General features: G+C 50.0%; 55 protein-coding genes and 1 tRNA gene (2 of these 56 only partly in view). 40 read left to right on the forward strand and 16 right to left on the reverse strand.

From position 1 onward, the window contains the following. From Q1B04_RS10915 to Q1B04_RS10925, 3 genes are all read left to right on the forward strand, one after another. Window positions 1-789: the 3' portion of a (Fe-S)-binding protein gene (locus tag Q1B04_RS10915; RefSeq protein WP_299758845.1), read on the forward strand. Its footprint begins 30 nt before the window's first position; the window shows 789 of its 819 coding nt (coding positions 31-819); the start codon falls outside the window, past its left edge; its stop codon occupies window positions 787-789. A 142-nt stretch (window positions 790-931) separates the two neighbouring features. Beyond that, window positions 932-1,414, forward strand: coding sequence for a hypothetical protein (locus Q1B04_RS10920; protein WP_299758846.1), 483 nt, complete (start codon window positions 932-934; stop codon window positions 1,412-1,414). Between the two features lie 55 nt (window positions 1,415-1,469). Continuing rightward, window positions 1,470-3,392 (forward strand): OmpA family protein, encoded by a 1,923-nt coding sequence (locus Q1B04_RS10925; RefSeq protein WP_299758847.1) that lies wholly within the window; start codon window positions 1,470-1,472, stop codon window positions 3,390-3,392. 136 nt (window positions 3,393-3,528) lie between these two features. Here Q1B04_RS10925 and Q1B04_RS10930 read toward each other — a convergent pair whose 3' ends face one another. Then, a complete protein-coding gene (locus Q1B04_RS10930; protein WP_299758848.1) occupies window positions 3,529-4,083 on the reverse strand; it encodes a hypothetical protein in 555 nt (184 codons plus the stop codon). Between the two features lie 149 nt (window positions 4,084-4,232). Here Q1B04_RS10930 and Q1B04_RS10935 point away from each other — a divergent pair, with 149 nt between their 5' ends. The 6 genes from Q1B04_RS10935 to Q1B04_RS10960 all read left to right on the forward strand — a co-directional run bounded on the left by Q1B04_RS10935 (window position 4,233) and on the right by Q1B04_RS10960 (window position 8,497). Beyond that, the gene (locus Q1B04_RS10935) at window positions 4,233-5,402 is read left to right on the forward strand and encodes an AIR synthase related protein (protein ID WP_299758849.1); all 1,170 of its coding nucleotides are present in this window, start codon (window positions 4,233-4,235) and stop codon (window positions 5,400-5,402) included. Window positions 5,403-5,664: 262 nt separating this feature from the next. Beyond that, window positions 5,665-6,330, forward strand: a complete 666-nt coding sequence (locus Q1B04_RS10940; protein WP_299758850.1) for an outer membrane beta-barrel protein — start codon at window positions 5,665-5,667, stop codon at window positions 6,328-6,330. Between the two features lie 12 nt (window positions 6,331-6,342). Next, on the forward strand, window positions 6,343-7,017 hold the full coding sequence (locus Q1B04_RS10945) for an outer membrane beta-barrel protein (RefSeq protein ID WP_299758851.1): 675 nt from the start codon (window positions 6,343-6,345) through the stop codon (window positions 7,015-7,017). Window positions 7,018-7,027: 10 nt separating this feature from the next. Further along, entirely contained in the window at window positions 7,028-7,369 is a 342-nt protein-coding gene (locus Q1B04_RS10950; RefSeq protein ID WP_299758852.1) for a hypothetical protein, read from the forward strand. A gap of 14 nt (window positions 7,370-7,383) precedes the next feature. Beyond that, window positions 7,384-7,713, forward strand: a complete 330-nt coding sequence (locus tag Q1B04_RS10955; protein ID WP_299758853.1) for a hypothetical protein — start codon at window positions 7,384-7,386, stop codon at window positions 7,711-7,713. A 70-nt stretch (window positions 7,714-7,783) separates the two neighbouring features. Further along, window positions 7,784-8,497: a DUF4476 domain-containing protein gene (locus Q1B04_RS10960; RefSeq protein ID WP_299758854.1), complete on the forward strand. Its 714-nt coding sequence runs from the start codon at window positions 7,784-7,786 to the stop codon at window positions 8,495-8,497. Window positions 8,498-8,805: 308 nt separating this feature from the next. Here the strand turns inward: Q1B04_RS10960 and Q1B04_RS10965 are convergent, their stop codons facing one another. Next, a complete protein-coding gene (locus Q1B04_RS10965; protein WP_299758855.1) occupies window positions 8,806-9,306 on the reverse strand; it encodes a DUF4293 domain-containing protein in 501 nt (166 codons plus the stop codon). 66 nt (window positions 9,307-9,372) lie between these two features. Between Q1B04_RS10965 and Q1B04_RS10970 the strand changes: the two genes are divergently transcribed. The 6 genes from Q1B04_RS10970 to Q1B04_RS10995 all read left to right on the forward strand — a co-directional run bounded on the left by Q1B04_RS10970 (window position 9,373) and on the right by Q1B04_RS10995 (window position 16,608). Next, window positions 9,373-10,572: an acetyl-CoA C-acyltransferase gene (locus Q1B04_RS10970; RefSeq protein WP_299758856.1), complete on the forward strand. Its 1,200-nt coding sequence runs from the start codon at window positions 9,373-9,375 to the stop codon at window positions 10,570-10,572. 148 nt (window positions 10,573-10,720) lie between these two features. Then, window positions 10,721-11,467, forward strand: coding sequence for a tRNA pseudouridine(38-40) synthase TruA (truA, locus tag Q1B04_RS10975; RefSeq protein WP_299758857.1), 747 nt, complete (start codon window positions 10,721-10,723; stop codon window positions 11,465-11,467). Between the two features lie 35 nt (window positions 11,468-11,502). After that, window positions 11,503-12,810, forward strand: coding sequence for a cystathionine gamma-synthase family protein (locus tag Q1B04_RS10980; RefSeq protein WP_299758858.1), 1,308 nt, complete (start codon window positions 11,503-11,505; stop codon window positions 12,808-12,810). Between the two features lie 814 nt (window positions 12,811-13,624). Then, entirely contained in the window at window positions 13,625-15,394 is a 1,770-nt protein-coding gene (locus Q1B04_RS10985) for an ABC transporter ATP-binding protein (protein WP_299758859.1), read from the forward strand. Continuing rightward, complete coding sequence (locus Q1B04_RS10990) at window positions 15,391-15,909, forward strand: GyrI-like domain-containing protein (RefSeq protein WP_299758860.1); 519 nt, start codon at window positions 15,391-15,393, stop codon at window positions 15,907-15,909. Before Q1B04_RS10985 ends, Q1B04_RS10990 begins: the two co-directional genes overlap by 4 nt. 87 nt (window positions 15,910-15,996) lie before the next feature. Then, window positions 15,997-16,608 carry a TetR/AcrR family transcriptional regulator gene (locus Q1B04_RS10995; protein ID WP_299758861.1) on the forward strand — a complete coding sequence of 204 codons (612 nt, stop codon included), beginning with the start codon at window positions 15,997-15,999 and terminating at the stop codon, window positions 16,606-16,608. A gap of 12 nt (window positions 16,609-16,620) precedes the next feature. Here the strand turns inward: Q1B04_RS10995 and Q1B04_RS11000 are convergent, their stop codons facing one another. Both Q1B04_RS11000 and Q1B04_RS11005 read right to left on the reverse strand, forming a co-directional pair. Continuing rightward, window positions 16,621-17,034 carry a hypothetical protein gene (locus Q1B04_RS11000; RefSeq protein WP_299758862.1) on the reverse strand — a complete coding sequence of 138 codons (414 nt, stop codon included), beginning with the start codon at window positions 17,032-17,034 and terminating at the stop codon, window positions 16,621-16,623. Between the two features lie 147 nt (window positions 17,035-17,181). Then, complete coding sequence (locus tag Q1B04_RS11005; RefSeq protein WP_299758863.1) at window positions 17,182-18,966, reverse strand: ABC transporter ATP-binding protein; 1,785 nt, start codon at window positions 18,964-18,966, stop codon at window positions 17,182-17,184. A gap of 157 nt (window positions 18,967-19,123) precedes the next feature. Between Q1B04_RS11005 and Q1B04_RS11010 the strand changes: the two genes are divergently transcribed. The 8 genes from Q1B04_RS11010 to coaE all read left to right on the forward strand — a co-directional run bounded on the left by Q1B04_RS11010 (window position 19,124) and on the right by coaE (window position 25,477). After that, window positions 19,124-20,224, forward strand: a complete 1,101-nt coding sequence (locus Q1B04_RS11010) for a Glu/Leu/Phe/Val dehydrogenase (RefSeq protein WP_299758864.1) — start codon at window positions 19,124-19,126, stop codon at window positions 20,222-20,224. Between the two features lie 197 nt (window positions 20,225-20,421). Continuing rightward, window positions 20,422-21,594, forward strand: coding sequence for a transcription antitermination factor NusB (nusB, locus tag Q1B04_RS11015; protein ID WP_299758865.1), 1,173 nt, complete (start codon window positions 20,422-20,424; stop codon window positions 21,592-21,594). A gap of 88 nt (window positions 21,595-21,682) precedes the next feature. Next, window positions 21,683-21,988, forward strand: coding sequence for a YtxH domain-containing protein (locus tag Q1B04_RS11020; RefSeq protein WP_299758866.1), 306 nt, complete (start codon window positions 21,683-21,685; stop codon window positions 21,986-21,988). Between the two features lie 6 nt (window positions 21,989-21,994). Next, complete coding sequence (locus Q1B04_RS11025; protein ID WP_299758867.1) at window positions 21,995-22,993, forward strand: isocitrate/isopropylmalate family dehydrogenase; 999 nt, start codon at window positions 21,995-21,997, stop codon at window positions 22,991-22,993. A gap of 19 nt (window positions 22,994-23,012) precedes the next feature. Continuing rightward, entirely contained in the window at window positions 23,013-23,558 is a 546-nt protein-coding gene (locus Q1B04_RS11030) for a DUF1573 domain-containing protein (protein ID WP_299758868.1), read from the forward strand. A gap of 37 nt (window positions 23,559-23,595) precedes the next feature. Further along, window positions 23,596-23,904: a preprotein translocase subunit YajC gene (gene yajC, locus Q1B04_RS11035; protein ID WP_299758869.1), complete on the forward strand. Its 309-nt coding sequence runs from the start codon at window positions 23,596-23,598 to the stop codon at window positions 23,902-23,904. Between the two features lie 41 nt (window positions 23,905-23,945). Next, window positions 23,946-24,881, forward strand: a complete 936-nt coding sequence (locus Q1B04_RS11040; RefSeq protein ID WP_299758870.1) for a hypothetical protein — start codon at window positions 23,946-23,948, stop codon at window positions 24,879-24,881. 5 nt (window positions 24,882-24,886) lie between these two features. Then, window positions 24,887-25,477 (forward strand): dephospho-CoA kinase, encoded by a 591-nt coding sequence (gene coaE, locus Q1B04_RS11045; RefSeq protein WP_299758871.1) that lies wholly within the window; start codon window positions 24,887-24,889, stop codon window positions 25,475-25,477. 173 nt (window positions 25,478-25,650) lie between these two features. On the opposite strand, the gene Q1B04_RS11050 is transcribed toward coaE, so the two are convergent. After that, window positions 25,651-25,725, reverse strand: a tRNA-Val gene (locus Q1B04_RS11050). Between the two features lie 189 nt (window positions 25,726-25,914). Between Q1B04_RS11050 and Q1B04_RS11055 the strand changes: the two genes are divergently transcribed. Then, complete coding sequence (locus Q1B04_RS11055) at window positions 25,915-28,425, forward strand: AsmA-like C-terminal region-containing protein (RefSeq protein ID WP_299758872.1); 2,511 nt, start codon at window positions 25,915-25,917, stop codon at window positions 28,423-28,425. A 335-nt stretch (window positions 28,426-28,760) separates the two neighbouring features. On the opposite strand, the gene Q1B04_RS11060 is transcribed toward Q1B04_RS11055, so the two are convergent. After that, window positions 28,761-29,933: a mechanosensitive ion channel family protein gene (locus Q1B04_RS11060; protein ID WP_299758873.1), complete on the reverse strand. Its 1,173-nt coding sequence runs from the start codon at window positions 29,931-29,933 to the stop codon at window positions 28,761-28,763. A 19-nt stretch (window positions 29,934-29,952) separates the two neighbouring features. Next, the gene (locus Q1B04_RS11065; protein ID WP_299758874.1) at window positions 29,953-31,185 is read right to left on the reverse strand and encodes a Glu/Leu/Phe/Val dehydrogenase dimerization domain-containing protein; all 1,233 of its coding nucleotides are present in this window, start codon (window positions 31,183-31,185) and stop codon (window positions 29,953-29,955) included. 670 nt (window positions 31,186-31,855) lie between these two features. On the opposite strand from Q1B04_RS11065, the gene Q1B04_RS11070 reads away from it, so the two are divergent. Next, window positions 31,856-32,164: a metalloregulator ArsR/SmtB family transcription factor gene (locus tag Q1B04_RS11070; RefSeq protein WP_025608763.1), complete on the forward strand. Its 309-nt coding sequence runs from the start codon at window positions 31,856-31,858 to the stop codon at window positions 32,162-32,164. 124 nt (window positions 32,165-32,288) lie between these two features. Here Q1B04_RS11070 and hemA read toward each other — a convergent pair whose 3' ends face one another. Next, on the reverse strand, window positions 32,289-33,572 hold the full coding sequence (gene hemA / locus Q1B04_RS11075) for a glutamyl-tRNA reductase (protein WP_299758875.1): 1,284 nt from the start codon (window positions 33,570-33,572) through the stop codon (window positions 32,289-32,291). Window positions 33,573-33,685: 113 nt separating this feature from the next. On the opposite strand from hemA, the gene Q1B04_RS11080 reads away from it, so the two are divergent. After that, window positions 33,686-34,867 (forward strand): HAMP domain-containing sensor histidine kinase, encoded by a 1,182-nt coding sequence (locus Q1B04_RS11080; protein ID WP_299758876.1) that lies wholly within the window; start codon window positions 33,686-33,688, stop codon window positions 34,865-34,867. 40 nt (window positions 34,868-34,907) lie between these two features. Continuing rightward, window positions 34,908-35,843 carry a GNAT family N-acetyltransferase gene (locus Q1B04_RS11085; protein ID WP_299758877.1) on the forward strand — a complete coding sequence of 312 codons (936 nt, stop codon included), beginning with the start codon at window positions 34,908-34,910 and terminating at the stop codon, window positions 35,841-35,843. A 79-nt stretch (window positions 35,844-35,922) separates the two neighbouring features. Here the strand turns inward: Q1B04_RS11085 and Q1B04_RS11090 are convergent, their stop codons facing one another. From Q1B04_RS11090 to dusB, 3 genes are all read right to left on the reverse strand, one after another. Further along, window positions 35,923-37,911: a Na+/H+ antiporter NhaC family protein gene (locus Q1B04_RS11090; RefSeq protein WP_299758878.1), complete on the reverse strand. Its 1,989-nt coding sequence runs from the start codon at window positions 37,909-37,911 to the stop codon at window positions 35,923-35,925. Window positions 37,912-38,116: 205 nt separating this feature from the next. Then, on the reverse strand, window positions 38,117-38,965 hold the full coding sequence (locus tag Q1B04_RS11095) for a DMT family transporter (RefSeq protein ID WP_299758879.1): 849 nt from the start codon (window positions 38,963-38,965) through the stop codon (window positions 38,117-38,119). 345 nt (window positions 38,966-39,310) lie between these two features. Then, on the reverse strand, window positions 39,311-40,300 hold the full coding sequence (dusB, locus tag Q1B04_RS11100; RefSeq protein WP_299758880.1) for a tRNA dihydrouridine synthase DusB: 990 nt from the start codon (window positions 40,298-40,300) through the stop codon (window positions 39,311-39,313). 53 nt (window positions 40,301-40,353) lie between these two features. Between dusB and Q1B04_RS11105 the strand changes: the two genes are divergently transcribed. From Q1B04_RS11105 to Q1B04_RS11120, 4 genes are all read left to right on the forward strand, one after another. Continuing rightward, window positions 40,354-41,319, forward strand: coding sequence for a CPBP family intramembrane glutamic endopeptidase (locus Q1B04_RS11105; protein WP_299758881.1), 966 nt, complete (start codon window positions 40,354-40,356; stop codon window positions 41,317-41,319). Between the two features lie 61 nt (window positions 41,320-41,380). Beyond that, window positions 41,381-42,208: a phosphatidate cytidylyltransferase gene (locus tag Q1B04_RS11110; RefSeq protein WP_299758882.1), complete on the forward strand. Its 828-nt coding sequence runs from the start codon at window positions 41,381-41,383 to the stop codon at window positions 42,206-42,208. Between the two features lie 107 nt (window positions 42,209-42,315). Then, a complete protein-coding gene (locus tag Q1B04_RS11115; protein ID WP_299758906.1) occupies window positions 42,316-43,590 on the forward strand; it encodes a Glu/Leu/Phe/Val dehydrogenase in 1,275 nt (424 codons plus the stop codon). Window positions 43,591-43,710: 120 nt separating this feature from the next. Then, the gene (locus Q1B04_RS11120) at window positions 43,711-44,394 is read left to right on the forward strand and encodes a phosphatidylserine decarboxylase family protein (RefSeq protein ID WP_299758883.1); all 684 of its coding nucleotides are present in this window, start codon (window positions 43,711-43,713) and stop codon (window positions 44,392-44,394) included. Between the two features lie 216 nt (window positions 44,395-44,610). Here the strand turns inward: Q1B04_RS11120 and Q1B04_RS11125 are convergent, their stop codons facing one another. After that, the gene (locus Q1B04_RS11125; protein ID WP_299758884.1) at window positions 44,611-45,093 is read right to left on the reverse strand and encodes a GAF domain-containing protein; all 483 of its coding nucleotides are present in this window, start codon (window positions 45,091-45,093) and stop codon (window positions 44,611-44,613) included. A gap of 103 nt (window positions 45,094-45,196) precedes the next feature. Further along, window positions 45,197-46,225: a bifunctional diaminohydroxyphosphoribosylaminopyrimidine deaminase/5-amino-6-(5-phosphoribosylamino)uracil reductase RibD gene (gene ribD, locus Q1B04_RS11130; protein WP_299758885.1), complete on the reverse strand. Its 1,029-nt coding sequence runs from the start codon at window positions 46,223-46,225 to the stop codon at window positions 45,197-45,199. 223 nt (window positions 46,226-46,448) lie between these two features. On the opposite strand from ribD, the gene prmC reads away from it, so the two are divergent. The 7 genes from prmC to Q1B04_RS11165 all read left to right on the forward strand — a co-directional run bounded on the left by prmC (window position 46,449) and on the right by Q1B04_RS11165 (window position 53,575). Then, complete coding sequence (prmC, locus tag Q1B04_RS11135) at window positions 46,449-47,303, forward strand: peptide chain release factor N(5)-glutamine methyltransferase (RefSeq protein ID WP_299758886.1); 855 nt, start codon at window positions 46,449-46,451, stop codon at window positions 47,301-47,303. A gap of 172 nt (window positions 47,304-47,475) precedes the next feature. Beyond that, window positions 47,476-48,765 carry a nucleotide sugar dehydrogenase gene (locus Q1B04_RS11140; protein WP_299758887.1) on the forward strand — a complete coding sequence of 430 codons (1,290 nt, stop codon included), beginning with the start codon at window positions 47,476-47,478 and terminating at the stop codon, window positions 48,763-48,765. A 3-nt stretch (window positions 48,766-48,768) separates the two neighbouring features. Beyond that, window positions 48,769-49,803 (forward strand): UDP-glucose 4-epimerase GalE, encoded by a 1,035-nt coding sequence (gene galE, locus Q1B04_RS11145; RefSeq protein WP_299758888.1) that lies wholly within the window; start codon window positions 48,769-48,771, stop codon window positions 49,801-49,803. Window positions 49,804-49,805: 2 nt separating this feature from the next. After that, a complete protein-coding gene (gene rfbB / locus Q1B04_RS11150; protein ID WP_299758889.1) occupies window positions 49,806-50,855 on the forward strand; it encodes a dTDP-glucose 4,6-dehydratase in 1,050 nt (349 codons plus the stop codon). A 19-nt stretch (window positions 50,856-50,874) separates the two neighbouring features. Beyond that, window positions 50,875-51,903 carry an SDR family oxidoreductase gene (locus tag Q1B04_RS11155; protein ID WP_299758890.1) on the forward strand — a complete coding sequence of 343 codons (1,029 nt, stop codon included), beginning with the start codon at window positions 50,875-50,877 and terminating at the stop codon, window positions 51,901-51,903. 17 nt (window positions 51,904-51,920) lie between these two features. After that, window positions 51,921-52,790: a glucose-1-phosphate thymidylyltransferase RfbA gene (gene rfbA / locus Q1B04_RS11160; protein WP_299758891.1), complete on the forward strand. Its 870-nt coding sequence runs from the start codon at window positions 51,921-51,923 to the stop codon at window positions 52,788-52,790. Window positions 52,791-52,909: 119 nt separating this feature from the next. Beyond that, window positions 52,910-53,575, forward strand: coding sequence for a hypothetical protein (locus Q1B04_RS11165; RefSeq protein WP_299758892.1), 666 nt, complete (start codon window positions 52,910-52,912; stop codon window positions 53,573-53,575). 21 nt (window positions 53,576-53,596) lie between these two features. On the opposite strand, the gene chrA is transcribed toward Q1B04_RS11165, so the two are convergent. Together chrA and Q1B04_RS11175 are read right to left on the reverse strand one after the other, a co-directional pair. Next, a complete protein-coding gene (chrA, locus tag Q1B04_RS11170; RefSeq protein WP_299758893.1) occupies window positions 53,597-54,766 on the reverse strand; it encodes a chromate efflux transporter in 1,170 nt (389 codons plus the stop codon). Window positions 54,767-54,836: 70 nt separating this feature from the next. After that, window positions 54,837-55,820: a 2-oxoglutarate and iron-dependent oxygenase domain-containing protein gene (locus Q1B04_RS11175; protein ID WP_299758894.1), complete on the reverse strand. Its 984-nt coding sequence runs from the start codon at window positions 55,818-55,820 to the stop codon at window positions 54,837-54,839. Window positions 55,821-55,914: 94 nt separating this feature from the next. On the opposite strand from Q1B04_RS11175, the gene Q1B04_RS11180 reads away from it, so the two are divergent. Together Q1B04_RS11180 and Q1B04_RS11185 are read left to right on the forward strand one after the other, a co-directional pair. Continuing rightward, entirely contained in the window at window positions 55,915-56,763 is an 849-nt protein-coding gene (locus Q1B04_RS11180; protein WP_299758895.1) for a hypothetical protein, read from the forward strand. 147 nt (window positions 56,764-56,910) lie between these two features. After that, window positions 56,911-57,315 (forward strand): hypothetical protein, encoded by a 405-nt coding sequence (locus tag Q1B04_RS11185; RefSeq protein ID WP_299758896.1) that lies wholly within the window; start codon window positions 56,911-56,913, stop codon window positions 57,313-57,315. A gap of 89 nt (window positions 57,316-57,404) precedes the next feature. On the opposite strand, the gene floA is transcribed toward Q1B04_RS11185, so the two are convergent. Next, window positions 57,405-57,671: the 3' end of a flotillin-like protein FloA gene (gene floA, locus Q1B04_RS11190; protein WP_299758897.1), read on the reverse strand. Its footprint extends 750 nt past the window's final position; only the last 267 of its 1,017 coding nucleotides appear in the window; the start codon falls outside the window, past its right edge; the stop codon is at window positions 57,405-57,407.

Here is a 57,671-nt window from a genome sequence, read left to right on the forward strand (position 1 = left end):
CCGACTATGGCCGAGATGGCTGCGAATGGCGAGGAGCCTGAAGTGTTGTTTTGGGTAGGCTGCGCCGGCGCTTTTGACGACCGTTATAAAAGAGTAACCCGCGCCTTTGTGCAGATTCTGGAGCACGTAGGCGTAAAGTATGCCGTACTAGGCACCGAAGAAAGCTGTACCGGCGACCCAGCAAAGCGTGCAGGCAACGAGTTTTTGTTTCAGATGCAGGCAATTACCAACATTGAGGTTCTCAATGCTTACAACGTCAAAAAGATCGTAACAGCCTGTCCGCACTGTTTCAACACCATCAAAAACGAATATCCGGATCTGGGCGGCAACTATGAAGTAATTCACCACTCCACGTTCCTGCAGCAGCTGATAAACGAAGGCAGAGTGAAAGTACAGGGAGGCGAGGCTTTTAAAGGCAAGCGCATCACGTTCCATGACTCTTGCTACCTGGGCCGGGCCAACGATATTTATGAAGCGCCACGCGATGTGCTAGCTGCCCTGGATGCCGATCTGGTGGAGATGAAGCGTAGCCGCGCCAACGGCCTTTGCTGCGGTGCCGGTGGTGCCCAGATGTTTAAAGAGCCGGAACCGGGCACAAAAGACGTTAACGTCGAAAGAACAGAGGAAGCACTGGCTACTTTGGGAGCTGGCAACGGTGTGATCGCCACAGCTTGCCCGTTCTGCATGGTAATGATGAACGACGGCGTAAAGAACAAGGAGCAAGAGGAAAGCGTAAAAGTCTTCGATATTGCGGAACTGATCGCCCAGGCAGAAGGACTTACTAAATAGATTGCTATATTTTTGAATTGCTGTTTTCGGAAAGTATACTTGTTCTCTTTTGATCAGGTATAAAGCCTTATTACTAATAGAATAAACGGTTAAATCTCTTTCTGAGTCAACAAATTAACAATCAACAAGTAAACCATTAACTATGTATATTCCGTTTGACCAATTGCCCCCACAGGCGCGTATTTGGATTTACCAGGCCAATAGATCCCTGTCGGAGGCGGAGCAGACTGAAATAAAGCCACTTCTGGAGCGTTTTGCTACGGAGTGGAGCAGCCACGGAAAAGGTTTGCAGTCCTCGGCGGCGCTGCTGCACGGGCGCTTTCTGGTGCTGGCAAACAACGAGGAAGCCGCTGCTGCCAGCGGGTGCTCCATAGATGCCTCCGTACGGTTTGTGCGGGAGTTGGAGCAGCAGTTCGGGCTGTCTTTGATGGACCGTACGCAGCTGGCTTTCCTGAACGGCGGGGAGATGGAGCTGGTAAGCATGCCGGAGCTGAAAAGCAAAGTGGCAACCGGCGACATCGACAAGAACACGTTATACTTTGATACGCTTATAACTAATTACGGAGAGCTGAAAAAGGCATGGCCACGGCAGGCCGGCAACAGCTGGCTCTCCCGCTATTTCTGATCCGGCATAACTTTAACCATACTTGTTCATGCACAACATGCTTCCACTAAAGCCCTTGGCGAAACAACTGCAACAAACCGGTTTGATAGTGCTGCTCCTGCTGCTGCTCAGCGGCTGCGGTGCCAGCCAGTACCTTAGCAAAGGAGATAAACGTTTCGGGGAGGAGGAGTACGAGCGCGCTCTGGAGTTTTACAAGCAGGCGTTGGGCAAAGCCGGTAACCCGGGAGAGGTTAACTATAAAATAGCTGAAGCTTACCGACTTTCTAACCGTTTAGCCGAGGCCGAACCATACTATAAAGCTGCTCTGGATGCCAACTACCGCAAAGAGGATGCATACTTCTATTACCCGCTGGCCCTAAAGGCTAACGGCAAGTATGAGGAGGCGCTGCGCCGTATGGGCGAGTACGTTAAAGTGGCTACCAGCCCCCAGCTTCGCTCTATGGCAGTGCGTGAACTGGAAAACCTGCAGCAGCTAGACGAGATTATGGGTTTAGGAGAGCGATATAAGGTGCAGAACCTGGAGGCGCTCAATACAGAAGGCTCTGAATTTGCGCCTTACGTGCTCAACAACGAGCTGGTATTTTCCTCTACACGTGGGCCTGGCAAAGAGTATTTAGGCAACGGAGAAGGCTTCCTAGACTTATTCTCTACCACCCTGACAGACTCTGCCGCCGAAATGGGAGGTGCCGTGCACAAGTATGAAAGCATTAATAACGAAGAGCTGCATGAGGCTTTTGCAACATTTGCCAACGATGGCGCTACTATGGTGTTCGCCCGAGGTAACGAAGGCACCAAGAAAGGCCGCCGTAACGTAGATTTGTTTGTGTCTCAGCGCCGCGCCAACGGCTGGACTGAGCCGAAGCTGCTAAGTATAAACGATCCAGAAGCCTGGGACTCTTCCCCAGCTTTTACTCCAGATGGCAAAACTTTATACTTCTCATCTAGCCGCAGAGGTGGTTTGGGAGGTACGGATATCTACAAATCGACTTTAGACGATAACGGTCGCTTTACTGCCCCTGAAAACCTTGGCCCCAATATTAACACACCCGGTAACGAGAGCTTTGTGTCAGTTGGGCCGGATGGAACGGTATACATTGCTTCTGATGGTTTGCCAGGGCTAGGTAACCTCGACCTGTTTCGCATCGAGAACGGGAAGCCGGTGAACATGGGCAGGCCAGTAAACTCGCCGGGCGATGATTTTGGGATGTACTTCGTGAACGAGCAGTTCGGCTTCTTCTCGTCTAACCGCGAAGGAGGCAAAGGGGGAGACGATTTATACCGCTTCGTGCGCAGCGACCGTAAGCTGGTGAAGTTCTTCGTGGATGGCACCTTGTACCAGCTGCGTGAGGGCGCTAAGCAGCGAACCCCGGTGCCAAACAACACTGTAAGGCTGCAGGATGAAGCAGGCAAACAGGTTGCCATGGCCAGCACTGACGCCGAAGGTAAATTCTCCTTTCCGCTAGATTCTGCCTCTACTTACTCTTTGGTTGCCGAAAAACCAAATTTCTTTACGGCGCGCCAGCGAATTACGACAGTAGGTAAAATGCCAGCCCAAAGCGAGCTGAAAGACCCGATAAATGAGGTGCGCTTGTCATCTACGCTGGTGCTGAACGAGATCGTGAAGGAGAAAGCTATCGTGCTGGAGAACATCTTCTACGACTTTGACAAGGCTAACATTAGACTGGACGCTGCTGAGGAACTAGACAAGCTGGTGCAGATACTGGAAGATAATCCGGGTATTTCCATTGAGCTTAGCTCCCACACCGACGCACGTGGTTCCGATATATATAACCAAGACCTGTCGCAGCGCCGTGCCGAGTCTGCCGTAGAGTACATCATCTCGAAAGGCATAGACCGCTCACGCATAACAGCCAAAGGCTATGGCGAGAGCCGCCTGGTAGTGAGAAATGCCAAAACCGAAGAGCAGCATCAGCGCAACCGCCGCACCGAATTTAAAGTGGTACGTATACAGGAGTAATCAGTGTAGCGCTACTACAGCGAGAGCCGCATAAGTGTTATACTTGTGCGGCTCTTTTTTTCTGAATCAGATTTAAAGATAGGTAAGGGTAAACAGGACCTGCTCCAACAATACCGGCATCAGCCTAAAGTATAAATTATCTCCCAAAAGTATACTTCAGGCCGATGCCCAGCGTGCCCATGTTTGATTTGTTAAAGGCATCAAATGTGTGCGTGTTGAGGCGGACCAACGTATGGCGGTAGTCTACAGAAACAGCTAGTGGCAACTTCGGGAAAGTATACTCGATGCCGATGGAGGTTAGGAGGGCAGCTTGTATCTCCATGTCTTGTTTCTCATTAAAACTGGTGCTGCCTACTGCGCCAACACCAAAACCAGCGTAAGGCCTAAAGCGGCTGGAGGTGAGTAGCTGCGGTTGCCACAGGTAATGCAGCGAGGCTTGGTACACCCCGCGGTTCTGCCACTGCCCCAGCCCCGCCTGCAGTTCCAGCGCCGACTGCGAACCCACGAAGTGCTTCAGGCGGAGCTCAGAAGAAATGCCTGATGGTCCGCCCCACGTGGCATGGAGGCCAAGGGAGGTTTTGTAAGGTGCAACGGCCTGCGGTTTAGAGGTTGGAACATCTGTTTGGGCCAGCGCAGGAGAGGAAAAGTAAGAGAGGGCACTCAGCAATGGGAGCAGCAGTTTTGTTTTCATAGTTATGTTATTTTATAGTGATACATCTATATAAATGACCCATGCTGCTGCAGAACGGTTGCAAATCATCTTTTAAAGTATAAAAATGGCCGCTGCTGTCGCTAATGCCGTTCCCTTTGTTAAATTTGTAGGCAAATCATCCTGAAACTATGGAAAACAGATATTTGCGTCGCGGCGTATCCGCCTCTAAGGAGGATGTGCACAACGCCATCAAGAACATCGACAAAGGACTATTCCCAAAAGCTTTCTGCAAGATCATCCCTGATATTCTGACGGGAGATGAAGACTACTGCGCCATTATGCACGCCGACGGAGCCGGCACCAAATCCTCGCTGGCTTACATGTACTGGAAAGAGACCGGCGACCTTAGTGTGTGGAAGGGCATTGCCCAGGATGCCGTGGTGATGAACACCGACGACCTGCTGTGCGTGGGCGCCACTGATAAAATCCTGCTTTCCTCTACCATCGGGCGTAACAAAAACCTGATACCGGGTGAGGTGATTGCGGCCATCATAAACGGTACCGAAGAGGTGCTGCAGATGCTGCGCGACAATGGTGTAGGTATTTACAGCACCGGCGGCGAAACCGCTGACGTGGGCGACTTGGTACGTACCATAATCGTGGACAGCACCGTAACCGCACGCATGCGCCGCGATGATGTCATTTCGAACCACACCATACAGCCCGGCGACGTAATTGTAGGTTTTGCTTCCTATGGGCAGGCCACTTACGAAACAGAGTATAACGGAGGCATGGGCAGCAATGGCCTTACTTCGGCTCGTCACGATGTGTTCCATAAATACCTGGCGGCATCTTACCCGGAAAGTTATGATCCGGAATTGCCTGCTGACCTAGTGTACTCTGGGCATAAGCGGCTAACCGATATAGACAAGGAGACAGGCATAGAGGTAGGCAAACTGGTACTTTCGCCAACACGTACTTATGCCCCAATTGTAATGGAGATTTTAAAACAGCACCGCCCGCACATCCACGGAATGGTGCATTGCAGCGGCGGCGCGCAAACTAAAGTGCTTCATTTCACGGAGAAGGTGCACATTATCAAAGACAACCTGCTGCCGGTGCCACCGCTGTTCCGCATTATTCAGGAGCAGAGCCACACTGATTGGAAGGAGATGTACAAGGTATTCAACATGGGGCACCGCCTTGAGATCTATCTGCCGGAGGAGCACGCGCAGGGCTTGATTGACATTTCGAATAGCTTTGGCGTGGAGGCCCAAATCATCGGCCGTGTGGAGAAAAGCAAAACCAATGAGCTGACCATCAAGAGTAAGTATGGAGAGTTTTATTACGAGGGATAATTATACATTATACTTTAGAAAGCGCCACAGGTACAGCACCTGTGGCGCTTTTTTTTTGCGGGGCTTTATTTTACAAAAGGCTGAGGAAATGCCATCGGGGAAATGTTTATGATGGTAGTAATGGCACTTTATAAAGTATGGCAGGATGAAAAATCGACTAAAGCTGATGTGACAAACGGGGTTGAAATTACCTTGTTGTTATACTTTAATATAGGTATGTTTATAAGCGTTAAGTATTTATGCTCCTCTCACCATACCTTAAATGAAAACAATTTTTTTGTCTCTTCTTTTGTCTGTTGCCACTCTTGCTGCAATAGCGCAAGTTCAACCTGATTCGGCTATGATGTCCGCGAAGCGATTTTACGCAGGCTTAGAGTTGAGTAGCATTTCCTATAATATGTGGGACAATATTAAAAAGGTAGGAGGAGGTTTTACCCCTATTGCTCACGTGCATTTAGGCTACAGGTTAACCAAAATAATGAATATACAGGCTGGGCTGACTTATGGTAGAGAAAAGGAAGACGTACTTTCCGGAATTTATTACGGGCAAAATGATACGATCATCAACTACTACAGAAGCAAGAATATTTACGGTGTAGCTATGCCGCTCACAGTGCAGTTTACGCCATTTAACCCCAACCGGAAGCTTCAACTATATGCCACTGCTTCATTTATACCTGTGATAGGTTCTGTTTGGCACCAATATTCTGAGGAATATGAAGGAAACAGAGTCATAACATTTGAAGTTGAAGATTCTGGTATATCTGCTATTGCCACAGCAGGCTTACAGCTGAATTACAGAATCAGCAGCAGGTTAGAAGGCTACGGTAAAGCGAACCTGCTTTATAGGAATGTTGGGCAAGAAAGCGCATATGCCCGAACTGCTAAGTCTGTTGCAGTAGGCCTCAACTACAGCTTTAACCTATAAAATAGATTTAATATGAAAATAAACTTACTCGCCCTTTTTCTGCTGCTTTCCCCGTTTGCTGTTGTGGCGCAGCAAACTTCTAACCCAGATTCTACAGAAAATAAATTCTACATCGGGATAGAGTTAAGCAACACACCATACCCGATCATGGGAGAGCTCAAGCATGAGTCCTTCAGCTCTATCATGCCAATTGTACAGGCTAATTTCGGGTATAGACTAAACAAAAGAACAATCGTACAAGTCGGACTTGGCTATGGTGCCAATGAAATAAACGGACACGGGACAGGCTCTTTACGAGATGGTAAATTAAGTATGATCCAAGATCATCAACGTATCCGTGGAGTAGTTACTCCCTTAACCTTGAAATGGACACCCTTTAACCCATACAAGAGGCTGCAGTTATATGCGAACGCCTCGCTTGCTCCTGTATTTGGCCACATGAAGGCAAGAGCTACAGAAACCTATGATGAGGATGTAACTGTTCTGTATGATGACAAATTCTATACGTTTGATTTGGTCGCCACAGCAGGCTTAACTCTTAACTATAGGCTCAGTAAGCGGATAGACCTTTATGCTGATGGAATCCTGTTTTACAAGAACTTTTTCTTCGAACCGCGATCAAGCAGTCTTTATGAGAGTAAATCAGTGGGGGTAGGTCTTAACTATAACCTTAACCTGAAGCGGTAAGCCAAGCAACATGAAAACACTATTATTGTCTATCGTCTTTTCTTTATCAGCTTTAGCTGCTGTGGCACAACAGGCTCCCAACCCTGACTCCAACTCCACTAAAGGAAAAACCTTCGTAGGGGCAAGCATAAGCACCACCGGTTACTATGTTGCGGGAAAAGCTAAGTATAAAGTGATGGCGGGTGTTATGCCGTACTTAAACATACATTATGGATACAGGCTAAGCAAAAGAGCAACTATACAAGCCGGTTTAGGATACGGTGCCAACGAGGTTACTTCATACGGCACGAGGTTTGTTTTGGCAGATAGCAGTCATTATGAAACAAGGCAAACTCAAAACATCCGGGCTTAGTAGTACCTTTCACGTTGAAGTTCAACCCATTTAATCCTTATAAAAGGCTTCAGGTATACGCTAACGCTACATTGGCTCCTGTGATTGGCCACATCAAAGCAACAGGCACAGAAAGCCTGGAGGGTGAAACGTCAGAAATATATAATGAAGAGCACGCCTCTGTTAATGTAGTGGCTACAGCAGGCCTTACAGCAAACTATAAGATGAGTGAGTGTTTGGATATTTTTGCGGATGGCATGTTCCTGTACAGAAGCCTGCATAATCGAGGCGCTCTCCTTCATCACAAGCCAATGTCTGTTGGTGTTGGCCTCAACTACAACCTTAACCTAAAGCGGGAGAAGTAAATCAGCAGCTAAAATCACTCTGGCACAATAATTGGCTTCACGCAAGTATAAGCAAAAACCTATGCTTGCCATGAAGAAGTTTTTATTACCGTTTCTGCTTGTGCTGCTGGCACTGCCGGTTTGGGCGCAAAGCTCTATACTTACTTTCACCGCTGAGCGCGGTGAGTATTTCCAGGTTAGGGTAAATGGGCGCACCATTAATCGCTCGTTTACCAACTATGTGCGCCTGAACGATGTGCGGCCCGGCGAGCATTACGTTGAGTTGCGAGTAAAGAGTCGCCACGGTATATATAAAATGGGGCAGAAGATGTTTGTGGCGCACGGGGTGGAGGCAAATTATGGCGTGCGCACCCTAGGGCGGAGCGGCAAAGCCTACCTGAAGCTTCTAAGCGAGGTGCCGCTGCGGCCGGTGGTGCCTGCCCCTCCGATGCCACGCTACCCGGACCACCGCCGCGATAGAGATTACGATGAGTACCAGGACGGAAGCTGTCGTAATCTGCTTTCGGCCCGTGAGCTGGACCGTGCCGTGGAGGCCATCCGTAGCCGCGACTTCGAGAGCACAAAGCTAAGTATAGCCCGCGACGCGCTGCGTGGCGGAAGTATTATGGCTGATGACCTGAAGCGCCTGCTGCTGGAGTTGGAGTATGAAAGTAACCGTGTAGAGTTTGCTAAATACGCTTACGATTACCTCTGCGACCAAGAGCACTTCTACTACATCTACGACCTGTTCAGGTTCGACAGCAGTGTGCGGGAACTGGAAGAGTATGCCGCGCGGCGGAGATAGAAATCAGAGATTAGAATTTAAAGATATTAAAGTTAGACATCTTAAGAACGGCGCAGGTTATGCTTGCGCCGAGCTTTTTTAGTCTGTTTTAGCTTCCGCTTATTTTATACTTGCACAAACTGGTTGCTGTAGCAAAAAATCTCTTCGCTAGCTACGATGAAAGTATTTAGCTGTAAATAAGCTCCTGGCTCTCATAAATAATTGTCTACCTCGGCACTGATTTAGGCTTAAACTCATCTGCAAAGTATAAAACAAAAAGGCGGGTGCTACCGAAGCAGCACCCGCCTTTTTGTTAAATCTACGGTCTGCTATCGCAGTCTGTCCACAGATCTCACCAGGTTCTCATCTCGTCTGATAAAGCGGTTGGCCAGAGAGTTAAGCACCAGCGCCAGCAGCGGCATAAAGAAGCCAGCCTCGTAAGTCCCTTTTTCACCGGCTACAATTAAGTCGCTGCCCACAAAATAAGCGTAGTACAGCATGGCTCCCAGAGTTCCCATCAGGATCAGTGTGTTCAGGAGGCCGAGCTTCATCTGGTTCAGGCGGCTCTTGTACTGAAAGATCTCGTAAACAGCAATAACAGCGGCAGCAATGGCCAACATGCCAATGGCAATAGCGCCCTGCTGCGGAATAGAGCCAGCCGAGCCAGGCTCACCCTGCTCGTTCAGAAAGTGCGATTTTAAGTTCCAGGCAGTCAGCACTAGTTCCTCTCCTGTAACCGGGTCTGTTTTAGACCAGAGCGGCAGAAACAACATGGCAATCATGGCGATGGCCAACAAGGCCAGAAATACGGTTTGAATTCTTTGTATCATGTGATGGTTAAATTATCTTGCAAAGAGATGCAAAATTAGACAAAGACCTGTAAAACTAAAATTAAGATGCACACTGCTTATATAGTTGATATACTTAGAACACCTGTGGGTAAGTTTGGCGGCACCCTCAGCTCCGTGCGCCCAGACGATATGGCAGCACTGGTGATGAAGGAAATCGTGGCCCGTAACCCTAACCTGGACCCAAGCCTGATAGAAGACGTGGTAATGGGCGCTGCTAACCAAGCCGGCGAAGATAACCGCAACGTGGCCCGCATGGCGCTGCTGCTGGCGGGGCTTCCGCAGGAGATAGGGGGCGTTACCGTAAACCGCCTCTGTGCCTCCGGCCTGCAAGCTATTATGGATGCCAGCCGCGCCATTACCTGCGGCGACGGAGAAGTTTACCTGGCCGGCGGCGTGGAAAGTATGACCCGCGCACCATTTGTGATGGCCAAAGCCGAGACTGCCTTCTCACGCACTCCGGAAATATACGATACCACCATTGGCTGGCGCTTTACCAACCCGGCCCTTGCTAAGCTGCATTACCCGTTTGGCATGGGCGAGACGGCAGAGAATGTGGCCGAGCGCTACGGCATTTCACGTGAAACGCAGGACGAATTTGCGCACCAGTCGCAGGTAAAGTATAAAGCTGCCGCAGAGGCCGGTAAGTTTAAGGACGAGATCGTGCCGGTGCACATCCCGCAGCGAAAGGGAGATGCTATTGTTTTTGACACCGATGAGCACCCACGCCTCTCGTCAGTGGAGAAGCTAAACTCACTTAGCCCGGCTTTTAAAAAAGACGGTTCGGTAACGGCAGGTAATTCTTCCGGTATAAATGATGGCGCGGCCGTATCTATTATCGTGAGTGGGGAGATGCTGAAGCGCTACAACCTCACGCCGATGGCACGTGTGGTGTCGGCAGCCGTGGCCGGTGTTGATCCGGCGCACATGGGTATGGGGCCTGTTCCGGCCACCCAAAAAGCCCTGAAGCGCGCTGGCTTAAGTATAAATGATATTGGTTTGGCAGAGATAAACGAGGCTTTTGCGGCACAGGCAGTGCCTTGTATGCAGCAGCTGGAAATAAATCCGGATATCGTGAATGTTAATGGTGGCTCCATTGCCATTGGCCATCCGCTGGGGGCTAGCGGCACCCGTATCTCCGCCACACTGCTGCACGAAATGAAGCGCCGCGACAACGTAAAGTATGGATTGGCTACTATGTGCGTGGGTGTAGGCCAAGGCGCAGCCATCATCTACGAGAAAGTATAAGCTTAGGCCTCGCAACTCCTGCGGGTGTCTGCTGCAAATAGCAAGATCGGCTGCTCATACTTTTGGGCGGCCGATTTGTTTTAAGATTAGCAAGCGGTCTTCCATTATTTGCTGTATGTCTTTTGTCTCAAAATCATACCTTTGCCTTATGCGGTATTTTTTAGAGATAGCTTACGACGGAACCCGATTTCATGGGTGGCAGGTGCAGCCCAACGCCTTGTCGGTGCAGGAGGTGCTGGAAGATAGTTTAAGTAAAGTGCTGCGCGAGCCAATTAGCAGCACAGGCAGTGGCCGCACCGATACAGGCGTGCACGCCAGCCAGCAGTTTGTGCACTTTAATGCGCAGCAGCCCCTAGACCCGCAGCACGTGGTTTACCGCCTCAACCGCCTACTTCCGGAGGATATCTCTGCCATAAATCTATACCCGGTGCAGCCCGATGCGCATGCCCGCTACCATGCCTTTGCCCGCACGTATCACTACCACATTACGCTCCGCAAAAACCCTTTTAAGCGCTACCATGCCTGGTACCACAGCCGCCCGCTAAATGTGGAAAAAATGAACGAGGCCGCCGACACCTTGTTAAAGTATGAGGATTTTACGACCTTCAGCAAAGTGAAGGGAGACACCAAGCACTACCGCTGCAACATGTATGAAGCCGCCTGGAAGCAGGAGGGGGAGGAGCTGCAGTTTACTATTCGGGCCAACCGCTTTTTGCGCGGTATGGTGCGCTTGGTGGTAGGTACGCTGGTAGACGTGGGCCGCGGTAAGCTAACCGTGCAGGAGTTTGAGCAAGTTATAGCCAGCCAGGATAGGCGCAAGTCCAGCGGGGCGGCGCCATCTGAAGGGCTATACCTGGCTAAAGTAGAATATCCACCTGAACTATTTATACCTTAAAACTAATCAACCTTTAACCCATAACATCTAACCTTATGCAGCTAGAAGAGGACCATAATGGCCCGCATTTAAACGGAAAACATGTGCGGCCGGAAAGCTTAATGATGAGCTACGGGTATAACCCGGAGTGGTCGGAGATGGCCGTAAAAGCCCCGATTTACCAAACATCCACTTTTGTTTTTAAGAGTGCCGAAGAAGGCAAGGCGTTTTTTGAGCTGGCCTACGGCTTGCGCGAGAAAAACGACGAAGAGCAGCTGGGCCTGATTTATAGCCGCCTCAACAACCCCGACCTGGAGATACTGGAAAACCGCCTCCGCTTCTGGGACGGTGCCGAAGAAGCGGCAGTGTTTGCCAGCGGTATGGCCGCCATCAGTACCACACTGCTGGCCCTGCTAAAGCCCGGCGATGTGATTCTGCACAGCGAGCCCATCTACGGCGGCTCTGATTACTACATAAAAAATATCCTGCCGAAGTTCGGTATCCAAAGTATAGGTTTCCAGGCCTGTGCCACCGGAGAGGAGATTGCGCAGCAGTTGGAGGAGTCTGGCGTGGCCGATAAATTGGCAATGGTGTATGTGGAGACGCCTGCCAACCCAACCAATCATCTGGTGGATATAGAAGAATGCGTAGCGCTGGCCAGAAAACACTCTACAGAAGACAAAAAAGTGGTAGTAGCCGTAGACAATACGTTTCTGGGGCCGGTGTTCTCGCACCCGCTCAAGCATGGCGCTGACTTGGTGCTATACTCGGCCACCAAGTATATTGGCGGCCACTCAGACCTGATTGCCGGTGCCTGTGCCGGTTCTGCCGCGCTGATGAAGCAGGTAAAAGGCATGCGCACTTTTGCAGGCTCTATGGCTAGCCCCTGGACCGGCTGGATGCTGATGCGAAGCCTGGAAACCCTGAAGATTCGTATGGAGGCGCAGGCGCGTGGCGCAGAGGTGGTAGCCGAGTACCTGAAGCAGCACCCAAAAGTAGAGAAAATCTATTACCTCGGCGACCTGCAGGACAACCCGCGCCAGCAGGCTATTTACAACAAACAGTGCACCGCAGCCGGCTCCATGATCGCATTCGACCTGAAAGGCGGCGAAAAAGAGGCCTTTAAGTTCCTGAATAGCCTGAGGCTGATAAAACTGGCGGTAAGCCTGGGCGGAACCGAGTCGCTGGCCGAGCACCCTGCCTCCATGACCCACTCTGACATTTGCCTTGCCGACCGCGCCAAAATGGGCATTGGCGAGGGGATGGTGCGTATCTCGGTAGGGGTGGAGCACCCGGAGGATATTATTTCAGACATTGAGCAGGCGCTGGCCAAAGTAGAAGTAACAGTAGAAGCCGAAGCGTAAAGTATAGATTTTAGAAGTATATAAAAGGCTGGGGCTGTAGTGGCTCTGGCCTTTTTTGTTTTATCGGGTCTAACCGCCCCTGCCCCTCTCCCGAAACAAGTCCGGGATCTGAGACTTGTCAAAGGAGGGGAGTTTCACCTCACCCCAACCCTCTCCTAAGAACAGGAGAGGGAGCTTCTGCCAACGATTTTCATCCCCCTGCCCCCTTCAAAGGGGGACTTGGTTCCATAGCGAAGGCAGCAGCTATCGAAATGATCCCAGCCTTTGGGTTGAGCGCCTTGTGAGATCCGGTGCCCGTTAAGGGCATGCTGAGCGAGAGCGAAGCAAGGAGGGAACACAGCGCGATGCCCGAAGACGAGCCCTCCCGGGCTGAGGGAGCCAAAGTCAGAAATGAAACGGTAGGTATGCAGGACTGAGGATCAGCGGCAGCTAGAAAGGATAGCTTGTCTCAAATAACGGGAAGCAGCGGCTATGAAAGTATAAACTTGCAAGCATAAATATGCGGATTAGGAAATCCGCGTCAGAAAGGTTCCGGACAAGGATGTCCGGAACAGCAGGGTAGACAAGTATAAAGTATAGCCAAAGGATAAAATATGGCTTTGCAAGCCAGTTGAGTTACAAACTCAACACCATTGTAAGACACAAATCTGAAGACTTGCGCCAGAAAAGGAAAAGGATGAAAGTATAATCCGGTTCATCCCAAAATCCTGAAAATCCTGATCTGAAACCATTAACTTTACAGCCGGTTAAACAGTAGCGCTCGTACAGAGGAGACGGCGCATCGTTTAAACTATACTTAAGCAGAAGCATACTTTTGGAAGATAAATCAAAACAAAGCGGTAAAGTATTCGACTCTGACGTGCTGAAGCGGCTTTTCACCTTTGTGAAGCCCTATGTCAAGACATTTTACTTTATTGTGTTCTTAACCTTTGCCTCGGCTATACTTGCCGCGCTGCGCCCCTTCCTTATTCAGTGGACCGTGGATAACGAGATTCTGAACAACGATTGGGAAGGCCTGAACCGGATGTTCGTGATACTGGGCGTGCTGCTGGTGGTGCATGCCATTGTGCAGTACCTGCATACCTACTTTGCCGGCTGGCTGGGGCAGCACGTAGTCCGTGACATCCGCATCAAACTGTACCGCCACATCCTGGACCTGCGCCTCAAGTTCTTCGACCGCACACCGATTGGCACGCTCGTAACCCGAAACGTATCGGACGTGGAGACGCTGTCAGATGTGTTTAGCGAAGGGCTGGCCGCCATGATCGGCGATATACTGCAGCTGGTGTTCATCCTGGGCTTCATGTTTTACATTGATTGGGAGCTGGCGCTGGTAAGCCTTTCCACGTTCCCGCTCATGATCATCAGCACCTATATTTTTAAAGAGAAGATAAAGAACACTTTTCAGGAGGTGCGTACGGCTGTGGCGCAGCTGAACTCCTTTGTGCAAGAGCATATTACAGGTATGAGCATTGTGCAGATCTTCACGAACGAGAAGCGGGAGATGGATAAGTTCCAGGAGATTAACAAAGAGCACACGCGTGCCAACATCCGGTCAGTGCTATACTACTCCGTTTACTTTCCGGTGGCCGAGATTATCGGTGCGGCTGGCCTGGGCCTGCTGGTGTGGTATGGCGCTTACGGGGTGATAGAGGATGATATTACTTTGGGTACGCTGATGGCCTTTATACTTTATATCCAGATGTTTTTCCGCCCGATCCGGATGATCGCCGACCGTTTTAACACGCTGCAGTTGGGGGTGGTAAGCACCGAGCGCCTCATGCGCCTGCTCGATAGTAATGAGATGATTCCGGACAACGGCAGTTATGCCCCTGAAAGGATAAAAGGCAATGTGCGCTTCGAGAAAGTGTGGTTTGCCTACAAAGACGAAGACTGGGTGCTGCGCGATATTTCCTTTGATGTAAAAGCAGGCGAAACCGTGGCTTTTGTAGGGGCTACCGGCGCCGGCAAGACTTCGGTTATCAACCTGCTCAACCGCTTCTACGAGATTAACAAAGGGCATATTGTGGTAGACGGCCACGACCTGCAGGAGTATGACTTGAGCGTATTGCGCCACCACATTGGCGTGGTGCTGCAGGACGTGTTCCTGTTCTCCGGAAGTATAGCCGACAACATCAGCCTGGGCAACAAAGCTATTACCGAAGAGCAGATGTGGCAGGCTGCCGATTTGGTGGGTGCACGCAAATTTATAGAGCGCTTGCCGGGCGGGTTGCACTACCAGGTAATGGAGCGCGGTGCCACGCTATCGGTAGGCCAGCGGCAGCTTATCTCCTTTGTGCGGGCCATGGTATACAACCCCGAGGTAATTATTCTAGATGAGGCCACCTCCAGCGTAGACTCCGAAACCGAAGAACTGATACAGTACGCGATAGACCAACTTATGCACGGGCGTACCTCTATTGTAATTGCGCACCGCCTCAGCACCATCCAAAAAGCCGATAAAATAATTGTGCTGGACCGTGGCGAGCTGAAGGAAATGGGCAACCACGAAGAATTGCTGGAGAAAAACGGCTACTACGCACAGCTGTACCAGATGCAGTACAAGAACATGATCGACCAATGAAAAAACTTTTTTACGTAGTGGCAGGCATTGCCATTGTTCTGCTGGTGTTTTATACTTACCTGGGAGGTTTTACAGCCCCGAACGTCACGCTTGCTACTTCCCAAACCATGTATGTAGCCGGCCAGCCTTTTGAAGGATCTGTGGAGGACGAGGCCATGGGACAGGCTTTCCAGCGTGTATCGCAGGTGCTGCAGGAGCAGGAGCTGCAAGGGCATCCCGGCAACATCTATTACAACGACCCTGATAAGAGCGGCGACAGCATCCGTGCGTTTATCGGCATCATTATTCCGGATTCCGCGGCACAGCTACCCGAGGGTTATACGTTGCGCATGGTGCCGGGCGGCCGCAAAGTGGTGCGCGCCGAGGCAACCGCAAGTATAGCCCTGCTGCCCAAGAAGCTCTACGCGGCCGTGTTTGAATATGCGCAGGAAGAAGAGCTGAAGCTGGAAGACTTCTATGTGGAATGGTTTCCGGAGGATGACAAAGGCGTGCTGGAGGTGCCCGTAAAGCAGTAACCTATACTTGTTGCAAGTATAGATTTATACTATATCTTTGGGAAGGAGACAGATGGTTAGCTCCACATAACCACAGCAAAGTATACTTTGGGCAAGAAAGCAGAGGCTAAGAAAGAGCTGATTTTAGAGGCAGCAAAAAACGTGTTCGGCAGGTTAGGCTACAGCAAAGCCACTCTCGACGACATAGCGGCCGCTATTGGCATGAAAAAACCTTCGCTGTACTACTACTACAAAAGCAAGGAGCTGCTTTACATCGAGGCGTTCTCGCAGGAGTGGAAGGCCCGCCTCTCGCACATTAAGCAGCTTGCCGAGCACGAGCCAAACCCGCACAAGCGTCTGTTGTTATACATCCAGTCCTCGCTGCGCTACTATCAGGAAATAGTGTCGGAGCATACTATCTCCATTAGAGTGCTGATCGAAACGCGTGCCATGTTTCAGGAACTGTTCCGAGAGTCCAGGGGTAAAGAGGCAAATTATTACGCCACTGTCATCAAAGAAGGTATCGCGAAAGGCGTTTTTATACCTTGCGAGGCTGAGCGGGTGGGTTACTCTATGATGGTGGTGAAGGACTTGATCCAGTTCGAGGAGTTTCAGCGGACAGATTTTCACAAGCTGCCTTCCATCGACTTCGAGAAGATTGAGCGGGATGTGCTGTATACCATCAACCTTATACTTAACGGTATTGAAGTAAGGGCATGAAAAAAGCGGCACCTACTGTGCCGCTCTCAATTCGTCTAGTTTCGCTTTCAGCGCGTCTACGTCTGGTTTATGGCCTTTGGCTACCTCGGCGGCGTCCAGCTCAATCAACATGTTCTTCATCTGCTGCAGGTAAGCAGCCTTGTCTTTTTTCAGGCATCCCTTATGGTGGCCGTCCTGGCAGTGGCCATCCTCATCCATGGGTTTAAACATGCTGCCCTCACCGTAAATAAGCCACTGCGGGTTCAGGTCGCTGAAGTTCTTCACAATAGCCACCAGCTCATCCATTACAATGTTGCGCCCGTGAATAATGTTGCTGAGAGTTTCTTCGTCGCTGCCGGTCATGGATTTCAGGTCTTCCATTTCCAGTTCTTTCAGGTTTGTGTAAAACCTGAACCTTTTACCGATTTGCTGTAAGTCGATGGCCATATGCAGTGCGTTTAGTGAGTATAAAAGTGATCGTAAATTTGCTATACGTAAGCATAACAGTTTCCGCACTAAAAAAATCCCACAAGCAGCTTCCAGGAAGTATGGTGGCTGCTAGAAATGGCCGCTATCGCCCAAAAACCAACAAATTTAAACAGAATCTTCCTGCTGCAACTGCCGCTCGTAGAGCTGTTTGTAAAGGCCGTCTTGGTTAATTAGCTCCTCATGGCTACCGTGCTGCACAATCTCTCCGTCGTCCAGCACCAGTATGCGGTCAGCCAGTTTCACCGATGATACCCTATGGGAAATGATGATGCTGGTGCGGTTCTGCATGATACGGCGCAGACTGTTCAGGATGGCATTTTCGGTCTTGGTGTCTACGGCAGAGAGCGAGTCGTCGAGGATAAGTATACTTGGCTCCCGCACCAGTGCCCGCGCAATGGACACGCGCTGCTTCTGCCCACCCGACAGCGTAATGCCGCGCTCGCCCAGTTTGGTGTTAAATCCTTCGGGGAAGCGCTCGATATTCTCATACACGTCGGCATCTTTGGCAGCCTGCACCATCTGCTCCTCAGTTATACTTGGCAAACCAAAACCGATGTTGTTGCGGATGGAGTCGGAGAATAGGAACACGTCCTGCGGCACGTATCCAATCTGGCTGCGCAGGCTGTCTACGTTATAGTCGCGCACATCTGTGCCGTCAATAAGTATACGCCCGCCAGTGGCGTCGTACATGCGCGGCAGCAAGTTGGCGATAGTACTTTTGCCTGAGCCGGTGTTGCCGATCACGGCTAGCGTTTCGCCATGCTTGATGTCAAACGACACGCCCCTGAGTGCATGGATGCCTGTATCAGGGTAAACAAAATCCACATTCTCAAACTGGATGTCGCCTACAATATCTTTCGTAATATTTTCACGGGAAACAATGTCGTTCTTAGTGTGCAGGAATTCGTTGATGCGCTCCTGAGAGGCGGCGGCGCGCTGCACCAAACTGGCCGTCCAGCCCAGGGAGGTAACTGGCCAGGTCAGCATGTTCACGTAAATGATAAACTCGGCAATGTTACCAGTGGTTATACTTCCGTTGATAACCTCCTGCCCACCAATATAAATCGTGATAATCGTGCTCAGGCCTACCAGGAACAGCACCAGCGGGAAAAACAGCGAATTCACGAAGTTCAGCTCCAGCGATTTGTCCTTGTACGTGTTGCTGGCCGTGGTAAACTTGCTGTGCGAGTCATCCTCCCGCACAAAGGACTTAAGTACCCGGATGCCGGAGAAAGCCTCCTGCACAAAGGTGTTTATACCCGAAAGGCTGCGCTGTATCTCATCGGATTTGCGCTGTATAATGTTGTTGACGTAGTAAATGCTGATGGCAAGTATAGGCAGCGGTATCAGCGTGTACATAGTCAGCTTCACGTTTACCGACAGCATGTACGGGATCACCATCAGGAAAAGTATGACCAGGTTAATGCCGTACATAATGGCTGGGCCGACATACATGCGCACGCGGCTTACGTCTTCTGAGATGCGGGCCATCAGGTCTCCGGTGTTATTGCGGCGGTAAAAGCTTAGCGGCAGGCTCTGGTAATGCGTATAAATCTCGTTCTTAAGATCATTCTCGATCAGGCGGCTCATCACGATAATGGTCTGGCGCACGAAAAACAGGAATATCCCCCGCAGCAACGCCATCAGCAAAATAATAACGCCGTATACAAGTATACTTCTGGAGAAAATGTCATACACTACCTCCTGTTGCGCCATGCCCCCAAACAGGCCGTGCAGGTTAATGCCCTCTTTAATAAGGTTAAAGGCGTGGCGTACTACCTGCGCAGGCAGTATCTGGAAGAAGTTGGATATAATGGTAAACACGAGCCCCAGCAGGAGCCTGTATTTATACTTGATAAGGTATTTATTTAAATAACGTAACGATTTCACAGTCAGAACTTGATGCCTTTTGCGCTTTTACGCAGAGATAGCACACGCAAATTGAAATAACCAAAAAAAGATTTAATTTTGCAGCGCGAAACGGAGAGGGCGATTTTTTTGCCTCCCCCCTTCACAAAGATAGAACAACCCCTAATCAAAACTATCAATGGTGGAATTAAAAGAAGTTGAAGTGAAAAAAGACAAGTCAGTCTTTGATCAGATATCAGAACACAACCACGAGAAAGTTGTTTTCTGCCACGACAAAGAAACTGGCTTAAAAGCTATCATCGGTATACACAACACGGTGCTTGGCCCGGCGTTAGGTGGTACCCGCATGTGGTCTTACGCTTCCGAGGCAGAAGCCCTCGACGACGTGCTTCGTCTGTCTAGAGGCATGACCTACAAGGCGGCTATCTCTGGCCTAAACCTGGGTGGTGGTAAAGCCGTGATTATCGGCGATGCCAAAAAAGACAAAAATGAAGCCCTTCTTCGCAGATTCGGCCGCTTTGTAAAGAACCTGAACGGTGCTTACATCACAGCCGAAGACGTAGGCATGACGACCAAGGATATGGAGTATATCCGCATGGAAACCGAGCACGTTTCAGGCCTTCCTGAGTCTATGGGCGGTAGCGGAGACCCATCTCCGGTTACGGCTTATGGCACCTACATGGGTATGAAAGCTGCCGCTAAGAAGGCGTTTGGCTCAGACTCATTGGAAGGTAAGAAAATCTCTGTACAGGGTGTTGGCCACGTAGGTGGTTACCTGGTGGAGCTGCTGGCAAAAGAGAACGCACAGATCTTCATCACCGACATTTACGAAGACCGCCTGCGCGAGGTTTCTGAGAAGTATAACGCCAAAGTAGTAGGTATGGACGAGATCTATGACCTGGATGTGGATATCTACTCTCCGTGCGCACTGGGTGGCACTGTAAACAATGATACCCTGAACCGCTTGAAGTGCCAGGTAATTGCCGGTTGCGCTAACAACCAGCTGCGCGACGAGAAAGTGCACGGGCCTGCGCTGATAGAGAAAGGCATTGTATACGCACCTGACTTCCTGATTAACGCCGGTGGTCTGATTAACGTGTACTCTGAGCTGACTGGCTACAACCGCGAAAGCGCCTATGCCCAGACAGAGCGCATCTACGGTTATACACTGGATATCTTCGAACTTGCTGAGAAAGAAGGCATCCACAACCAGGCTGCTGCCGTTAAGATGGCCAAAAAACGTATTGAGAGCATCGGCAAAGTGCGCTCCACGTACTAAGCTGTTAGCTATAAATCGATTGCATTAAAGTCAAAAGTGCTGCATTAACCTGTGGCACTTTTGCTTTACACGCTCCTACTGCGGAACTATAGCCTGCCTGATCCGCTTTTACATAGCAGGCAAAAAAAAGAAGTGCCGGGATCCCCGGACCCATATAAAGTATATTTTACCCAACACACGCTCTTTAAAATAAGAATATGCTCAACCGCAGAACACTACGAATTAAGGCGATGCAGGCAATCTATGCCTATCAGCAAGCCGTAGGTTCAGACTATTTGCTGGCCCTAGACCAGATAAACGAGGACTTTGCGCCAGACCTTAACTCCATGGAGGTGCAGGACAGAAAGTTACTCGAAGGCAAGAGGCAAATGGCCACGCTGATGTTCAAAGAATGGCACGAGAAGCAGGATTATGACGCCGAAGGCGCAGACAAGGAAGCTATTGATGCGGTGAACAGAGCAATTGTGTTTTATAATAACACCACCAAAAAAGACTTAAAGTACTACGGCAACCAAATGCTGAGTGCCGTGGAGCGCATTTACGACCACTACCTAGGCACCCTGCAGATACTGGAGGTGATCGTGAGCCTGATAGAGGAGGAGGAAGAGAAAAAAGCCAACCGTTTTACTGCCGCCGAAGGGCCTGATACCACCTCTTTCCTGGGCAACCAAGTGGTGCAGCGCCTGCTGCAGAGCAAATCATACCAGGATAACATCATTCGCCGCAATATCAGCTGGGGCTCCGATATCAGCGAGATACGCGCTGTATACAAGAACATCCTGAAGAAAGATGAGGCCTTCCTGAGCTATGTCAGCCAGCCTACGCATACCCTGGAAGAGGACGCTGAGGTGGTGAAACATATTTTCAAAAACATTATCTTTAAAGAAAAAAACTTACAATCTTTGTTTGAGGAGCAGGATTTGAACTGGGTAGAGAACAAGTCAATTGTGAGAAGCCTGGTAAACAAAACTGTGAAAATCTTTGCCGAAGAGGCTGAAGAAGACAAGCAGCTGCTGGATCTGTCGGCAAACTGGGAAGATGATAAGGCTTTCTTTGAGGATTTATACTTCCGGACGGTAGAGCAGGACGAGAAGTATGAAGATATGATTGCGGCTAGCGTTAAGAACTGGGACGTGGAGCGTGTGGCACTGCTCGATAAGATTATCCTGAAGATGGCCCTCAGCGAGATGTACATTTTCCGAAGCATTCCGGTGAAGGTAACCATCAACGAATACATTGAGATCTCGAAGCTATACAGCACTCCTAAAAGCAAGCAGTTTATTAACGGTGTGTTGGATAAAATGGCACAGGAGCTAACCGCCAAAGGCGATATCCGCAAGTCGGGCCGTGGCTTGATCGACAACAAATAAGCCTGGCCAGGCAGAGGCGGCCTTTACAGCGGTTTCTCCGTAGTAAGAGAAAAAGTTTGTACCCGAGATAATTAAGCATACAAGAACTATGAGCAAAAAGACAACTGCGTTACTAGCTTTTGTTTCCGGCGCCGCTGTAGGAGCTGCGACCGGTATACTTTTTGCCCCTGAGAAAGGGCGCGAAACACGATACTGGCTGAGCTACCGCCTGGAGAAATACCGTGATACTTTATCTGACCTGCTGGAGCAGCTTATCGCCAAAGGCGATGGCATGCCTACAACAGCCAAGTCTGAAGGGCAACGGGTGATACAGGACGCAAAGGAAAAAGCGGAGAAGCTGCTTGGCGATGTAGACTCACTCATTAATGAAATAAATAGCAGGAAAGAACTGTAAGTAAGCATGAGACAAGTAACCCTGATACCCGGCGACGGGATAGGCCCTGAAATCACAGAAGCTGTAAAAGCTATTTTTAGTGCAGCTAACGTTCCCGTAACCTGGGAAGAGGAGAACGCTGGGCAAACTACTTTTGATGCCATCGGAGAGCTAATTCCGGCCACGCTGATAGCTTCTCTGGAGAAAAATAAAGTTGCTCTGAAAGGCCCTATTACTACACCAGTAGGCAAAGGCTTTAAAAGTGTAAATGTGCAGCTGCGCCAAAAGTTTGATTTATATTCGAACGTAAGGCCTGCTAAAACTACAAAGGGCATAGAGACGCGCTTTGACAACGTAAACTCAGTGCTGTTCCGCGAGAACACAGAAGGTCTATACTCTGGCCTTGAGATGTTTGACGAGCGCCTGCAGATATCTGACTCCGTAGCACGTTTAACACGCGTTGGCTGCCAGAAAATTGTACGCGCCGCTTTTGCTTACGCTGATAAGCACGGCTGCAAAAAGGTAACGGCAGTGCATAAAGCCAATATCCTGAAAAGCGCTGGCGCTATGTTCTTAGGTGTGTTTGGTGAGATCGCCAAAGAGTATCCGCACATCCAGGCCGATGATAAAATTATCGACAATATGTGCATGCAGCTGGTGGCTAAGCCAGAGCAGTTCGATGTAATTGTAACCACTAACCTGTTCGGCGATATCCTTTCTGACCTGTGTGCTGGCCTGGTAGGCGGACTTGGTGTGGTGGCAGGCGCTAATATTGGCGACGAGATGGCTATTTTTGAAGCCGTTCACGGATCTGCACCAGACATAGCCGGCAAAGGAATTGCGAACCCTACTGCACTGCTGCGCTCTGCTATTATGATGCTGCACCACCTCGAGCTGAAAGACGAAGGCAACCGCATTGAGGCAGCCCTGGAAGCAACCCTTGCTAACAAGGAAGAATGCACCGGCGACCTTGGTGGTAAAGCAAACACAATGGAGTTCACGCAGAACATCATTGCAAAACTTTAAAACGAAGTACTTTATCATTATGAAAAAGAACCTGTTTCTAGCAGCAGGCCTGGCTATAGCCATGTTTGCTACAAGCTGCGACAGCAACAATGCTGGCAACGATACTGTAACTGAGAACACAACTGCAGCTGAAGCGACTGTTCAGCCAATAGAAAACCCGAACGTAGTGACTACAGCAGCCGATGGCGAGGCTGTGGCTTCTGAGAACGCTCCGGTAATGTCGTTTGAGCAGACAGAGTATGACTTTGGCACCATTAAGCAGGGCGAAACGATTGAGCATACTTTTGAGTTTACCAACACTGGCAGCACACCGCTTATCATTGAAAGCGCTTCTGCTACCTGTGGTTGCACCGTGCCTGAGTGGACGAAAGAGCCTGTTGCCCCTGGCGAAAAAGGCACAGTGGCAGTTAAATTTAACAGCACCGGTAAAATGGGGCAGCAACAGCCTACAGTTACAATTCGTGCAAACACGCAGCCGAACATCGTTCGTGTAGCCATGAAGGGTAATGTAGAAAGCAGCAGCATTCCTACAGCTGGTTCTGACGGCCCGGTTCGCCGCAACTAATTAATACTCCTGAACGCTTATAGAGCATACTTTAGAAATGAATAATATACTTCTTCAGACTCCGGACGCTGGCATGCTGCCTCAGCTGCTTATGTTCGGGGCTATTATCCTTGTGTTTTACTTCTTCATGATCCGTCCGCAGCAGAAAAAAATGCGCGACCAGAAGAAGTTCCGCGAGGAGTTGAGCAAAGGCATGACAGTGGTAACCATCGGTGGCATGCACGGTAAGCTTATTGCAATAGACGACGATACGATTACGTTAGAAGTGGACAAAGGCGTTCGCCTGATGTTCGACAAAACTGCCGTCTCCATGGAAGCTACCATGAAGGTGCAAAACCCAGCATAACATTGCCTTTAGAGGGAGTAAAAAATATAGCCTTATGGTTTATGAGGCCATTCCAGCCACGAACAAAGCAATACTGGCGAGTAGTATTGCTTTGTTTTGTGGCGGCCTCTACCTTCTGGCTCCTCAATGCCCTAAACAAAAGCTATAGTACGCAAACCTCTTACCCCATCCGGTTTGTGTATGATGAAAACGATCTTGTTCCCATCAAGCCGCTGCCCCAGGAGGTAGCCATCAACGTTACCGGCAAAGGCTGGAAACTATTGCGCAAAAGCCTGCGGCTGGAAGTGCAGCCTGCAGAGATCTACATCCGCGACCTGCCTCGCAACAATTACCTGCTCGGCTCGGCGCTGCGCCCCTCATTGGTTAACGCCCTCGATGGCCTTCAGCTAAATTTTGTTGTAACAGACACTATATACTTCAACTTCGACCCGAAGATACAGAAGCGAGTGGCTTTAAGTATGGACCCCAGCCAGAGGCTGACGGATAACCAACATACAGTGGTAGGCCCTGTGCGCATCAGCCCGGACAGTATAACGTTTACAGGCCCCGCCTCGCTGATCGATAGCCTGCCGAACCCTTTCCTGCTGCGCTTGCCAAACCAGATGCTAACAGAGCCGTCTAAAGTGCCGGTGCCGATTAGCTACAACTATCAGTCATTGGTGGCGGCGGATATTGAAGAAGCGCAGGTGATCGTAAACATAAAGAACCTGGTATCTGAAGAGCGGCAGTTGCTGCCCGAGCTGGTAAACGTGCCGGAGGGCGTTACGCTTAACCTGCGCCCACCTATTGTGGTGCTGCGTTACCAGATGCTCCAAGACTCCATGGCCTTGCTTAACCGCTCAGCCTTTAAAGTAGTGCTGAACTATAACCGGTTTAACCCCATAGACTCTACTCTGGTGCCGGAGCTGGTGCAACAGCCGCGCGGCATACGCAATGTGCAGGTATGGCCTAACCGCATTAAAATCTCCAGACAATAAACGATATGCTTAAGATTGGTATAACCGGGGGCATAGGTGCTGGCAAGTCTATTGTGAGCCGTATGTTTGCCGTGCTCGGTGTGCCTGTGTATGATGCTGATTCTCGTGCAAAATGGGTGATGCACCATAACGAGAAGCTGCGAAAGGAGCTGCAGGATGCGTTTGGCCCGAATACCTACACCCAGGCAGGCGAACTGGACCGGACTTACCTGGCAGGCTTGGTATTTAACGACCCGCAGCGGCTGGAGCAGTTAAACAACCTGGTGCACCCGCATGTGGGGAATGACTTTGACGTATGGGCGGCCTCACAGGCTAGTAAACCTTACGTGCTAAAGGAAGCTGCGCTGATGTTTGAGTCGGAGTCGTGGAGGCAGATGGATGAAATTATAGCCGTGTATGCTCCATTGGAGTTGCGCCTTAAGCGCCTGCTGAAGCGCGATACGCACCGCACCGAATCAGATATCAAATCTATAATAGCCCGCCAACTGAGCGAAGAGGAGAAGATGAAGCGCGCCCAACACGTTATTTACAACAACGATAAGCAGCTTATCATTCCGCAGGTGCTTGCCCTGCACGAACAATTCTCAAAGACATAAGCCGAAGTATAAATCAATCTATTTTAGGAGAAACTGGCTGACTTCCAGTGCAGTAGGAGGAGAGGTATACTATGCCCTAATTTGCGCCGTTTGTTAAGTATAACTAACGCAAAGTATGAGGCAACAGAAAAGTATAGATATAAAAAAAGGACAACTTTGCAGTTGTCCTTTTGTGGGGCGTACTGGATTCGAACCAGTGACCCCCTGCTTGTAAGGCAGGTGCTCTGAACCAGCTGAGCTAACACCCCGTTTTTTTCTTTTTGGAGACCTTTTGTCCCCTTTTGATGATGCAAATATGGGGCATATTTTTTAAACTGCAAAACATTTGATAAAAATTTCTTAAATATTTTTTTCAGCATCCTGCTCCTATTGTTCGCATGTTATTACTGCAGTACCTTTAGGGTTTGTAAGGTGCTATAAATCTGAACTTTCGCCAAGTGAAAAAAGAAGTGGTAAGAAAAGTGCTATTTTATGGAGTCGCAATTTTAATTGCGACTGTGAGCTTGGCGTTGGCGCTGGTGTATACTTACCAGGATAAAATAATCGAGCTTTTTGTGGCAGAAGCCAACAAGCACATCAAAACAAAGGTGGATGTGCGGCAAATCTCACTCTCGCTCTTTGATAAATTTCCGCAGGTAGCTGTAACGCTGGATGAGGTTAACATACATGAAGGGCTGCCAGAGAGCCAGGAGTCGTTGGCCCGTGCCGATAAGCTATACTTTACCTTTAGTATCTGGGATGTGCTGCGCGGCCAATACAGCGTAAAGCAATTTTACATGGAGCAGGGCGAGGTGTACGTGAAAGTACTGCCAGACGGAAGCGTGAACTATGAGATCATCGCCAGCGATACCACTTCATCAGACGACACTGCATTCTCTTTCGACCTGGAAAGTATAAACCTGCGCGAGGTTGCTATTCACTATATCGATCAGCAACTGAAGCAGACCTACGAAGTAGACGCACACCAACTGGCCGCAGCACTTGCCGTCTCTCCCGAAACTATCGAGATTGAAGCTGACGGCCAAGCTACTATCCATACTATAAAGATTGGCGCAGGCGAGTATTTTAAAGGAAAGAAGGTAAACCTAAACTCAGCCCTAAGTATAAACAGGCAGGCGCGTACCATTGCACTGCAACCATCGCTGGTGCAGGTGGGGGAGGCTGCCTACGAGGTGGGCGGCGGTATTGCCTACGGCGGCGTAACCGAGCTGGACCTGAAACTGGACGGCAAGAACACCAATATACAGTCGCTGCTCTCGCTGCTGCCCCAAAGTATGACGGAGGAGCTGAGCCAATATCGCAGTGAGGGGGAAGTATACTTTACCGGAACAGTAAAGGGAAAAGCTTCTGGCAAGCACGTGCCAAGTATAAATATAGGATTTGGCGCGCACGATGCCTCTTTTTTCCACCCCGATGTGCAGCAGCGTGTGGAAAAGATCTACCTAACGGGCAGTTTCACGAACGGAGAGAAGCAGAATGCCGCCAGCTCTGTGCTGGAGCTGAAGGAGCTGAAAGGCGTACTGAATGGCAGGCCATTTAAAGGCAACCTAAAGTATAGCAATTTCGACAACCCGTACATAGCCTTTGATGTGCAGGGGATGCTGGACGTCGGTTATATACTTGGCTTGGCTAAAATTGATAATGTGCGGAGCGGAAGCGGTTTGGCAGATGTACGCATTGCTTTTTCGGGCAACCTGAACGATTTTAAGGCCCGCCCTGGCAACAGCACCCTGAATACCACCGGAGACATTACCCTGCACAATGTATCGCTTACACTGCAGCAAATGCCGCTGCCCCTGAGCAGCCTAAGCGGCAATTTTATGTTTAAACGGAATGATGTGGCCGTTTCTGATTTCAAGGGGAAGCTTGGGGAGTCTGACTTTACCGTAAATGGCATGTTTAAGAACGTCATGGCCTGGCTAATCCTGGAAAACCAGCGCTTGCTGGTAGAAGCCGATTTTAAAAGCCGGTACCTTAATTTTGACCAGCTGCTGAGTGAGGAGCAGAACACACCGGAGGATGCACGCACAGGCGAGAGCTACAAGCTGATAGTCTCTCCTAATATCGCTTTCGATCTCAGCGCCTCCATTGACAGAATGCGTTTCAGGAGGTTTAGGGGTAAAGATATTAAAGGCGAGGTGAAGCTGCGCAACCAGGTTGTATCTACGCCTAACATCTCATTTAGGGCCATTGGCGGCGACTTTGCCGTGCGCGGTAACCTGGATGCCCGCAACCGCAACCACATAAAGGTAAGCACCGCCGCCAAACTGAACAGCATGAGCGTAGACAGCCTGTTCTATGTGTTCGAGAACTTCCATCAGAGCTTTGTAGAAGAACGGCACCTGCGCGGCCAGCTTACGACTAACATTGTATCGGACGTATACTTTGATAGCCAGCTGAGTCCTAAAACCGACCTGCTGCAGGCCGAGATAGAAGCGACCATCCGAAACGGACAGCTGATTAACTTTCCGCCAATGCAGAAGATGTCGGCTTTTGTGAAGCGCACCGAACTGGCCAACATGCACTTTGCGGAGCTGCACAACTCTTTCTGGATACAGCAGGGCACTATTTATATTCCGGAGATGGATATTCGCTCCAATTTGTCGGCGGCGCCAGTGGTATCTGTTTCAGGTACCCACACTTTTGATCAGCAGATGGATTACAAGATCAAGCTGCCGCTCTTCAGCAAACAGCGCCCCGATAAAGACGCTCGCTTCGGTACGGTAGCAGAAGATGTAAACGCTGGCAACAGCAACCTCTTCCTGACGCTCAAGGGCAGGGAGAGCGACTTTAAAATAGCTTACGACGATGAGCGGGTGCGGCATAAAATCAAAACCGACCTAAAGCAGGAAGGGCAGGAGTTGCGCGACCTGCTGCGCGGCAAAAAGCCAAAGGCAAAAGAAAAGGAAATTGAGTTGCAGGAAGGCGAGTACTTCGACTTCAACTAAAGTATAAACTACCTGATTTGGGGACTGAAGAAGTAGGGGTTTGAAAAAAGTTACTGCCTTTTACTTAGATATTTGGCAGCTTCACATTGAATTTCAGGCCTTATAAGGGAAAAGTTATACTGCAAGTGTAACTATGGCCAAAGGAGGCCGTTAAAGAAACCAAATCTGCAATAAACTATACTTGCAGCGTTTGAAGATTTAGGTTTAGTGGGAGAAACAATCCCGAATTGGTTAAAATGCCAACTTAACCTTATCAAATTGTAATTCAGAAGAATTTAAGATATAAGGGTGAAAAAAAAGCCGGAGCTTCTCCGGCTTTTTTATTTTTAATGGTTTTACTCTAGGTCAGAGCCCCCAAAGTATGGTTTCTCTGTGGGAGTTTGCGGCTTGCCTTCCTGCTGCTGCAGATACAGCGTTTGGGTAGGGAAAGCGAACTCCGCACCGTGATTTTCCACAATTTCCACAATCTTGAAGTTGATTTCTTCCTTGATATCGATAAAATCATTCCAGTCCATGGTGTCTACAAAGTATAGCACCATAATATCTTTGGAGTGGGCGCCTAAACTCAGGAAGCGTACGCGGCCATCCTCGTTAGTGCGCGGGTGGTTGTCGATGTACTCCTGAACATCGCGGGTTATCTTCCGGATTTGCTCAGAGGTGGTGTCGTAAGTGAGGTTGATGTCAAACTTGGCTCGCCGGAAAGTGCGCAGTGTCAGGTTGTCGAGCGGTTTGTCAATCATCAGCTTATTCGGAACCGTTACAAAACTTTTCTCCAGCGTACGGATGCGCGTGCTTCGGAAGCCAATCTTCTCTACTACACCTATCAGCTCGCCTACCTGCACCAAATCGCCAGCCATAAAAGGTTGGTCCAGAAATATGGTAAACGACGCCAGCAGGTTCTCCAGGCTCTCTTTGGCAGCAAAAGCTATAGCTAAGCCACCCACCCCGAGGCCAGCCACCAAACCGGTTACATTGACTCCGAAAACCGAGCCGAGCATTATCAGAAAGGCAAAGATCACTACAATTACCTTCGTGAAATCTTTGAAGAAAGGCACCAGCTGGTCATCCAGTTTCGAGGCGGTTTTCTCGGTGCGGTACGTGAACACCAGTCCCACAAAGTCTATAAAGCGCAGCAGCACCCACGTAAGCGCCACAATCACGAACACTTGGTAAGTGCGGAACAGGAAAGTCTTCAAAAACGGGTCTCCTTCCCGGAGGTCGCTTGGCTCCAGCGGGTAATCCAGCACCTGGAAGGCCAGGTACAGGAAAACCAGGAACAGGAGCACCTCCAGTGGCTGTATGAGCAGGCGCCTGAACTCAGGCAGGTTGGCCTCAGACCAAAACTTGCTGCCCAACCTGTACACCAGCCCGGAAATCAGCTTTGAAAACAGTGTTTTAAAGATGAAGCCAAACAGTAGAATGGCCGCAGTTATAAGATACTCTGCAATAGAGTTACCTAAAAACTCATAACGGAGCCAGCCACTGTTGTACAAATCTCCAAAGTTCATAAGCGTAAAGTATGAGTGGTTAAAGTAGCTGGCTCAGGGCAATTTCGAAACTGGTTTTGGCAATTTCGGTTTTCTGCACCTGCTTCTCATGCGATTTCTCCAGTGCCGCGCGAATGATGTTGGATGTGTCGCTAAAGATAGCCTCGTCAGTAATTTCCACCTCGCTCTCCATTAGATAGGCAAATACGCGCGCCATGCCACAATTGGCAATAAAATCAGGAATCACTGAAAGGTTACGATCCGCAAACTCGCCGGTAGGGCCAAAGAAAATCTCAGGGTCCTGGAAAGGTACGTTGGCACCGCAGGAGATAACCTCCATACCCGTCTGAATCATGCGGTCTACCTGCTCTCGTGTAACCAGCCTAGACGCTGCGGCAGGTATAAATATCTCAGCCGGAAGATCCCAGATGCGGTTGTTCACATCTTCAAAAGAAAGTATACCCGGTGTGTCTGGGCTCAAGGCATTGCCCTGGCGGTTCAGGAAAAGATCGGTGATTTCCTCAAAAGTATAACCGGCTTCGTTAATTAGGCCCCCGGCTCTGTCTATGATTCCAACTATTTTAACGCCCTTAGAAGCTAGGTAATAGGCTGCTGCTGCACCTACGTTGCCCCAGCCTTGTACAATAGCGCGTTTACCCTCAAAAGAACCTCCCCAAATGTTATAGTAGTGGCGCACAGCCTCGGCCACGCCATAACCCGTAATCATGTCTGCTATAGTATATTTTCGGGCGGTGGAAGGGGAGAAGTGAGGGTCCTCAATCACCTTGATTACTCCTTGGCGCAGCTGCCCGATCTTATTTATTTTCTGGGGCTCTGAGGCGTTAAAGTGCCCGTTTACCACGCCCTCCTGCGGATGCCACAGGCCATAGTCCTCCGTAATCGGAATTACCTCGTGTATCTCGTCCACGTTCAGGTCGCCGCCAGTGCCGTAGTAGCTCTTCAGCAAAGGGATAACAGCCTTGTACCAGCGCTCCAGTACACCACGCTTGCGAGGGTCAGCGGGGTCGAAGTTGATGCCTGATTTAGCGCCTCCTATGGCAGGGCCAGACACCGTGAATTTTACCTCCATCGTCTTCGCCAAAGACTCTACCTCGCGCTTGTCAAGGCCTTTGCGCATACGCGTGCCGCCACCGGCAGCGCCGCCGCGAAGCGAGTTGATCACTACCCAGCCTTCCGCCTCGGTTTCAGGGTCTTTCCACTCAAAAACAATCTCTGGTTGCTTATTCTCAAACTTTGCAAGTAGGTCTTTCATTCCAGTTTATCAGTTGTGATTTTAAGGTTAGGCAAAGGTACAAAAATTAGTGCGGGCTTAGCAGAAGTATGCAGCGCCTCTTTCTGCCAAAGCCACTCCTGCAGCTAGCTGTTTGGTCCATTAAAGTATGCGTTAAACGCGCCGCCACCCGTTTATAATACATGGTGCTGCCGCTTGCGTAACCGTGCGGGTGCAGCAAAACAAGCGCTATGGCCAGGCTGGCAGGGCATCGCCGGTCTGGTTGGCGAAAATTGCTGAGGCCTTAGTAGGCAACAAAATGCTGGTGTAACACGTGTTGTTGTACAAACTTATGAACCTGCTGGCTTATAGAGCGGCCGGAGGCTTAGTTGGGCTTACCAGTTATGGTGTGCTGGCAGTGTCCGCACCTTAGAGGGAGTCAATTAGTTTATTGGTATATGGTAATGTAGTAGTATTCAGTATCTCATATATCCAATTTTGAGATTTGTACGTAAATCTAGTATAAGCTATATCGAGGCCGTCAAGCGACGTCCTGTGGATTAGTCCGATTACATGATAGGAAGTATCCGTTGGCCAAAAATAACAAGAGTGCGGCACGGATTTTCAGCCAAATAGTGCAGGCTCCGTATATATCTTAATATGAATAAGAATGAAAATTGATTTGTAGAAACTGTTAGGTATAATTTTAATTATGAAAAGTTTGTTGTCAAGAGTTGAATCGAAGAAGATAGATAAGGCGGCAGCCATGCTTAAAGTACTGGCACACCCCAAAAGACTGGCGATAGTTGATTTGCTCGGAAAAGAAGATAAAATGACTGTTACTGAGATATATAAGCAGTTAGATCTTCCCCAAGCCATTGCGTCGCAGCACCTGATTACACTGAAAGACAAGGGCGTGCTCTCGTCTTTTAAAGTGGGAACCAAAATTTATTATTCATTGGCTATCCCTAAATTGATTGATGTGATTGATTGTTTGGAAGAATGCTGCATTGATATATAAGTAAAAGTCTGCACCATGGTGCGGTTTTCAATGCCAGTAAAAAACAACTGAGGCCTCCGTATATCTCTATGTTCAGAGTTTTACGAAGGCCTCAGTTGTTTTTTAACTAAAAAAATAGAGCTGTTTACTCAGTTTTATGATTTGTTTCTACTGCCTGGTTTTCGAGGTTAAAGAGGTCGTTTAGCAGGTCTATCAACGTTTCGGCCTCGCCGCGCTTGCAGGCAGCCTTAAGCTGAAGCACAGGCAGTTTAATTATTTTCTGCATCATGGACTTCGTGATGCTATCCATTAGCTTTGTTTCTTTCGGGCCAAGCTTCTTAACATAACGGGCCATTTCCTCCTGGCGGATAGATTCCAGGGCGCTCTTCAGTCGCTGGATGGTAGGCGAAACCATCATCTCCTTCGACCAGTCGTTAAACTGCTCGATCGATTCTGCAATAATCTCCTTTACCTTCGGCACAGAGTTAATGCGGCGCTGCAAAGCCTCGGATGCCTTGTTCTGGATGGTGTCTATGTTATACACCAGCACGCCCGGTATACTTTCCACCTCCGGCTCCACACTGCGCGGCACCGACAGGTCTATAAAAAACTTGAAAGTGAGCACATCCAGGCGCTTTACCATCTCTTTGGTGAAGAACGGCGTTTCGCGGGCCACAGAAGAGATAATGACATCAGCCTCCTTCATGCCCTGCACAATCTCCTCAAACGGTATTACCTCCATCTGGCACTCCTCTGCCAGAGACTTAGCCTTTGCCTGTGTGCGGTTAGAGATTTTTACGTTTTTATAGCCAAGGTCTTTCAGGTTGCGGCATACATCGGCACCAATCTCGCCTAAACCTACCACCAAAATGCTTGGCTCAGCAACATCAGCCGTAAGTTCTTCAATCAGTTCTATGGCGGCATACGAGGTAGAGGCGGCTCCGTCACGGAAGGATGTCTCCTGCACTACACGCTTATTAGTAAAGAAGATGGTATGCATGAGGCGATGCAGAAACGGGCCTGCCGTCTCGTTATCAGCGCTCCACTGGTAGGCCGTTTTCACCTGGTTCGAGATCTGCATATCACCTACCACCTGAGACTCCAGCCCCATCGACACGTCGAACAGGTGCTGCACAGCATCATCTTGCTCGTTCAGGATGGTGAAATAATCGAAATACTGGGAAATGTCTTCGATGCCCTTGGTAATGCCCAAAAGCTTCACAATCTCTTTACTATAGTCGTTGTCGGAGTTGTAGTATACTTCGGTGCGGTTGCAGGTAGACAGAACAAGTATGTCAGAGGCCTGTATAAAGCCTTTGAGCGTCTGTAAGAAAATTCTGCAAGAAGATTCATCTAAGGCAATCAGTTCCCTGATATCCAGCGGCGCTTTCTTATACGACAGGCTGATTGCTTTAAAGTTCTGAAGCATAATAACGTGGGTTCTACTAAAGTGCAAAGGTAAAGCTCTAATTTTTAAAATGAAACTTACTTGCCCTCTATGTTTAATTTATACTAATTTCAAATAAATTACGTGATTACTGCATGATCCCCATCTACTCCCAGAAGAACAGGATAAAGCTTGTTGTTGTTATCATTGCCCTTATCATCGGTGCCGCCACCATCACCTACACCAATATACTTGTCAGCAAGTTATCGGAGCGGGAGCAGGAGCTGGTGCAGCTCTACGCCAAAGGCCTGCGCTACATGATCAACGCCCCCAGCGATGACAACATCGTGTTTATAGAGGAGGAGATCCTGTCCTCTAACACCACGGTTCCTGTTATACTAACAGATGAGAACGAAAATATTCTCGACTCCAAGAACATCAATATACCAGAAAACATTTCGGATAAGCCGAATAAAATAAATGAGTACCTGCAGGGCGAGATTGTAAAGATGAAGGAGCAGCACGAGCCCATTGTGGTGCCGTGGGCGGAGGGCTCCGTTAACTACGTGTTTTACAAGGACTCTGAGTTACTCTCGCAGCTGCGCTACTACCCCTATGTGCAGCTGATCGTGATTTCGTGCTTTGCCTTGGTGGCTTATTTTGCCTTTAGTTACTCGCGCCGCGCCGAGCAGAACAGAGTATGGGTAGGCCTGGCCAAAGAAACAGCGCACCAACTGGGAACCCCGCTGTCGTCGTTGATGGCGTGGTATGAGTACATAAAGGCTAACCCTAAGTTCGAGAATGAGCCGATACTGGAGGAGCTGGGCAAAGACGTACGGCGACTGGAGATCATCACGGAGCGTTTTTCTAATATCGGTTCAGTGCCTACGCTGCGCGATGAAAACATCCTGCAGGTAACGCAAAACGCCATCAATTACCTGCAGAACCGCATATCGCGCAAAGTTGCCTTTACCGTGGAGTCTACCTTCTCGCCTGATATCACGGCTAAGGTAAACGTGTCGCTGTATGACTGGGTGATCGAGAACATCTGTAAAAACGCAGTGGATGCCATGGAGGGGCGCGGAAGTATAAACATACAGCTGGTGCTGCTGGGCAAAGGCAGCATTGCTGTGGATATTACGGATACCGGCAAAGGCATACCCAAAAGTAAGGTAGACTCGGTTTTTCTGCCAGGCTTTACCACCAAAAGGCGTGGCTGGGGCTTAGGGCTTGCGCTCGCCAAACGCATTATCGACAATTACCATGAAGGCAGGCTGTATGTTAAATGGTCGGAAGTGGGCAAGGGCACAACGTTTAGGATCGTGCTGAACAGGTAGGGAAGTTAGAAAGGTAGCAAGATAAAGAGTGATTTAATCAGTGGTGGAAGTTATAAAGTATAGCGCTAAGTATAAACCGGACTGGAATGCGTTTGTGGCGGACTCTAAGAACGGTACTTTTCTGCTGCTGCGCGATTACATGGAGTATCATGCCGACAGGTTTACGGACCACTCACTGCTGTTTTACCAAAAGGGCAGGCTAATAGCGCTGTTGCCGGCAAATGAGGCGGGGCAGCAGGTGCAGAGCCACGGCGGCCTGAGCTACGGCGGCTTTGTTACGGACAAGCGCATGAAGGCGGCGCTGATGCTGGAGGTGGTGCAGGCGATGAAAACATACTTTCAGGAGAAGGGCTTCCGGAGTATACTTTACAAGGCTATTCCGCATATCTACCACCAGCTGCCCGCCGAGGAAGATCTGTATGCCTTGTTCCGCCACGGAGCCATACTTTACCGCCGTGACCTGAATGCTGTGATAGACATAGCGGCAAACCTTGGCTACAGCAGAACCCGCCGCTGGGAGGTGAAGAAGGCGAAACAGGGCAATGTGCAGGTGCAGCTGTCTACCGCTTATTCGGATTTTATGCGGCTGGAGCAGGAGGTGCTGCGGCAAAAGTATAATGCTGTGCCCGTACATTGCCCGGAAGAGATAGGGTTGCTTGTCTCAAGGTTCCCGGAGAACATCCGGCTTTACACGGCCACTAGTGCCGGTGAGCTCTTGGCAGGTGTACTGATTTATGAAACAGCCACGGTGGCGCACTGCCAGTACATGGCCTCCTCAGCTAAAGGGCAGGAGGAAGGGGCGCTTGATATGTTGCTGGACTGGCTGCTGACAGAGGTATACTTCGGCAAATCATACTTTAGCTTCGGCATTTCTACGGAGCAGCAGGGGCAGTGGCTAAACGAGGGACTGGCACACAACAAAGAGAGCTACGGAGCCCGCACCATCGTCCACGATTTTTATGAGTTAAAATTGTAATAGCAGTTTACGCAAGCATAAAACGGCAGCGGCTGCTCTAGTTAAGAGCAGCCGCTGCCGTTTTATGCTTTGCTTTACTTTAGACTGCTTCTGCAGCCGCCACTGTTGCTACTTCGTTTTTCTTGCCCAGGAGTTTTATCACGCCCCAAAGTATGGCTGCGCCAATAAGATACACCAATAGCCAGTGCACGCCAAATGTGGAGAGGTTGGTGCAGACAATGTTAGCTACCAAGGCCACTGTAAGCGCATACGGCAGCTGTGTTTTCACATGGTCTATGTGGTTGCAGCCCGAGGCAAGCGAACTCAGGATAGTCGTATCCGAGATAGGAGAGCAGTGGTCGCCGAAAACTGAGCCAGCCAGCACAACAGAGATCACATTGTACATAATCGGCATTGTCTCTTCCATACTGAAGCCCTGCTGCTGGCAAACGTACCAGGCCGCTGGCATCATGAGCGGGTAAAGTATAGCCATGGTGCCCCAGCTGGAGCCAGTGGAGAAAGCAATGATAGCCGCCAGGAAAAACGTAATCTCCGGCAGGAAGTGCGGAGAGATGTTGCCTGAGAAAAGCGAGGTCAGGTATTCTGCCGTGTACAGCTCCTGCGTTACCGCCGCTAAAGACCAGGCAAGCACAAGTATAAGTATGGCCGGCAGCATTGTTTTAAAACCAGCCGTCAGAGACTCCATTGTTTCGGTGAGGCTCATGATGCGCTGACTCACGCTTAAGGCAATGGCCAGAATAACGCCGCTCAGGGATGCCCAGATAAGTGCGGTGTAAGAGTTGGAGTCGCCGATGGTGATGGAGAGCTTACGGAAGAAGCCGATGCTGGCATCAGCCCATACTTCTGGGGAGTAGCCGGTGTAGAGCAGGCCAATCATGGTGCCGCCAATAACCGTGATTACAGGCAGCAGTGCGTTAATGGCGCGGGTGCGGGTTTCATCTATCGGCTCAAACTCAGCCATCTCCTGTTGCTGCTTCTCCTGGCCGGCACGGTCGGTGCGGGTGGCGGATACCTCTCCGGTGGTGCGGGCTCTTACCTCCGCGCGGTGCATCCCACTGAAGTCACGGTTCATCAGGATCAGCATCAGCATAAACACCAGCGTGAGCACCGGGTAATACGCATACTCCAGCGAGTGAAAGAACAGCGAGTAAGCGCCCTCCTCAATGCCCAGTTGAGCGGCGGCATCCTTAATGTAGCCCAGTTCGGCGCCCACCCAGGTGGTCACAAAAGCAATGGCAGCCACAGGTGCGGCAGTGCTGTCTACAATGTAGGCAAGCTTTTCGCGGGAGATGCGGTGCTTATCGGTTACAGGGCGCATGGTGTTGCCCACAATCAGCGTGTTGGCATAATCGTCGAAGAAGATTGCCACTCCCAAAACCCAGGTTACCACCTGCGAGCTTTTGGCTGATCTGGCGTAGCGCGAAAGCAGGTTTACCACCCCGGCCATACCGCCATTTTTAGAAATGATGGCCACCATTCCCCCAATTAGCATCGAGAAAATGATAACTGAAACGTGGTCGCTGTCGGTGAGGGCTTCCATCAGGTAAGTGTCGCCTACAGCCAGCAAGCCTGTAAAGATTGATTTAGGAGAGAGCCCATAGATCACGAAGCCGCCTATCCAGATACCGGCAAACAGCGCCAGCAGCACCTCCCGGAAAATAAGCGCCAGCACAATGGCAATAAGCGGCGGGAGTATGGACAGCCACATCGGGAACTCGCGTACGCCGCGCTCCTCCTCAACATCGAGGCGGTAAAGCCGTGCGAGAGTATGGGTGCCCATGTTGGCGCTTACCTGCACCAGGTTGGCTCGTTCGGGAAGAGAGAAAACAGTCTCGCCTTCAGCAAATTCTGTGTCCTGCAGTTGGCCGTTAATGCGTAGCGGCAGCGTGCCGGTATACTTCATCAGGTTGCCTGCTTCCGTAACAGTGCTGAGGGTAAAGGCCGTGTCGTTTATAGCCTGTAGCTGCAGTTCTTCAATTTCATCTTTGGAAACCAGGCCTTGCGCCATTGTTTGAACAGACAGCAGCAAGAGCAGTAAAAGGCTCAGGAGGGGCTTGTAAAGCTTCATTCAGTTTGTTGACGGGTGTGAAAACCCTCTAAGATAGAAAAGAATCAGGAAACTCAGAAATGTTTGTCCGCTCCTGCGCCGATCATACTATAAAAGAAGCCGCCGCCACACAAACGTGCAGCGGCGGCTAAGGTAGTTTCAGGCACGGCTAAGTATACTTTCTACAGGCGGGTTTAGTGGTACGTAGCCTTTGCCAGATGCTCTTTTACTTTGCCCGATTGACGATAAACACGCCCACCATGATAATAACCATGCCGGCGTAATGCCACAGGTGAATCGTTTCGCCATCCAGCACGCCCCACATCAGCGCGACCACCGGAATAAGGTAGGTCGTGGAACTGGCGAAGAGGGTGGTGGATATGTGGATGAGCTTGTTGAAAAGCACCAACGCGATAGCTGTGCTGAACACGGCCAGTATGGTGATGTACATAAGTGCCTCCCATGCCCCCGGCACATGCTGCAGTTTATATATGAAGTCGGTTGTGAACAGGTATAGCAGCGCGATAGGCCCTACCGTGAGCAGCGCCAGGCTGGAGATAGCAATGGCTTTCATGCCGTGTAGGCGGTGCTTAATGATGTTGGCGCTGGTGCCGTAGAAGATTGTGGCCAGCACGATATAAAGGCCATAGTACATATTGTCGAGGTCGGCGTTGCCGTTGCCGGAGAAGATGAGCACAGCCGTGCCCGCTATGCCGATAACAATGCCGAGCATGCGCATCCAGGTGATAGACTGGCTGAAAAGCAGGGCTCCCATTAGAAGCGTGAACAAGGCTGTAAGCGAATTCAGTACGCCCGCCAGGCCACTGGCCAAACGGGTTTCGGCGATGGCGAACAGGAAAGCCGGAAAGAAGTTGCCCAAGAGGCCGCTGCCCAGCAGGAATTTCCAGCGGCTCGGCTCCACCTTGCGTAGGTTCTTGATGGCGAAAGGCACCAGTGCGGCACAGGCAATCACCATCCGCAAAGCGCCCACCTCATCCGAAGAAAAAACTACCAGACCCTTTTTTATAAGTATAAACGAGGTGCCCCAGATAAGGGCAAGTATAACCACGAGCACCCAGGCTATTGCCGGGGTAGCGGTTTCTTGTGTAGCGGGAGTAGTAGCAGTTTTAATAAGTATAAAATTAAAAGCTTAAGACGTTTGGGTACTGCAAAAGTAATGGGTTCATACTTCTAAATATGAATAGCTGCTCCTCCGGCTCCTGAAAGTTTTTATACCTGCTACCGTAGGTGGTGCTAGCGCTTCAAAGCTTAACTGCTGCATCAGTAGCAGACGGCGGCAAGTACAGGAAATAGCTCCTCAGGCTCAACCCGATTCTTGCGGATTTTTGCGCAGCAGAAAGAAAAATCCCCAGCCGATGGGGCGGGGGATGTATTTCTCAATAATCGAGACGCTGATGTATTATACTTCTTCGTAGCTCATGGTCTGTGCAATTTCGTTCAGGGTGTCGTAGATTTCCTGAATGTCCTCAGACTGCACAAGCTTCATGCGCAGCGGCTTAAAGTGTGGCAGGCCGCGGAAGTAGTTGGTGTAGTGGCGGCGCATCTCAAAAATGCCCAGCTTATCGCCTTTCCACTCCAGCGAGTGGGTAAAGTGCTGGCGGCAAACTTCCACGCGCTCTTCTAAAGTTGGCCCCGCTAAGATCTCACCTGTAGCCATGTAATGTTTGATCTCGTTGAAGATCCATGGGTACCCGATGCTGGCGCGGCCGATCATGATGCCATCCACGCCATACTTGTTGCGGTACTCCAGCGCTTTCTGCGGAGAATCAATGTCGCCGTTGCCGAAGATTGGGATGTGCATGCGCGGGTTGTTCTTCACCTCCGCAATCAGGCTCCAGTCGGCTTCGCCCTTGTACATCTGCACACGTGTGCGGCCATGTATACTCAGCGCTTTTATGCCGATGTCCTGCAGGCGCTCCGCCGTTTCCACGATATACTTTGTGTCCTCGTCCCAGCCGAGGCGGGTTTTCACGGTAACCGGCAGGTCCGTCGCTTTCACTATTTCCTCGGTCATCTTTACCATCTTAGGAATATCGCGCAGCAAAGCGGCACCCGCACCCTTGCAGGCCACGTTTTTTACAGGGCAGCCGTAGTTAATGTCAATCAGGTCAGGGCCTGCCTGTGCGGACACAATGGCGGCCTCGCGCATCGACTCAATATCAGACCCGAAAATCTGGATGCCTATCGGGCGCTCGTAATCGAAAATGTCGAGTTTTTGTACACTTTTGGCGGCATCACGTATCAATCCCTCAGAGGAGATAAATTCTGTGTACATGAGGTCGGCACCGTTGGCCTTGCATACTTTGCGGAACGGCGGATCACTCACGTCCTCCATCGGTGCCAGCAGCAACGGAAACTCCCCTAACTCTATGTTAGCAATCTTTACCAAAGCAAAATTTAATTATTCGCGTAAATTTACGCCAATTAAACCTAATTCTCCCTATGAAAGGTTTCATCTCGAAAGATCTGCACCCAAGTTGGGTGCTTTTACTGCTGATCGTATACATGGCAGGCGGCTACTTTGTGGCTATGTTTGTGGTAGGTATACTTTCCAACTTGATCTTCGGAATCAGCTTTATTGAGCTTGCCAGCATAGCCACTAACCCAGCTGACCATCCGCAGGGACCGGGCGTGATGCTGCTCTTGCAGGGCGTACTGCAGTTCTTTGCGTTTATCGTGGCGCCTATTTTTCTGCTGCTTTCCCTCAACTACAGGCTTGGCGATTACCTGAACCAGAAAGTGCCGTCGCCGTGGCTGCTCGTGCTGCTCAGCGGTTTTCTGATTATTGCTATTATGCCAGCCAACTCGGTTATCATCAACTGGAACGCCAACATGAACTTCCCGGATTTTATGAGCGGCTTTGAGGAGTGGGCGCGGGCGCAGGAGGAGCAACTGGCGGAGCTGACAAAACTTATCACGCGCTTTGGCTCTGTGCCGGAGCTGCTGATTGGCCTGCTGGTGTTTGCGGCTATACCTGCCGTGGGCGAAGAGCTGGTGTTTAGGGGCGTTGCACAGCAGCAGATTTTCCGCTGGTTTGGCAACATGCATGTGGCTATCTGGGTTACGGGCATCATCTTCGCGGCCATACACGTGCAGTTTTTCGGGTTTTTGCCCAGAGCCATACTTGGAGCGCTGTTCGGTTATTTATACTTTTGGTCAGGCCGCATTATTGTGCCGATTGTGGCGCACTTTGTAAACAACGGCTTTACCGTATTTTTGCTGTACCTGCATCAAACCCGGACCATAGACGCCGATATTGAGAGTACCGAGGCAATGCCGTGGTACAGTATTGCATTGTCGGTGCTGGTTAGTGCTGCTATTTTATACTTTCTGTACCAGGCTTTTGCCCGCCTGCCGCTGCTGCGCAGACAAAACGGAGCCGCAGAAGCCGATAACAACCTTACCTAGTTATTAGAAAGCCAAACCCTAAACCCATACACTTGTCGCCCCGCCGACACAAGTCCTGTACATGAGTAAAAAGCTATCAACTCTCAGTAATTTAAGTCAACGGATCATAGTAGGGGTGCTGGGCGCCGCATTGTTTATAGGGAGCATCTGGTTTAGCGAGTGGTCATACTTCCTGCTGTTTCTGGGGCTCACGCTGCTGGGCATCTCCGAGTTTTATACTTTAGTTGGCGTGCAGGGCATGCGGCCAAACAAACCGCTGGGGCTTATACTTGGTGCTGTGTTTTTCGCATCTATGTTTCTGGTGCAGAAGGAGGTGATGCCCGGCGAACTGCTTTACCTCTCGTTGCCGCTGCTGTTTCTGGTGTTTATAGCCGAGATGTACCGCAAAAAACCGCAGCCATTCACCAACATCGCTTTCACTATCACGGGCGTGGCCTATGTGGCCGGCCCTTTTGGACTGTTGCACCTGCTGGGCTATTTTGGCGATGCGTACAGCTGGCAGCCTATACTTGGCCTGATGCTGCTGATCTGGGCAGCCGATACCGGCGCTTACATTTTTGGCAAAAACTTTGGGAAACATAAGCTTTTCGAGCGCATCTCACCGGGCAAAACCTGGGAGGGGTGGGCAGGAGGAGCCTTTCTGACAATACTGGCGGGATATGGCATGTCTTTTCTGTTTCTGGATCTGGAGATCTACCAATGGATAGGAGTAGCCGTAATCGTAGCTGTTTTCGGTGTGCTCGGCGATCTTTCGGAGTCTATGCTCAAACGCAGCCTGGGCGTAAAAGACTCTGGCACCTTACTGCCTGGCCACGGCGGCATTCTGGACCGTTTTGATAGTCTTTTGATTGTGATACCGTTTGTCGTGGCCTTCCTCAAAATCTTCTAGAAAAATTTTGTGGCCCGCCTTTAGGAGGTTGTAAGTATAATTCTCAACTTTACCCCGGAATTAAATTAACTGATTAAGTACTCACTAATAAAAATTAAGAGTAGATGATGTTATACAAAGAGCCAGCTCCGATCAAGGATAAGGAAAATCCTTTCGAGTCGATGATGTCGCGATTCAATATTGCGGCTGAGGTGCTGGGGTTGGATGAGGAAGTATACAACGTGCTGAAGTCTCCGACACGTCAGGTGATTGTAAACGTGCCTGTTACGATGGACGACGGTAAGGTGCGTGTATTTGAAGGCTACCGCGTAATTCACTCCACAATCCTGGGCCCGTCCAAAGGCGGTGTACGTTATGCTCCGGATGTATTTTTGGATGAGGTAAAGGCCCTGGCGGCCTGGATGACCTGGAAATGCGCCGTGGTGGACATTCCGTACGGTGGTGCCAAAGGCGGTATTATCTGTGACCCATATTCTATGTCTGCCGGAGAAATAGAGCGTTTAACAAGAGCTTATACTTCTGCGTTGCTAGATATTTTCGGTCCTGACCGTGATATTCCTGCTCCGGATATGGGCACAGGACCGCGCGAAATGGCCTGGCTGATGGACGAGTACTCTAAAACAAAAGGCTCTACGGAGCACGCTGTGGTAACTGGTAAGCCATTGGTGCTGGGCGGCTCGCTGGGCCGCGTAGAGGCAACAGGCCGTGGCGTAATGGTGTCTGCAATGGCTGCCATGGAAAAACTCGGCATGGACCCGCACAAGTCTACGGCTGTGGTGCAAGGTTTTGGTAACGTAGGTGCCTGGGCCGCAAAATTGATGGCGGAGCGAGGCGTGAAGATTCTTGGTATCAGCGATGTAAGCGGTGCTTACTGGAACGATAACGGCATCGATATTGAAGAAGCTATCGAGTATAAAAACGCGCACAACGGCCGACTGGAAGGCTATAAAGGCGCAGAGCAGATGAACCCGGACGACCTGCTGACATCAAAAGTAGATGTGCTGGTGCCTGCCGCCGTAGAAGACGTCATCACGATACACAACGTAGATAAAATTCAGGCCCGCCTGATTGTGGAAGGTGCAAACGGCCCTACTTCTTACAAAGCTGATAACATCATCAACGAGAAAGGCATCATGGTTGTGCCGGATATCCTGGCAAATTCAGGTGGCGTAACTGTATCATACTTTGAGTGGGTACAAAACCGCATGGGCTTTAAATGGACGCTGGACCGCGTAAACGAACGTGCCGAGCGCATCATGAATGAGGCTTTTGAGCGCGTTTATGCCGCTTCTCAGAAGTATAACGTACCTATGCGTATCGCGGCTTATATAGTGGCAATAGACAAAGTTGCCATGACCTATAAGTATCGTGGCGGATTCTAAAATATATTTTTTAGAATAATAATCGAAAGATTATATAATTTTGAAGCAGGTATTAGCCCATCCACGTAACTGGATGGGCTTTTATAAGTTTACAAATACCTGCGGCAAACATACAAACGGATGAAAATTCATAAGGAAGGACGGAAGATCTTATTTTTTACATTGCTAATTCTTGTAGTGCTGAACCTGCTGCTCTACTATTTCAATGCTGCAAATGGCACCTTTAACAGGGTTTTCTCTGCGGTGTCAGCCGTTCTTTTCCTGCTGATCCTGCAATTTTTCCGAAGCCCCTACCGTACGCTGCTGCTGCACGAAGACCTGATTATTGCCCCTGCCGATGGCAAGGTAGTAGTGATTGAGGAGGTAGAGGAGCCGGAGTATTTCCAGGATAAGCGTAAGCAGATCTCTATTTTCATGTCGCCGATTAACGTGCACATTACGCGTAACCCGGTTTCTGGCATCGTAAAGTATTTCAAGTATCACCCAGGCAATTATTTTGTGGCCTGGCATCCAAAATCGAGTACGCAAAACGAGCGAACCACCGTGGTAGTTGAGTCTAACGCTGGCCCTGAAGTACTTTTTCGCCAGATTGCCGGTGCCATGGCGCGCCGCATAGTATGGTATGTAAGCGAAGGCGACGAGGTAAGCCAGGGCGAGGAATTCGGCTTTATCAAATTCGGCTCTCGCGTAGATATCTTTGTGCCGCTGGATACAGAGATAAAAGCAGAACTTGGCCAGAAAACAAAAGGAGGTCAGACAGTTATCGCACAGCTCAAAACACCGCCACCAACCTTGTTTGGGTAAGCTGGTTGTATCACGATAATAAAAATAAGAAGGCCGCTGCAGTTTATACTTGCAGCGGCCTTTTTTGTCTGAACCAGGATTTTCAGGATTAATGGATGGGCAGGATTTAACCTAAACTTAAAAATGCCAATTGACACATTTGCTAATCTTGCGGCTGAGGAAGGATTTATAGAAGTATAAACTTTCCTAAAAGTTGAGCTACCTGATACGCAAAATCTAATACCAGCTCTCCACCAGCTTCATCAGCTGCTCCAGATACTGCTGGTCTACCTCATCAAAATCGTTAAGTTCGTCGCTGTCCACGTCCAGCACGAGCTTAACCTCTCCGTTTACGATGGCTGGCAGTACAATTTCTGATTTAGAGTCGCTGCTGCAGGCAATATGCCCCGGAAAAGCCTCTACATCCGGCACCAGCATGGTTTTCTGTTGTGTGTAGCAGGCGCCGCAAACGCCTTTGTGGTAAGGTATGCGCGTACAGGCAATCGGCCCCTGAAACGGACCTAGCACCAGCTGCCCTTCTTTGTTAAAATATACACCCACCCAAAAGAAGCCCATGCTCTGGCGCAACGCAGCTACCAAGTTAGAGATGTTGGCAATCAGGTCGGTCTCGCCGGTGGTAAGCGCCTCTATCTGCGGCAGCAGCGCCTTATACTTTTCCGCTTTGCTAAGAGATTGGTCTATTAAAAGTGATTCGGCCATAAAATAGTTATCAATGAAGTATGAATGTGCTAATTTCTGAATGTGGTGGTTGGTTGATGTTATAAAGTAATCATACTAACAACAGATAATCATCAACCAAAAATTAAGCCCGGTAGTGCAACAGCTGGTCTGAGCCTAAAGTTTGAATATTAATTAGCCGCCCGAAAGCCATGCCTGGTGCTTTTATGCCTGTAGGAATCGTTTTATGGAGGCTTTTAAACACCAGCGCCTCATCCCAAAGGTTGGCCTGCAGCAGGCTCTCCAACAGAAAAGTGCCGCCTTCCACCATCACCGATAAGATATTGCGTTGGTGCAGGTCCTGCATAATCTGCGGAAGTATAAACTCGCCCTCCTGCAGCTGCACAAAGTATAAATTCTCACGGTTGTCCTGCTGCTTGTAAGTATAAACTACTGTCGGCTGGCTGCCGTCGAACAGGTGCAGGTGCGGAGGCAGGAGTAACTGTTTGTCAATAACCAGGCGCAGCGGATTCTGCCCATGCCACAGGCGCGTGTTCAGGCGCGGGTTATCGTAAAGGGCGGTGCGGCTGCCTACCATAATCGCCTGCTCCCCGGATCGCCACTTATGCACCAGCCGCTGCGCCAGCTTGCCACTGATCTGCTCTTGCCCGTAATTGGCCGCCGCTATAAAGCCATCGGCGGTTTCGGCCCACTTTAAAAGTATGTAAGGGCGCTTCTGGCCATGGAAAGTAAAAAAACGCTTGTTCAGTTCTAGCCCCTCGTGCTCCAGCACGCCCACCTTTACCTGTGCGCCGGCTTCAAACAGCTTCTTAATGCCGCGCCCGGCTACCAGCGGATTAGGGTCGGTGTTGCAGATAACCACATCCTTTACGCCGTGGCTGATGAGCAAGTCGGCGCAGGGAGGTGTTTTGCCGTAATGCGAGCAAGGTTCTAGCGTTACATACACGCGGCTTTTAGGCAGCAGGCTTTTGTCTTCCACGGCGGCGATGGCGTTTACCTCGGCATGCGAGCCGCCGTATTGTTTGTGCCAACCCTCCCCGATAATCTGCCCCTCGTGCACCACCACGCAGCCTACCATAGGGTTCGGGCTGGTGTAGCCGCTGCCAAGTTGGGCCAGTTCCAAAGCGCGTCGCATATACTTTTCGTCGGACATAAGGAGGTCTAGAAGTTAGAAAGTTTAGGAGTTAGAGAGTTAAAAAGTTAAAACAAGGAGTTATTCAAAAGTGATAGTAAGCTACTGAAGCAGCACAGATCTCATGCTGTACAAGCTATAGCACTCGCTCAATAAACTTTAAAGCATCACTTTCTAACTTTTAACTTTCTAACTCAAAAGCTCTACTTTTGCAAAGATACCTAAATCAACAGAAATTACAGACGTGGCCACAATTCAGCAGTTGCAGCAGCACATCCGGGAAAGTATAAAAGCGGCTTACCCTGAGCCGGAGGCGGCAAGTATTGCCCAGTTGGTGCTGGAGCATGTTCTGCAGAAAAACCGTGTGCAGCTAACGCTGGCGCAGCAGGAGCAGGTGCAGCCAGAACAGCAGGAGCAGGTACAGCAGATAATAATGCGGCTGCAGCAGCAGGAGCCGGTGCAGTATGTGTTGGGCATAGCGCATTTTTATGGCCTGGAGCTGCAGGTAGATGAACGGGTGCTGATACCAAGACCGGAAACTGAGGAACTGGTGGACCTGGTGCTGCGGGAGCATAGCGGGCAAAAAGGACTGCAGGTACTGGATATCTGCGCGGGGAGCGGTTGTATTCCGCTGGCGTTGGCGGCCAATTTACCTGATGCAAAAGTATATGGGCTTGAGGTGTCGGAAGGAGCGCTGGAAGTGGCGCGTGCTAATGCGGCAAAGTATAAGCTGCCGGTGGAGTGGCTGCAGTCAGACATTTTTGAGCCGGCGCCAAGTATAAATCCTGCTTCCTTGGACATCATCACGAGCAACCCGCCCTATGTGCTGGAGCAGGAAAAAGAGCAGATGCGGGAGAATGTGCTGCAGTACGAGCCGCACCTGGCGCTGTTCGTGCCCAACCAGGACCCACTGAAATACTACAGAAGAATAACGGAAGTAGCATTGGAGCTTCTGAAAAAGGGCGGCAAGTTATACTTCGAGATAAACGAGCGTTACGGACTGGAGGTGAAGGAGCTGCTGCTAGAGGCAGGTTTTGCGGAGGCACAGGTGGGGCAGGACCTATTTGGGAAAGACCGCATATTGCGAGGTGTGCGGTAGCATCGGCGGAAAATAAGCTAAAATTATCCGAAGTATAAGTTAAAATTGTACTTTTGTGGTAAAATTAACTAAAGACTGAGCTGCTGAAGTATAAACTGCCTCTGATAGCAATAAAAGTAGGGCAGCAGCAATAGGTTAAATAATGTAGAACGATCATCAAACGATAAATAACGTGTACCAGGAAATACTCAACAAAGAAGCCAAACTTGCAGTTATCGGTTTAGGCTATGTAGGTTTGCCTATCGCATTGGCCTTCGCTAAAAAAATCAAAGTAATCGGGTTTGATATTAACTCGAAGCGTGTAGAAATGATGCGCAACAGCATTGACCCTAGCGGTGAGTTGGAAAGCAGTGATTTTGAAGGTGCTGATATCGAATTTACCGACAGTCTGGACGTGCTCCGCGAGGCAAAGTTTTTTATCGTAGCCGTGCCAACGCCAATCGATAACTATGCGCAGCCAGACCTGAAGCCGCTTTTAGCTGCCTCTGCTACCGTAGGCAAGGTGCTGAAAAAGGGCGATTACGTGGTGTTTGAGTCTACTGTATATCCTGGCTGTACCGAAGAGGATTGCGTGCCGGTGCTAGAGCGTGAGTCGGGCTTGAAATTCGGTGAGGACTTTAAAGTAGGATATTCTCCGGAGCGTATCAACCCAGGCGATAAGGAGCATACCTTAGCTAAAATTGTGAAGGTGGTTTCTGGCAGTGATGTGGCTTCTGCTGAAGAGATTGCGCAAGTATACGAGTTGGTAATTGATGCGGGCGTGCACCGTGCGTCATCTATAAAAGTGGCTGAGGCTGCCAAAGTAATCGAGAACACGCAGCGCGACCTCAACATTGCCCTGATGAACGAGTTGTCTATTATTTTCGATAAGATGAACATCAACACTTACGAGGTTTTAGAAGCCGCTGGCACCAAGTGGAACTTCCTGCGCTTCTCACCAGGCTTAGTAGGCGGCCATTGCATCGGTGTAGATCCTTATTACCTGACTTACAAAGCAAAGGCGCTGGGCTATGATGCCAAAGTGATCCTGAGCGGACGTACCACCAACGATACTATGGGAGCGCACATCGCCAACAAATTGGTGAAGATGATGATCATGCGCGGCAAGAATATCTCCCAAACCAAAGTGCTGGTGATGGGCGCTACGTTTAAAGAGAACGTGGAGGATATCCGCAACTCCAAAGTGGTGGACGTAATCCGTGAGCTGCAAAGCTTTGGGGTAAACGTAGAGGTAGTTGACCCCTACGCAAGCTCCGAGGAACTGCAGCATGAGTATGGCTTCGGACTGGTAGAAGAAGCTGGCAAAGATTACGATGCTGTGGTTGTGGCGGTGCCGCACAACGCTTACATGGAGCTGGACGAGAGCTATTTCAAATCTATCATGAACGGTAGCCCAATCCTGATAGACTTGAAAGGCATTTTCCGCAACAAAATCACTGAAATAGAATACAAGAGCTTATAAGTTTTGGCAAAAGAAAAGATATTGGTAACAGGCGGCGCAGGCTATATTGGCTCCCATACAGTGGTAGCGTTGGTAGAAGCTGGTTACGAGCCCGTTATTATTGATAATTTCTCAAACTCTGAGGAAAGTGCGCTGGAGGGAATTGCTGCCATACTTGGGCGCGATATTCCGTGCCACCGCATCGATTGTACCAATGCCGAAGCGCTGCGTGAGGTGTTTGCGCAGGAGCAGGACATCAAAGGCGTGATTCATTTTGCAGCCTATAAGGCTGTGGGCGAATCGGTGGCGGAGCCGCTGAAATATTACCACAACAACGTAGGCTCTCTGGTGACGCTGCTGCAGGTGATGGCTGAGTTTGGCGTGTTTAACCTAGTGTTTTCCTCGTCGTGTACAGTGTATGGCATTCCAGATACTTTGCCTGTAACCGAGCAAACGCCGGTGCAGAAGGCCAACTCACCTTACGGCAACACCAAGAAAGTATGCGAGGAGATTCTGACGGACCTGGCCAACAGCGGCAACAGCCACATCAAAGCTACGGCGCTGCGTTATTTCAACCCAATTGGGGCGCACCCGTCTGCTAAAATTGGGGAATTACCCCTCGGCATACCGAATAACCTGGTGCCTTTCATCACGCAAACCGCCGCAGGTATACGGGAGCAGTTAACTGTTTTCGGAGATGATTATGATACGCAGGACGGTACTTGCATTCGTGATTACATCCATGTGGTAGACCTGGCGAAAGCACATGTGGTGGCGGTAGAGCGTCTGCTGCAAGGCAAAGCCGAAAGTATAGAATTCTTTAACGTGGGCACCGGAAATGGGAATACCGTATTGGAGGCGATTCACGCATTTGAAAAGGCATTTGGCCAAAAGTTAAACTATAAAGTGGGCCCGCGCCGCGCCGGTGATGTGCCAAAAATCTATGCTGACGTAACCAAGGCTACGCAGGAACTCGGTTTTAAAACCACCAGCACCCTGGAAGAGGCCATGAAAAGTGCCTGGGATTGGGAGTTATCCCTTCAAAAAGAAAAAGTATAAGTATGAAAATATTGATTACAGGCGGCGCGGGTTTCATTGGCTCGCATGTGGTGCGCCTGTTCGTGACCAAGTACCCAAACTACCAGATCTACAACCTCGACAAGCTGACTTATGCGGGCAACCTGCAGAACCTGTCGGACATTGAGGAGCGCGAGAACTATACTTTCTTGAAAGGCGACATCGTAGATGCTGCTTTCCTGGAGGAGATTTTCTCGGAGTATAAGTTTGATGCGGTGGTGCATCTGGCGGCTGAGTCGCACGTGGACCGCTCCATCTCTGACCCGCTGGCCTTTGTGCAAACGAATGTGATCGGTACAGTGAACCTGCTGAACACTGCCCGCAAGTACTGGGCTGACGACTACAGCAAGCACCTGTTCTACCACATCTCCACCGACGAAGTATACGGCTCGCTGGGCGAGGACGGCCTGTTTACCGAGGAAACCGCCTACGATCCGCGCTCACCGTACTCAGCCTCAAAGGCAAGCTCGGATCATTTCGTGCGGGCGTATTTCCATACTTATGGCCTGCCGGTGAAGATCTCGAACTGCTCGAACAACTACGGCCCGAACCATTTCCCTGAGAAGCTGATTCCGCTGGCCATCAACAACATCAAAAGCGAGCGCCCGGTGCCTGTGTACGGCAAGGGCGAGAACGTGCGCGACTGGCTGTATGTGCTGGACCACGCGCGTGCCATTGATGTGATCTTCCATGAGGGCAAGCTGGGCGATACCTATAACATTGGCGGCGTGAACGAATGGAAGAACCTGGACCTGATTGAGCTGCTCTGTGACCAGATGGACGAAAAGCTGGATCGCGAGAAAGGCCACTCCCGCAAGTTGATTACCTTTGTGAAGGACCGCGCCGGCCACGACCTGCGCTACGCCATCGACTCTTCCAAGCTGATGGATGAGTTGGGCTGGAAACCATCGGTAACCTTTGAGGAAGGTCTGAGCAAAACCGTAGACTGGTACCTGCAAAACCCGGAATGGCTCGAAAACGTGACCTCCGGCAACTACCAGAGCTACTACGAGCAGCAATACACCGATCGCTAATCTATCAAGCAAAGTATACATGTACGATTTCCCTTACCACGAGAAACCACTCGAGAACCTGTCTTTTTTAATAACCGGAGGTGCCGGCTTTATCGGCTCTAACCTGGTGGAGTACCTGCTCAAGTATAACGTGGGCAAGGTGCGCGTGCTGGACAACTTCTCGAACGGTTTCCGCAAAAACATAGAACAGTTCCTGGATAACCCAGCATTTGAGCTGATGGAAGGCGACATCCGTGACCCGCAGACTTGTATGGATGCCTGTGCCGGAATGGACGTGGTGCTGCACCAGGCGGCGCTGGGTTCTGTACCGAGAAGTATAAATGACCCGATCACGAGCAACAACGTCAACGTGGGCGGCTTTGTGAACATGCTGGTGGCAGCCAAGGAGAACAATATCAAGCGCTTCGTGTACGCGGCCTCTTCCTCCACCTACGGCGACAGCAAGGAATTGCCGAAGGTGGAAGACCGCATCGGCAAGCCGCTCTCGCCGTACGCCGTGACCAAGTATGCCAACGAGCTGTATGCGGATGTATTCGGTAAAACCTATGGCATGGAGATTATCGGGCTGCGCTACTTCAATATTTTCGGGCCGAAGCAAGATCCGAATGGTGCCTATGCGGCTGTGATTCCTTTGTTTATTGATGCTTTGATCCATAACCAATCGCCGAAGATTAACGGCGACGGCGGCCAAACCCGCGACTTCACCTTTGTGGAGAACTGCGTGCAGGCAAACATCAGAGCTGCGCTGGTGGAGAATCCGGAGGCTGTGAACCAGGTATACAACATTGCTGTGGGCGACAGAACCTCACTGCTGGAGATGTTCAACATCCTGAAGGAAACAGCTGGCTCCGAGGTGGAGCCTATCCATGGGCCAGACCGGCCCGGCGACATCCGCGATAGCCTGGCCGATACCTCCAAAGCGCAAGGCCTGCTGGGCTACGACCCGAAAGTACGCATCGGCGAAGGCCTGAAGCTTACCTTTGAGTGGTTTAAGTACAACCAGGAATTTATTTACAGAGACACTGACAAAGCAGCTGCTGTAAAGTAATTCATAGTATACCTCACATGAAAGGAATCATACTTGCCGGCGGCTCCGGCACCCGGCTGCACCCGCTCACGCTGGCCGTGAGTAAGCAGCTGATGCCGGTCTACGACAAGCCGATGATCTACTACCCGCTCTCCACGCTCATGCTGGCAGGGATCAGGGAGATCCTAATCATCTCCACGCCGCATGATTTGCCGATGTTCGAGCGCCTTCTGGGCGACGGCAGCCAGATCGGCTGCAAGTTCAGCTACAAGGTGCAGGAGGAGCCCAACGGGCTGGCGCAGGCCTTCGTGATCGGGGAGGAGTTCATCGGCACGGACAAAGTAGCGCTGGTGCTGGGGGATAACATCTTCTACGGCTCGGGCATGAGCAAGCTGCTGCAGGCTAACAACGACCCGGACGGTGGCGTGATCTACGCCTACCACGTGCATGACCCCAAGCGCTATGGCGTGGTGGAGTTTGATGAAAAGATGAAGGCTGTGTCCATTGATGAGAAACCTGTAGAGCCAAAGAGCAGCTACGCTGTGCCCGGTTTATACTTCTATGATAACGAGGTAGTGCAGATTGCAAAGAACCTGAAGCCCAGCCCTAGGGGCGAGTACGAGATTACGGACGTGAACAAGGAGTACCTGAGGCGGGGCAAGCTGCAGGTGGGCGTGCTCAACCGCGGTACCGCCTGGCTCGACACGGGCACCATCCAGTCGCTGATGCAGGCGGCCACCTTCGTGCAGGTGATCGAGGAGCGGCAGGGCCTCAAGATCGGGTGCATCGAGGAGGTGGCCTGGCGCATGGGCTTCATCAGCGAGCAGCAGCTACGCAGGGTGGCAGAGCCGCTGCGCAAGAGCGGCTACGGCGAGTACCTGCTCCGGATGCTGAAAGAGAAAATATAGCATGAAAGGCTACCTGAGAGGGTGGCCTTTTTTATTAGTGGAAACAGTACAGGAGCTATAAAAAGAACAGTACAGAAACTATATTGCCAAATATATGATATGGTAAAAAACTCAAGAAAATGAAGAAGTGCCATCTTATGATTGTTGCAGCAGTACTAGTGTGCTTTTTATTAAGTTGCGGCAACAGCAATTTAGCACCAGCAGAGGCTAGTGTAGCCCAAACTGAACAAAATCATGCTGTATTCGAGGGGAGTGGTGAAGAAATAGATTTGTTAGAAAAAAAGAAATCAACAGAGGCTTCGGAAACTGCTGACTTCAGGGCTACTTGCGAAGAAAAACATGAAATAGATGATGAGTTTGAGGACCCTATAATCATCAAGACCTGTTGGTACAGGAATTTTAAATCTGTATCTATTGGATCACCTGATTATGTAGGGCGTTATAGTTGGAATCATCAGCTGTCAAAATCAGAGCAAGGTAAAGAGATTGAAATCAATAATTCTTCGCTGTTCAATGAAAAGCAAAATGAGTTGTTAACACAGGTTAACCAAAGGGTAAAAGCTAATTATCAGGAAGTGTTAGCTAGCGATTCAGAGAATGATAGTCGATGCTTTGAGGGAGTAGAAGCTGTGCGGCATTTTGAAATGAATGCGTTTGGAATAAGCTTTGACGAAGATACAATCAGGTTTTATGCTGATTTTGAACTTTCGAATGCCTGTTTTGCAGTTGGAGGAACAACAGTTTCTTTTAAATTGAAGGACATTGAGCAGTATTTGTCAACGTAATATTTTGAAGTCTTGCCATAATCACACCAAAAACCCCAGCAGCAGCCCGGTAAGTATAAGCACTGGCGCAGGAATCTTGGTAAACATGAGCAGGCAAAACGTAGCTACCACAATACTGAAGTTAAGAACTGTGTTTTCGATGGGATGGTAGAGCAGAATAGCGGCAGCCACCACCATGCCCGAGCTCACGGCGCTAATGCCCTCCAGCGAGGCGCGCACCACTCTATACTTCTTCAGTTCATCCCAAAACCGGATTACGAAGAAGATCAGGAACGTGCCTGGCAAGAATATGCCTACTGTAGCCACAAAAGAGCCCAGTAATTGCCCGCCAATGCCATACTCCCGCATGGCCAGGTTGCCGATAAAGGAAGTAAAAGAGAAGGTTGGCCCCGGCAGCGCCTGCACAATCGCGTAGCCCGACAGAAACTCCTCGCCTGTTAGGTAATGCTTAAAATCTACGAACTCGGAGTAAAGCAGCGGGATGAGTACCTGTCCGCCACCAAATACCAGGCTGCCGTTTCGGTAAAAGTTCTCGAACAAGCGCACCGGCAGCGAGGAGGTATAGGCTCCCAGCACAGCGGCTACAACCAGCACCGCTACATAAAGTATAAAGTTGGCCCACTGTATCTTCAGCTGCTTATCCTTCTCCATGGGGTGCTGCTTAAAGCGCAACGCGGTTACAGCGCCTCCTGCAATCAGCAAGGCCGGGAACACCCACGGCGAAGAAAAGAAATACGCAAGTATGGCCGAAATCACCATCAGCACCACCGCTGTTTTAGTATGGATCACTTTAGAGCTGATCATGTAGGCGGCATAGGCCACAAAGCCCACGGCCATAGGCTGAATAATGCGCAAAAACTCCAGCGAGATACCCTGCTCCTGCAAGTATGAAATGGCCAGCGCAGCCACCGCCATGATGGAAGCGGCAGGTAAAATCCAGATCAGCAGCGTGAGGTATGCGAGGTTAGGGCCACCTATTTTGTAGCCTATCGCGGTGATGGTTTGTGTGGAGGTTGGGCCTGGAAGTATGGAGCAGAGGGCGTTGAGCTCTATTAGCTCCTGCTCGGTAACATAGCGGCGCTTATCCACGAGTAACTTAAACATGAGGGCAATATGCGCCTGGGGCCCACCAAACGCAGTGAGGGCCAGCAGTAACACGTCTTTCAGGAAGATGTAGTAGCGCAAACTCATAATCGCATAAAAATAAAAAAAGAGAGACAGCTTTTTAGCCGACTCTCTTTTTTATCGCAAATTTTTATACTTAGGCTTTTTTCAGGCCCAGCTCAATCAGTCGCTCGTTCAGGTACTCGCCTGCGGTTGCGTCTGGGTAAGCTTTCGGGTTTTTCTCATCAATGCAGCTCTCCAGGCAGGTAAGATCCATTTCGGAGCGCGGGTGCATAAAGAACGGGATAGAGTAGCGTGAAGTATGCATCAGCTCGCGCGGCGGGTTAACCACACGGTGGATGGTAGACTTCAGCTTGTTGTTGGTCAAGCGCGCCAGCATGTCGCCTACGTTCACGATTACCTGCTCGGGAAGGGCTGTAATCGGAATCCACTGGCCATCGCGGCGAAGCACCTGCAAGCCATCGGCACTGGCACCCATCAGCAGGGTAATCAGGTTAATGTCGCCGTGCTCAGCAGCTCTAACTGCATCAGCCGGTACGCTGTCCGGGTTCTCGATCGGGAAGTAATGGATAGGACGCAAAATGCTGTTGCCATACTTTACCTTCTCGTCAAAGTAAGTTTCTTCCAGGCCCAGATGAACGGCAATGGCGCGAAGCACTTGTTTGCCGGCTGCCTCCAGCTTGCGGTAAGCCTCCAGAGATACTTTCTTAAAATCAGGAACCTCTGCAGGGAAGATATTCTCCGGGTATTCAGCTTTAATCGGGTCGCTGTCCGGGATGTCGCTCAGTTCCTGGCCCACATGGAAAAACTCTTTCAGGTCGCCGGTGTTAAAGCCTTTGGCCTTCTCTTTTCCTTTGCCAATATAGCCTCGCTGGCCGGCAAGCTCCGGGTTTTCATACTTTTGCTTTACCTCGTCTGGCAAGGCAAAGAATTCTTTTGTGGCCGCATAAAGCTGCTCTGTCAGCTCATCGCTAAGGCCGTGGTTGCGCAGGGCAATAAAGCCGATGTTTTGGTAGGCTTCGCCCAGCTGCTTAACAAATTGAGCCTTTCTCTCAGCATCTCCAGAAGTGAAATCAGCCAGGTCGAGAGAAGGGATCTCGTCAAACAAAATCTCGCTCATATATTAACTTTAGCGTATACTTTTTCGTGATGTTCACGTAGTTCGCAATATACGAAGAATAATTACTAAATTAGCTACCCAGCTAACCTAACAAATGATGATGAAAAAAACGTACCTACTGATGGCTTCGGCCCTGATGCTCTGTTTTTCGGCCTGCGATACCGCACGCCAGACGCAGGAGGCTGAAAACCAAACACCCGAAGCCTCCAGAGTTATAGGCGGCCCGACTCCTTCAGGCGCTGTTATGAGCAAGAATGGTCTGCGTGTTTACGCATTCGACAATTCACAGAAATACCCTGAATCACAGATGCGCCTTAACACGCCGCCTGCTGGAGGTGTGGTAGACCCAGGCCCGGTTCAGTTTAATTACACACTGTCTAACTTTGAGCTGACGCGCATGACGCCGCATTCCAATGCCGAGCACATGGCTAACTCTCAGGAGGGGCAGCACATCCATAACATTGTGGATAATGAGCCTTACACAGCCCATTACCAGACGGAGTTTACAAAGGAGATGGACGAAGGGGAGCACGTGGTGCTGTCGTTTATTTCCCGCTCTTACCACGAGAGCCTGAAGCACAAAGGCGCTTTTGATTTGCGTAAGATTACCGTGGGCCGCCCAACCGAGACAATGGAGTTTGATGAGAGTGCGCCGCACATGTTCTACAGCCGCCCGAAAGGCGATTATGTGGGTCCGGACCAAACTGGAAAAGTGATGCTGGACTTTTATCTTGTAAACACTGACCTTTCTACAACCGGAAACAAAGTGCGTGCCACCATCAACGGCACAGAGTTTATGCTTGACCGTTGGATGCCATACATCATGGAAGGCTTACCGATGGGCGAGAATACCATTAAGCTTGAACTGGTAGATAACAGCGGAAACGTGCTGCCAGGTCCGTTTAACAGCGTAGAGCGAACATTTACGCTAAGAGCGCAGTAAGCTGTTGAAATTTTAAAGTATAAACCCCGCTTCTGTAGCTACAGAAGCGGGGTTTATACTTTAAAAGCGGCCTCTTTTTTAGGATGTCAGATAGCTTCTGATAAGTTTTTGTAGTACATGAGTAGAAAGCCTGTAAATACAAAGCCTATGAAATCAGCAAAGACAATTTTGCTCTTGTTAAGCATAGTTGCTGGGTGTACCGCAAAGCAGCCCCAGCAAACAGCTAGAGGTAATGAAGTGCTGATGGAGCAACGGAATGTGAGCCTTTACCGGAAAACACCGAAAGTATGGCCGGCAAAAGGAAAGGTGGTCGCTACCTCGGATAAGCTTATTTTTATCCCTACGCCATACTTTGGAGCGCTCTATGTAAACGGGCAGGACAGTACTTTTGTGCAATTGAGTAGCGCTGTAAACCTGGAGGAGAAAAAGTGGATGCTCGTGTTCCCGTTTGGGCTTCAGCTAATAACTGAGGATGGCTCAAAGTATACTTTCGTTACAACACGCCGCAGAGAGCTGAGCAGGAAAATACAGGGATTAAAACAGGAGGAGTAAGTATAAAACAGTCTTCTGCTGCAAATTAAAGCGCAACGGCCACCCCGTACTTTGGAGTGGCCGTTGCGCTTTAGTGTATAAATCTGCTGTTAGTCTTTCGATCTGGAAGGCGTGTTGCTGCCACCGCCACCGCCTCCGCTGCCACTCTGGCCCGGGTTAGCAATGTTGTTGCGCATATCCGTATCCGATTGGATGTTCTGCATGCGGTAGTAGTCCATAATGCCCAGGTTGCCGCTACGGAAGGCGGCTGCAATAGCCTGCGGGATTTCAACTTCTGCCTGAATCACGTTGGCGCGGGCCTCCTGTGCCTTGGCTTTCATTTCCTGCTCCACGGCCACGGCCATGGCGCGGCGCTC

The sequence above is a fragment of the uncultured Pontibacter sp. genome (genome assembly GCF_947495565.1).
In the GTDB taxonomy this organism is placed as follows: Bacteria; Bacteroidota; Bacteroidia; order Cytophagales; family Hymenobacteraceae; genus Pontibacter.

Coding starts and splice junctions, on each gene's coding strand:
- ribD (WP_299758885.1), bottom strand. CDS start 46,225: ATGTCCGACGAAAAGTATATGCGACGCGCTTTGGAACTGGCCCAACTT.
- Q1B04_RS10935 (WP_299758849.1), top strand. CDS start 4,233: ATGGAAAACAGATATTTGCGTCGCGGCGTATCCGCCTCTAAGGAGGAT.
- Q1B04_RS11105 (WP_299758881.1), top strand. CDS start 40,354: ATGAAAGGTTTCATCTCGAAAGATCTGCACCCAAGTTGGGTGCTTTTA.
- rfbA (WP_299758891.1), top strand. CDS start 51,921: ATGAAAGGAATCATACTTGCCGGCGGCTCCGGCACCCGGCTGCACCCG.
- Q1B04_RS11120 (WP_299758883.1), top strand. CDS start 43,711: ATGAAAATTCATAAGGAAGGACGGAAGATCTTATTTTTTACATTGCTA.
- Q1B04_RS11030 (WP_299758868.1), top strand. CDS start 23,013: ATGAAAAAGAACCTGTTTCTAGCAGCAGGCCTGGCTATAGCCATGTTT.
- Q1B04_RS10965 (WP_299758855.1), bottom strand. CDS start 9,306: ATGATACAAAGAATTCAAACCGTATTTCTGGCCTTGTTGGCCATCGCC.
- Q1B04_RS11080 (WP_299758876.1), top strand. CDS start 33,686: ATGATCCCCATCTACTCCCAGAAGAACAGGATAAAGCTTGTTGTTGTT.
- Q1B04_RS10945 (WP_299758851.1), top strand. CDS start 6,343: ATGAAAATAAACTTACTCGCCCTTTTTCTGCTGCTTTCCCCGTTTGCT.
- Q1B04_RS11110 (WP_299758882.1), top strand. CDS start 41,381: ATGAGTAAAAAGCTATCAACTCTCAGTAATTTAAGTCAACGGATCATA.
- Q1B04_RS11070 (WP_025608763.1), top strand. CDS start 31,856: ATGAAAAGTTTGTTGTCAAGAGTTGAATCGAAGAAGATAGATAAGGCG.
- rfbB (WP_299758889.1), top strand. CDS start 49,806: ATGAAAATATTGATTACAGGCGGCGCGGGTTTCATTGGCTCGCATGTG.
- Q1B04_RS11125 (WP_299758884.1), bottom strand. CDS start 45,093: ATGGCCGAATCACTTTTAATAGACCAATCTCTTAGCAAAGCGGAAAAG.
- coaE (WP_299758871.1), top strand. CDS start 24,887: ATGCTTAAGATTGGTATAACCGGGGGCATAGGTGCTGGCAAGTCTATT.
- Q1B04_RS11020 (WP_299758866.1), top strand. CDS start 21,683: ATGAGCAAAAAGACAACTGCGTTACTAGCTTTTGTTTCCGGCGCCGCT.
- Q1B04_RS10950 (WP_299758852.1), top strand. CDS start 7,028: ATGAAAACACTATTATTGTCTATCGTCTTTTCTTTATCAGCTTTAGCT.
- nusB (WP_299758865.1), top strand. CDS start 20,422: ATGCTCAACCGCAGAACACTACGAATTAAGGCGATGCAGGCAATCTAT.
- Q1B04_RS11165 (WP_299758892.1), top strand. CDS start 52,910: ATGAAGAAGTGCCATCTTATGATTGTTGCAGCAGTACTAGTGTGCTTT.
- Q1B04_RS10920 (WP_299758846.1), top strand. CDS start 932: ATGTATATTCCGTTTGACCAATTGCCCCCACAGGCGCGTATTTGGATT.
- Q1B04_RS11090 (WP_299758878.1), bottom strand. CDS start 37,911: ATGAAGCTTTACAAGCCCCTCCTGAGCCTTTTACTGCTCTTGCTGCTG.
- Q1B04_RS11185 (WP_299758896.1), top strand. CDS start 56,911: ATGAAATCAGCAAAGACAATTTTGCTCTTGTTAAGCATAGTTGCTGGG.
- Q1B04_RS11040 (WP_299758870.1), top strand. CDS start 23,946: ATGAGGCCATTCCAGCCACGAACAAAGCAATACTGGCGAGTAGTATTG.
- Q1B04_RS11115 (WP_299758906.1), top strand. CDS start 42,316: ATGTTATACAAAGAGCCAGCTCCGATCAAGGATAAGGAAAATCCTTTC.
- chrA (WP_299758893.1), bottom strand. CDS start 54,766: ATGAGTTTGCGCTACTACATCTTCCTGAAAGACGTGTTACTGCTGGCC.
- Q1B04_RS11180 (WP_299758895.1), top strand. CDS start 55,915: ATGATGATGAAAAAAACGTACCTACTGATGGCTTCGGCCCTGATGCTC.
- Q1B04_RS10960 (WP_299758854.1), top strand. CDS start 7,784: ATGAAGAAGTTTTTATTACCGTTTCTGCTTGTGCTGCTGGCACTGCCG.
- Q1B04_RS11025 (WP_299758867.1), top strand. CDS start 21,995: ATGAGACAAGTAACCCTGATACCCGGCGACGGGATAGGCCCTGAAATC.
- Q1B04_RS10940 (WP_299758850.1), top strand. CDS start 5,665: ATGAAAACAATTTTTTTGTCTCTTCTTTTGTCTGTTGCCACTCTTGCT.
- truA (WP_299758857.1), top strand. CDS start 10,721: ATGCGGTATTTTTTAGAGATAGCTTACGACGGAACCCGATTTCATGGG.
- Q1B04_RS10990 (WP_299758860.1), top strand. CDS start 15,391: ATGAAAAAACTTTTTTACGTAGTGGCAGGCATTGCCATTGTTCTGCTG.
- Q1B04_RS11010 (WP_299758864.1), top strand. CDS start 19,124: ATGGTGGAATTAAAAGAAGTTGAAGTGAAAAAAGACAAGTCAGTCTTT.
- Q1B04_RS11065 (WP_299758874.1), bottom strand. CDS start 31,185: ATGAAAGACCTACTTGCAAAGTTTGAGAATAAGCAACCAGAGATTGTT.
- Q1B04_RS11175 (WP_299758894.1), bottom strand. CDS start 55,820: ATGAGCGAGATTTTGTTTGACGAGATCCCTTCTCTCGACCTGGCTGAT.
- Q1B04_RS11000 (WP_299758862.1), bottom strand. CDS start 17,034: ATGGCCATCGACTTACAGCAAATCGGTAAAAGGTTCAGGTTTTACACA.
- Q1B04_RS10970 (WP_299758856.1), top strand. CDS start 9,373: ATGCACACTGCTTATATAGTTGATATACTTAGAACACCTGTGGGTAAG.
- Q1B04_RS10930 (WP_299758848.1), bottom strand. CDS start 4,083: ATGAAAACAAAACTGCTGCTCCCATTGCTGAGTGCCCTCTCTTACTTT.
- Q1B04_RS11060 (WP_299758873.1), bottom strand. CDS start 29,933: ATGAACTTTGGAGATTTGTACAACAGTGGCTGGCTCCGTTATGAGTTT.
- hemA (WP_299758875.1), bottom strand. CDS start 33,572: ATGCTTCAGAACTTTAAAGCAATCAGCCTGTCGTATAAGAAAGCGCCG.
- yajC (WP_299758869.1), top strand. CDS start 23,596: ATGAATAATATACTTCTTCAGACTCCGGACGCTGGCATGCTGCCTCAG.
- Q1B04_RS11155 (WP_299758890.1), top strand. CDS start 50,875: ATGTACGATTTCCCTTACCACGAGAAACCACTCGAGAACCTGTCTTTT.
- Q1B04_RS10980 (WP_299758858.1), top strand. CDS start 11,503: ATGCAGCTAGAAGAGGACCATAATGGCCCGCATTTAAACGGAAAACAT.